Source organism: Roseovarius aestuarii (assembly GCF_019966515.1).
In the GTDB taxonomy this organism is placed as follows: domain Bacteria; phylum Pseudomonadota; class Alphaproteobacteria; order Rhodobacterales; family Rhodobacteraceae; genus Roseovarius; species Roseovarius aestuarii.
Genome location: NZ_JAIMIB010000009.1, coordinates 115049 through 172067, shown reverse-complemented (window position 1 = coordinate 172067; position 57019 = coordinate 115049). Strand labels below are relative to the sequence as shown.

54 protein-coding genes (2 of these 54 cut by a window edge) are annotated in these 57019 nt (G+C 58.2%); 35 read left to right on the top strand and 19 right to left on the bottom strand.

Features of this window, described 5'->3' with window-relative positions; genetic code table 11:
* From LC334_RS12770 to LC334_RS23285, 3 genes are all read right to left on the bottom strand, one after another.
* Positions 1-276: the start of a glutathione S-transferase family protein gene (locus tag LC334_RS12770; protein ID WP_085801094.1), read on the bottom strand. It extends 426 nt beyond the left edge of the window; 276 of the gene's 702 nt are visible here — the first part of the coding sequence; the start codon lies at positions 274-276; its stop codon lies off the left edge, out of view.
* 65 nt (positions 277-341) lie between these two features.
* Positions 342-713, bottom strand: coding sequence for a PadR family transcriptional regulator (locus tag LC334_RS12765; RefSeq protein ID WP_223412975.1), 372 nt, complete (start codon positions 711-713; stop codon positions 342-344).
* A 31-nt stretch (positions 714-744) separates the two neighbouring features.
* Positions 745-1050, bottom strand: a complete 306-nt coding sequence (locus LC334_RS23285) for a LysR substrate-binding domain-containing protein (RefSeq protein ID WP_085800956.1) — start codon at positions 1048-1050, stop codon at positions 745-747.
* Here LC334_RS23285 and LC334_RS12755 point away from each other — a divergent pair.
* Positions 1050-1337 carry a catalase gene (locus tag LC334_RS12755; RefSeq protein WP_280522431.1) on the top strand — a complete coding sequence of 96 codons (288 nt, stop codon included), beginning with the start codon at positions 1050-1052 and terminating at the stop codon, positions 1335-1337. The genes LC334_RS23285 and LC334_RS12755 overlap by 1 nt on opposite strands.
* Positions 1338-1635: 298 nt before the next feature.
* Here the strand turns inward: LC334_RS12755 and LC334_RS12750 are convergent, their stop codons facing one another.
* Positions 1636-2157, bottom strand: a complete 522-nt coding sequence (locus LC334_RS12750) for a redoxin domain-containing protein (protein ID WP_085800958.1) — start codon at positions 2155-2157, stop codon at positions 1636-1638.
* 59 nt (positions 2158-2216) lie between these two features.
* Positions 2217-2969, bottom strand: coding sequence for a hypothetical protein (locus LC334_RS12745; RefSeq protein ID WP_085800959.1), 753 nt, complete (start codon positions 2967-2969; stop codon positions 2217-2219).
* A gap of 91 nt (positions 2970-3060) precedes the next feature.
* Here LC334_RS12745 and LC334_RS12740 point away from each other — a divergent pair, with 91 nt between their 5' ends.
* On the top strand, positions 3061-3612 hold the full coding sequence (locus LC334_RS12740) for a MarR family winged helix-turn-helix transcriptional regulator (RefSeq protein WP_085800960.1): 552 nt from the start codon (positions 3061-3063) through the stop codon (positions 3610-3612).
* Positions 3609-4313: an MOSC domain-containing protein gene (locus LC334_RS12735; RefSeq protein ID WP_085800961.1), complete on the top strand. Its 705-nt coding sequence runs from the start codon at positions 3609-3611 to the stop codon at positions 4311-4313. The genes LC334_RS12740 and LC334_RS12735 overlap by 4 nt, the downstream gene beginning before the upstream one ends.
* 72 nt (positions 4314-4385) lie before the next feature.
* Here the strand turns inward: LC334_RS12735 and zapE are convergent, their stop codons facing one another.
* Positions 4386-5444, bottom strand: coding sequence for a cell division protein ZapE (gene zapE, locus LC334_RS12730; protein ID WP_085800962.1), 1059 nt, complete (start codon positions 5442-5444; stop codon positions 4386-4388).
* Positions 5445-5572: 128 nt separating this feature from the next.
* On the opposite strand from zapE, the gene LC334_RS12725 reads away from it, so the two are divergent.
* Entirely contained in the window at positions 5573-6811 is a 1239-nt protein-coding gene (locus LC334_RS12725) for an MFS transporter (protein WP_085800963.1), read from the top strand.
* A gap of 109 nt (positions 6812-6920) precedes the next feature.
* Here the strand turns inward: LC334_RS12725 and LC334_RS12720 are convergent, their stop codons facing one another.
* From LC334_RS12720 to LC334_RS12700, 5 genes are all read right to left on the bottom strand, one after another.
* Positions 6921-7955, bottom strand: coding sequence for a fatty acid desaturase (locus tag LC334_RS12720; protein ID WP_085800964.1), 1035 nt, complete (start codon positions 7953-7955; stop codon positions 6921-6923).
* A gap of 173 nt (positions 7956-8128) precedes the next feature.
* Complete coding sequence (locus LC334_RS12715) at positions 8129-9109, bottom strand: cyclase family protein (protein ID WP_085800965.1); 981 nt, start codon at positions 9107-9109, stop codon at positions 8129-8131.
* 143 nt (positions 9110-9252) lie between these two features.
* Positions 9253-10170: an alpha/beta fold hydrolase gene (locus tag LC334_RS12710; RefSeq protein ID WP_085800966.1), complete on the bottom strand. Its 918-nt coding sequence runs from the start codon at positions 10168-10170 to the stop codon at positions 9253-9255.
* The gene (locus tag LC334_RS12705) at positions 10167-10790 is read right to left on the bottom strand and encodes an HAD family hydrolase (protein WP_085800967.1); all 624 of its coding nucleotides are present in this window, start codon (positions 10788-10790) and stop codon (positions 10167-10169) included. The genes LC334_RS12710 and LC334_RS12705 overlap by 4 nt, the downstream gene beginning before the upstream one ends.
* 2 nt (positions 10791-10792) lie before the next feature.
* Positions 10793-11746 carry a DMT family transporter gene (locus LC334_RS12700; RefSeq protein ID WP_085800968.1) on the bottom strand — a complete coding sequence of 318 codons (954 nt, stop codon included), beginning with the start codon at positions 11744-11746 and terminating at the stop codon, positions 10793-10795.
* A 124-nt stretch (positions 11747-11870) separates the two neighbouring features.
* Here LC334_RS12700 and LC334_RS12695 point away from each other — a divergent pair, with 124 nt between their 5' ends.
* Positions 11871-12803, top strand: coding sequence for an AEC family transporter (locus tag LC334_RS12695; protein ID WP_085800969.1), 933 nt, complete (start codon positions 11871-11873; stop codon positions 12801-12803).
* Here the strand turns inward: LC334_RS12695 and LC334_RS12690 are convergent, their stop codons facing one another.
* A complete protein-coding gene (locus LC334_RS12690; protein WP_085800970.1) occupies positions 12804-14444 on the bottom strand; it encodes a DUF4034 domain-containing protein in 1641 nt (546 codons plus the stop codon).
* 199 nt (positions 14445-14643) lie between these two features.
* Here LC334_RS12690 and fghA point away from each other — a divergent pair, with 199 nt between their 5' ends.
* The 14 genes from fghA (at position 14644) to LC334_RS12620 (ending at position 31969) form a co-directional block, all read left to right on the top strand.
* Positions 14644-15477, top strand: a complete 834-nt coding sequence (fghA, locus tag LC334_RS12685; protein ID WP_085800971.1) for an S-formylglutathione hydrolase — start codon at positions 14644-14646, stop codon at positions 15475-15477.
* 3 nt (positions 15478-15480) lie between these two features.
* Positions 15481-16917, top strand: coding sequence for a Si-specific NAD(P)(+) transhydrogenase (gene sthA, locus LC334_RS12680; RefSeq protein WP_085800972.1), 1437 nt, complete (start codon positions 15481-15483; stop codon positions 16915-16917).
* 421 nt (positions 16918-17338) lie between these two features.
* Positions 17339-19714: a serine/threonine protein kinase gene (locus tag LC334_RS12675; protein ID WP_085800973.1), complete on the top strand. Its 2376-nt coding sequence runs from the start codon at positions 17339-17341 to the stop codon at positions 19712-19714.
* A gap of 157 nt (positions 19715-19871) precedes the next feature.
* Entirely contained in the window at positions 19872-20678 is an 807-nt protein-coding gene (locus LC334_RS12670; RefSeq protein ID WP_223412974.1) for an FHA domain-containing protein, read from the top strand.
* 2 nt (positions 20679-20680) lie between these two features.
* Complete coding sequence (locus LC334_RS12665; protein ID WP_085800975.1) at positions 20681-21526, top strand: PP2C family protein-serine/threonine phosphatase; 846 nt, start codon at positions 20681-20683, stop codon at positions 21524-21526.
* Position 21527: 1 nt separating this feature from the next.
* Positions 21528-22592 carry a transporter substrate-binding domain-containing protein gene (locus LC334_RS12660; protein ID WP_085800976.1) on the top strand — a complete coding sequence of 355 codons (1065 nt, stop codon included), beginning with the start codon at positions 21528-21530 and terminating at the stop codon, positions 22590-22592.
* Positions 22593-22746: 154 nt separating this feature from the next.
* Positions 22747-23805 carry a LysM peptidoglycan-binding domain-containing protein gene (locus LC334_RS12655; protein ID WP_223412973.1) on the top strand — a complete coding sequence of 353 codons (1059 nt, stop codon included), beginning with the start codon at positions 22747-22749 and terminating at the stop codon, positions 23803-23805.
* 119 nt (positions 23806-23924) lie between these two features.
* Positions 23925-24308, top strand: coding sequence for a hypothetical protein (locus LC334_RS12650; RefSeq protein WP_085800978.1), 384 nt, complete (start codon positions 23925-23927; stop codon positions 24306-24308).
* Between the two features lie 42 nt (positions 24309-24350).
* The gene (locus LC334_RS12645; RefSeq protein ID WP_085800979.1) at positions 24351-26384 is read left to right on the top strand and encodes a GTP-binding protein; all 2034 of its coding nucleotides are present in this window, start codon (positions 24351-24353) and stop codon (positions 26382-26384) included.
* Complete coding sequence (locus tag LC334_RS12640) at positions 26384-27985, top strand: dynamin family protein (protein ID WP_085800980.1); 1602 nt, start codon at positions 26384-26386, stop codon at positions 27983-27985. Before LC334_RS12645 ends, LC334_RS12640 begins: the two co-directional genes overlap by 1 nt.
* A 51-nt stretch (positions 27986-28036) precedes the next feature.
* Positions 28037-28447 (top strand): hypothetical protein, encoded by a 411-nt coding sequence (locus LC334_RS12635; protein ID WP_223412972.1) that lies wholly within the window; start codon positions 28037-28039, stop codon positions 28445-28447.
* Positions 28437-29225, top strand: a complete 789-nt coding sequence (locus tag LC334_RS12630) for a hypothetical protein (protein ID WP_085800982.1) — start codon at positions 28437-28439, stop codon at positions 29223-29225. Before LC334_RS12635 ends, LC334_RS12630 begins: the two co-directional genes overlap by 11 nt.
* Positions 29226-29227: 2 nt before the next feature.
* On the top strand, positions 29228-30460 hold the full coding sequence (locus LC334_RS12625; RefSeq protein WP_085800983.1) for a dynamin family protein: 1233 nt from the start codon (positions 29228-29230) through the stop codon (positions 30458-30460).
* A 501-nt stretch (positions 30461-30961) separates the two neighbouring features.
* On the top strand, positions 30962-31969 hold the full coding sequence (locus LC334_RS12620) for a LysR family transcriptional regulator (RefSeq protein WP_085800984.1): 1008 nt from the start codon (positions 30962-30964) through the stop codon (positions 31967-31969).
* Positions 31970-32063: 94 nt separating this feature from the next.
* Here LC334_RS12620 and LC334_RS12615 read toward each other — a convergent pair whose 3' ends face one another.
* Positions 32064-32702: a helix-turn-helix transcriptional regulator gene (locus LC334_RS12615; RefSeq protein WP_085800985.1), complete on the bottom strand. Its 639-nt coding sequence runs from the start codon at positions 32700-32702 to the stop codon at positions 32064-32066.
* A 285-nt stretch (positions 32703-32987) separates the two neighbouring features.
* Here LC334_RS12615 and LC334_RS12610 point away from each other — a divergent pair, with 285 nt between their 5' ends.
* From LC334_RS12610 to LC334_RS12580, 7 genes are all read left to right on the top strand, one after another.
* Positions 32988-33668 carry an acyl-homoserine-lactone synthase gene (locus LC334_RS12610; protein ID WP_085800986.1) on the top strand — a complete coding sequence of 227 codons (681 nt, stop codon included), beginning with the start codon at positions 32988-32990 and terminating at the stop codon, positions 33666-33668.
* On the top strand, positions 33665-34144 hold the full coding sequence (locus tag LC334_RS12605; RefSeq protein WP_085800987.1) for a hypothetical protein: 480 nt from the start codon (positions 33665-33667) through the stop codon (positions 34142-34144). The genes LC334_RS12610 and LC334_RS12605 overlap by 4 nt, the downstream gene beginning before the upstream one ends.
* Before the next feature lie 160 nt (positions 34145-34304).
* A complete protein-coding gene (mtgA, locus tag LC334_RS12600) occupies positions 34305-35027 on the top strand; it encodes a monofunctional biosynthetic peptidoglycan transglycosylase (RefSeq protein WP_085800988.1) in 723 nt (240 codons plus the stop codon).
* A gap of 57 nt (positions 35028-35084) precedes the next feature.
* Complete coding sequence (fzlA, locus tag LC334_RS12595) at positions 35085-35750, top strand: FtsZ-binding protein FzlA (protein ID WP_085800989.1); 666 nt, start codon at positions 35085-35087, stop codon at positions 35748-35750.
* A gap of 92 nt (positions 35751-35842) precedes the next feature.
* Positions 35843-36463, top strand: coding sequence for a cell wall hydrolase (locus tag LC334_RS12590; RefSeq protein WP_085800990.1), 621 nt, complete (start codon positions 35843-35845; stop codon positions 36461-36463).
* A gap of 47 nt (positions 36464-36510) precedes the next feature.
* Complete coding sequence (queG, locus tag LC334_RS12585) at positions 36511-37560, top strand: tRNA epoxyqueuosine(34) reductase QueG (protein ID WP_085800991.1); 1050 nt, start codon at positions 36511-36513, stop codon at positions 37558-37560.
* Between the two features lie 51 nt (positions 37561-37611).
* Positions 37612-39612, top strand: a complete 2001-nt coding sequence (locus tag LC334_RS12580; RefSeq protein WP_085800992.1) for a hydantoinase/oxoprolinase N-terminal domain-containing protein — start codon at positions 37612-37614, stop codon at positions 39610-39612.
* Between the two features lie 18 nt (positions 39613-39630).
* Here LC334_RS12580 and LC334_RS12575 read toward each other — a convergent pair whose 3' ends face one another.
* The gene (locus tag LC334_RS12575) at positions 39631-40527 is read right to left on the bottom strand and encodes a LysR substrate-binding domain-containing protein (protein WP_085800993.1); all 897 of its coding nucleotides are present in this window, start codon (positions 40525-40527) and stop codon (positions 39631-39633) included.
* 91 nt (positions 40528-40618) lie between these two features.
* On the opposite strand from LC334_RS12575, the gene LC334_RS12570 reads away from it, so the two are divergent.
* From LC334_RS12570 to LC334_RS12530, 9 genes are all read left to right on the top strand, one after another.
* Positions 40619-42136 (top strand): trimethylamine methyltransferase family protein, encoded by a 1518-nt coding sequence (locus LC334_RS12570; RefSeq protein WP_085800994.1) that lies wholly within the window; start codon positions 40619-40621, stop codon positions 42134-42136.
* A gap of 18 nt (positions 42137-42154) precedes the next feature.
* Complete coding sequence (locus LC334_RS12565; protein ID WP_085801096.1) at positions 42155-43351, top strand: glycine C-acetyltransferase; 1197 nt, start codon at positions 42155-42157, stop codon at positions 43349-43351.
* A gap of 8 nt (positions 43352-43359) precedes the next feature.
* Positions 43360-44385, top strand: a complete 1026-nt coding sequence (gene tdh / locus LC334_RS12560; protein ID WP_217809117.1) for an L-threonine 3-dehydrogenase — start codon at positions 43360-43362, stop codon at positions 44383-44385.
* A gap of 68 nt (positions 44386-44453) precedes the next feature.
* A complete protein-coding gene (locus tag LC334_RS12555; RefSeq protein WP_085800996.1) occupies positions 44454-45275 on the top strand; it encodes an isocitrate lyase/PEP mutase family protein in 822 nt (273 codons plus the stop codon).
* Between the two features lies 1 nt (position 45276).
* Complete coding sequence (locus LC334_RS12550) at positions 45277-47727, top strand: GcvT family protein (RefSeq protein ID WP_085800997.1); 2451 nt, start codon at positions 45277-45279, stop codon at positions 47725-47727.
* A 19-nt stretch (positions 47728-47746) separates the two neighbouring features.
* Positions 47747-48742: a GlxA family transcriptional regulator gene (locus tag LC334_RS12545; protein WP_223412971.1), complete on the top strand. Its 996-nt coding sequence runs from the start codon at positions 47747-47749 to the stop codon at positions 48740-48742.
* A 105-nt stretch (positions 48743-48847) separates the two neighbouring features.
* Complete coding sequence (tmpA, locus tag LC334_RS12540; RefSeq protein WP_085801098.1) at positions 48848-49990, top strand: 2-trimethylaminoethylphosphonate dioxygenase; 1143 nt, start codon at positions 48848-48850, stop codon at positions 49988-49990.
* Positions 49987-50586 carry a (R)-1-hydroxy-2-trimethylaminoethylphosphonate oxygenase gene (gene tmpB / locus LC334_RS12535; protein ID WP_085800998.1) on the top strand — a complete coding sequence of 200 codons (600 nt, stop codon included), beginning with the start codon at positions 49987-49989 and terminating at the stop codon, positions 50584-50586. The genes tmpA and tmpB overlap by 4 nt, the downstream gene beginning before the upstream one ends.
* 81 nt (positions 50587-50667) lie before the next feature.
* Positions 50668-51591, top strand: coding sequence for a DMT family transporter (locus LC334_RS12530; RefSeq protein WP_085800999.1), 924 nt, complete (start codon positions 50668-50670; stop codon positions 51589-51591).
* A gap of 55 nt (positions 51592-51646) precedes the next feature.
* Here LC334_RS12530 and LC334_RS12525 read toward each other — a convergent pair whose 3' ends face one another.
* The 5 genes from LC334_RS12525 to LC334_RS12505 form a co-directional block, all read right to left on the bottom strand.
* On the bottom strand, positions 51647-53683 hold the full coding sequence (locus LC334_RS12525; protein ID WP_085801000.1) for a B12-binding domain-containing radical SAM protein: 2037 nt from the start codon (positions 53681-53683) through the stop codon (positions 51647-51649).
* Positions 53684-53974: 291 nt separating this feature from the next.
* Positions 53975-55300 (bottom strand): NAD(P)/FAD-dependent oxidoreductase, encoded by a 1326-nt coding sequence (locus LC334_RS12520; protein ID WP_085801001.1) that lies wholly within the window; start codon positions 55298-55300, stop codon positions 53975-53977.
* Positions 55297-56112, bottom strand: a complete 816-nt coding sequence (locus tag LC334_RS12515; RefSeq protein WP_085801002.1) for an ABC transporter permease — start codon at positions 56110-56112, stop codon at positions 55297-55299. The genes LC334_RS12520 and LC334_RS12515 overlap by 4 nt, the downstream gene beginning before the upstream one ends.
* Positions 56109-56999: an ABC transporter permease subunit gene (locus tag LC334_RS12510; protein ID WP_085801003.1), complete on the bottom strand. Its 891-nt coding sequence runs from the start codon at positions 56997-56999 to the stop codon at positions 56109-56111. Before LC334_RS12510 ends, LC334_RS12515 begins: the two co-directional genes overlap by 4 nt.
* Before the next feature lie 4 nt (positions 57000-57003).
* Positions 57004-57019, bottom strand: the end of a protein-coding gene (locus tag LC334_RS12505) for an ABC transporter ATP-binding protein (RefSeq protein WP_085801004.1). It continues 1109 nt past the right edge of the window; 16 of the gene's 1125 nt are visible here — the last part of the coding sequence; its start codon lies off the right edge, out of view; the stop codon is at positions 57004-57006.

The window sequence follows — 57019 nt, the reverse complement described above, 5'->3', positions numbered from 1 at the left end:
CCATGCGCGCTCACGTGCCTTTTCAACTGGGCTCAGGCTGGGGCGCAGCGGTGGATAGGCTTCTTCGATGTATTCAACGATGGCGTCGCTCTCAAACAGCGCCTCTCCTTCGTCCGTGATCAAGAGCGGCACTTGCGCATTGGGCGAAATCTCCAAAAACCACTGGGGTTTGTTGCTGAGGCTGATAAATTCCAGATCATAGTCGATGCCCTTGGCTTCCAGCAGGGCAGTGACGCGCTGGACAAACGGGCAGATTTTGAAACTGACGATTTTCATGGTTTGGGGTTCCTTGTTTTCAGCGGGTCGATGCATCGATCATCGATATGTTTGCGCAAATGTTTTTAGGGGCTGGCCTCGCAAGAACAGTCCTGCAGGCAGCGGGTGATTTTCATCCATTCGCCCAGAGCGACTTGGTAGGCTTCGCGCCCCTTATCCGTCACTGAATAGATCTTACGCTCCCGACCCGAGACGATTTCGGATTTGAAGGTGACATAACCACCCTCGGTAAACTGCTTAAGCACTGGGTAGATCGTGCCTTCGCGCGGGGTGCAGCAGCCATCGGTGCGCCGCTCAACCGACTTGGCAATATCGTATCCGTGCAATTCCTCATCTTGCAGCACGCAGAGGATGAAAAACTTTGACAGACTCATCTTGATCGTATTGCCCCAATAGTCGGGGTCGAGCAGGTTCGGAGTGTTTGCAATCTTGTTCATGCGGATCGCCTATACCTCGATGATCGATGCGTCAAGGAGATGCCCCGTGCGACCCGTCAAAACCCTTGGCGATATCCAAAGCAGTCAGGAATGCCGTGAGGTTGCCAATCCGTTTTCCCCGCATGTCATTCGTGCGCCAACAAAGGCGCATGGTCCGGTACAAGATCCTGTCAGCAACGGCATGGGTCGTGACGAGGCTTCTGGTACGGTCTGATCCGAGCACGGATAGCTTCGGTAGCAAAGTCACCCCTTTGCCCGAGGCCACCATCTGCCGCAACATTTCAAGGCTGGTGCCGACGCGCTGTGTCGCACCGGAGGACAAATCGCAAAAGGCCATTGTCTGATCACGGCATCCCCGCCACTTGTCGCCACATGGATGGGTTCGGCAATCATACCTTCAGCTTTATCAACTCGGAGAGTGAACGATTCTGGGTGAAGTTCCACTTCAAGACCCAACAAGGCATCAAAAACCCGACCGATGCCGAGGCTGCCAGCATCGTTGCCGGAGATCGGGAAAGCCATCAGCGTGATCTTTATGAAACGATTGAAGAAGGCGATTTCCCGAAATGGACGCTGTTCGACAACACCGCACGCGCCATTGGTGGTGCCCGTATCGATATCTAAAAACGGCATATCGAGAACTGCACCAAGGCGGATCCTGCCTGTGGCACCGGTGTCGCGCAGGCCTTGGGGCTGGAGGTCCAAAATTGGGGGGTCAGGTTTTCGGCCCCCTGGCAGTACCACCACAATAGACCGGTGTTATCTGCGGGGGTTCTGCCAATAGATGCCTTAGCTTCAGACGCGCGACTTAGCGGCTGAAGTGGCGCCGGACCTGCGGCAGCGCTACAAGCTGAGGCTCTGCCGACAGAAACGGTGTGATCGCGAAACCCCGGCGATCACGCCGTCAGTGGCAAACTGACTGTCAGTCACATCCGCCCAACTCACAGGCATCCCCTGAGGGTGATTGATCCACCTGATCCGCCACCTTCGGCCCATTCGCCAGCAATGTCGCAATCTGCGCTCCGATCTGCATTTCAGAAACCTGACCGAAGTGATGGGCAGCAATTTGCCCCGCCTGATCCAGCACGATCAGGCTTGGCGTGCCGCGCATGTCAAAGGCTGCCATGGTTTCGGGCAAGGGACCAGCACCCGGTTTATCGACCCTCACAGGAAAACTAATGCGGTATTCGTGCAGAAAGGCTTTCAACGATACGGGCGTCATCGCCTCGTGATGTTCAAAGACCGTGTGGATACCAATGACCGCGACCTGGTCGCCCGCAAAAGTCCTTTGAATGCTCTGCGCCAAGGGAATACCGTGAAGCACACAGCCCGGGCACAGCATCTGAAACGCTTCAATGACCACGACTCTGCCGCGCAAAATGCCCAACGTGACGTCCTGATCCGTGTTGAACCAATGCGAAATTGAAAGCTCTGGTGCCTGCATCTGGTTACCTCGATCATGTTAAGGACAGCGGCACAGTTAATGCCACTGTCCGTGTTTTGTCACTTCAGAACGCCCGGCAGGCTCAAATCACCCGATGCCACATCGAAGACGTCCGTCACACACAAGAGCGGTGAGTGGATATTGGCGTTCACCCGCAAGGCGGCCGTTACGCCGTCATAGGCGACCCCGGCAAGGTCCACATCGCTGGCAAAGCCCGCATTGACGCTGATTTCGGGTCCGTCGAACAGCGGTGTAAATCCCGGGCTGTCCAGAAAGATCGGAAAGCCGGGCCAAGTCGCAGGCAGTTTCGGGTTGCTGCCCTCGGGGATGTCGCGGACCGCCAAAGCGCCGGGGCCGCAAGCCTCTGTCGGGGTCAGAACAACCCAGTGGCTGTGCCATTCCAATCCATCGTTAGACGGGTCGCCATCGCCGTTTTCATCAAACAGCGGTGTGTCGTCAAAGTCGGGGTGGCTGGTGGCGGCCATCGCCAGAATGCCGGTGCCGCCTTCGAAACCAACGGCGGAAGGGTCAAGCGATGTCGGCCAGACATAGGACCACACGTCAGAGCCGCCGACAGCGCCGGTGGCAGCTGGGGTATCAGAGCCGGCGGTTCCATTGGTGGTCATGTGGAAGGTCACTGTGTTGCCTTTGCGATGTGCGTGTGCAGCCAGAATGTCAAAGGCTGCGACTTTGTCTGCAACTGCGGGTGATTGAACTGCGTCGTGCATGTCTGCGGCGTGATCTCCGCCAGCAGAGGCAGCGCTGGCAGTAAGCAGAATGGCGGCTGTTATGAAAGGGGACTTGTTGGGCATCGTGGATCTCCGTGATTCAATGTACTAGTGAGTCGCTATCATATTGAAGATTGGGATTGCAATAGTAATTTCGAGTCGATACCTAACTGTCATGACTTCAGAACGAAAAATTCGTGCCCTAATGAACAGGTTGGCAAGGTTGGATAACGCCAGCAGCTGGTCCGGCGATTTGAATCCAGTCCAAAGGTCTGCGCTTGAGTACCTACGCGATGCGAATCGTTTTTCTCGGTCTCCGTCGCATGTCGCGGAATTTCTGGGGACAACGCGCGGAACAATGTCGCAAACGCTCAAAGCGCTTTTGCGCAAAGGATTTGTCCAGGAAGTGCGCTCAGAAAGCGACAAGCGGTCAATCTCTTACGCGTTGACGCGGGCGGGATCCGCCGTGCTGGCAGAAGACGGGGTTATCGCCGTGGCGCTGACGAATCTAACGGACCAAGAGGTGGTTGAGCTGGAGAGTGGGTTACGCCAAACGTTGCGACAGGCCCTGAAGTTGAACGGCGGGAAGTCGTTTGGCCAGTGCAAGACCTGCCGGTATCACGAAGCCGCAAAAGGCGCGGCGTTCTGCCAACTTTTGTCCGTTCCATTGTCGGCCGAGGACAGCGAAAAGATTTGTATAGAACACGAGGAAGCGGTAGTCGCATGACCCCAAATCTGTCTTCCAAAATCGATGGTCTGTTTGTTGGGAAGGTGGCGGATCGCTGGCCCGGCAAGCCGCAGTCTGCCATCCAAAAGGATCCCGCGACCGGGGTGCAGGGTATCGGAGTCCACGGTTTAGTTCGGGATGCACAGGCCGACCTTGAAGTTCACGGCGGGGCGGACAAAGCGATCCATCACTATGCATTCGACCACTACACCGCGTGGCAGGCTGAAGGGCTTATCCCCGACGGAGCTCAGCCTGCAGCCTTTGGCGAGAACATCTCGACCACCGGTCTGACCGAAGACACGCTTTGCATTGGCGATATTCTGAATCTTGGAAGTGCAACGGTCCAGATTTCACAAGGGCGTCAGCCATGTTGGAAACTGGGGCTCCATACGGGTCAGGATAAAATGCCCTATCTGTTTCAAAAGACCGGGCGCACGGGGTGGTACTATCGGGTGCTTGACGAAGGTGCCGTAGCTGTGGGTGACGGCATTACACTTGTTGAACGTCCACAACCAAACTGGACTGTCCGAAAGGTGACCCAAGCGCGTCTGACAAGACGTATCACGCCCGAGGACGCTGTGCAGTTGGCGGACATGCCAGAACTTGCAGCAAGCTGGCGGCAGGCATTTGCGAAGATGGCGGCAGGGCAAGTCAAGGAAGATACGTCCAAGCGGCTTGGTGGACCTGGCGCCGGGAGCTGAGGCGGCTTGATCCGATTTTACGATCGGAAACAGGTCCTCAGGTTCATGCACCGCCGCGGCGATCGCCGGATGTTAATCGCGGCCCCAATCATCTGATTGCATCTCGCGCAGGCGGCTGGCGGTGCGCTCGAATTCGAACGTGCCTTCGCCCTCTACATAAAGGTATTCCGGTGCGGCCGCGGCCGTACAGATCAGCCTGACTTTGGCTTCGTAGAGTGCGTCGATCAGGGTGACAAAGCGCTTGGCCTCGTTGAAATTGGACCGGCTGAGTTGCGGGATGTTTTCAAGGACCAGCATACGCGCGGCCTCGGCCAGGGCGAGATAATCTGCCGGGCCAAGCGGTTTGCCGCAGAGATCGTAAAACGACGCCCGCGCGACCCCGTTGTGAAAGCCGGGCAGTTCGACCTCGCGTTTGTTGACATGCAGCGTCAGGGGTTCGCTTTCGCCGTCGGAAAGATCCTGCCAGATTGCCCGGATCTGGGCGCGGGTTTCGTCATTGATGGGGGTGAAATAGGTCGGGCTGCCCGCCAGTTTGCCCTGACGGTAATCGGTCGGGCTGACCATTTCATGCACCACCATCCGATCCTTCACCAGATCGATGAAGGGCAGGAACAACTGGCGGTTCAGGCCGTCCTTGTATAGATCGTCCGGTATACGATTAGAGGTGGTTACCACCACCACCCCGGCCTCGAACAGGGCTTCGAAGAGGCGCCCGACAATCATTGCATCGGTGATGTCGGTGATCTGCATTTCGTCAAAGGCCAGCAGGCGGGCCGATTGCGCGACCTCTTTGGCGACCGGCGCCAGCGCATCCTTCTCACCGCGCCCGCGGGCGGCGTGCATGCCGCGATGGATTTCCTGCATGAAGGCGTGGAAATGCACGCGCCGGTTGGGAATTTCCAGCGTCTCGACGAACATGTCCATCAGCATAGACTTTCCACGCCCGACACCGCCCCAGAGATAGAGGCCCTTGGGCGGCTCTGCGGCTTTGCGAAACCAGGTTTTCTTAGGTGTTTCAGCCAGTTCGATCTGGATGCGTTCGAACAGGGGCAGCACCGCCTGTTGTGTGTCGTCGGGTGTCAGATCACCGGCATCGACAAGGCGCGCGTATTTCGCGGAAAGTGTTTCCATCCGTTTGGAATATCGCGGCAGGAGGCATAAGAAAAGCGCGAACAGATGCTGATTGTCGATATCACAAGTCGTGATTTGACCAATCCTGCGGGGCTCGTAGATTGGCAGTCGCGCGACGGAGAGACCCGATGACAAAGCCGATCCCGATATTCACGCCGGTGCTGATAGCCGGGTGCGTGATCATGCTGATCTCTTTCGCGATCCGTGCGAGCTTCGGTGTTTTTCAGATCCCGATTGCTGAAGAGTTCAACTGGCTGCGCAGTGAATTCAGCCTGGCGATTGCGATCCAGAACCTAGCCTGGGGGATCGGGCAGCCGATATTTGGCGCGATGGCCGAGCGGATCGGAGATCGCAAAGCGATTGTGCTGGGGGCGCTTACCTATGCCGCCGGCCTGGTCCTGTCGTCTTTCGCGGTGACGCCGGAGGCGCATCAGCTTTATGAGATCCTTGTTGGGTTTGGCATCGCGGGTACCGGGTTTGGCGTCATTCTTGCGGTGGTCGGCCGTGCCAGCAGCGATGAAAACCGTTCGATGAGCCTGGCGATCGCGACCGCTGCCGGGTCAGCGGGGCAAGTCTTTGGTGCGCCGCTGGCGGAGTTTCTTTTGTCGCTAATGAGTTGGCAGATGGTGTTTGTGGTATTTGCCGTGACGATACTGGCAACGTTGAGCGTTCTGCCAATGATGCGTGCGCCCATGACGGCAGGCAAGGCCGAGCTGGAAGAGAGCATGGGGCAGATCCTGGGCAGGGCATTCCGCGATCCGAGTTATACACTGATTTTTCTGGGTTTCTTCAGCTGTGGTTATCAGGTGGCGTTCATCACCGCGCATTTTCCGGCCTTCGTGACCGAGATGTGCGGACCAATTGCGCCGGGCGGGACGCTGCATACGATGGGAATCACCAGCACATCGGCCTTGGGTGCCGTAGCTATTTCGCTGATTGGTCTGGCCAATATTGCAGGTACGCTGACAGCGGGTTGGCTGGGGAAACGTTATTCAAAAAAATGTCTGCTGGCCGCGATTTACACCGCACGAACACTGGTATCGGCGGCGTTCATCATGACGCCGATCACGCCCGCGACGGTGCTGCTGTTTTCAGGCCTGATGGGGGCGCTTTGGCTGGCGACGGTGCCCCTGACCAGCGGGCTGATCGCGCATATCTACGGGTTGCGCTATATGGGTACGCTTTATGGGATCGTGTTTTTCAGCCATCAGCTGGGTGGCTTCCTGGGGGTTTGGCTGGGCGGTCAAATGTATGATATCTACGGCAGTTACACTGTGGTCTGGTGGATCGGTGTCAGCATAGGTGCCTTCAGCGCGATCGTGCACCTGCCGGTACGGGAGCGGGCGCTGAGCCCTCGCAGCACCTGAACGCCCAAGCCTCAGCGGTATGGTGCGTACGGGACGTACGACATGTAGGCATATTACGTACGTTCCGCAGCAGGCGGGCCATCAGTACGTTTTAGTGCAGGGTCGCCCGTCAGCCGGGAAGCGCGCGGGCTTGGGCAAAGGACAAGAGCCGTTTGCTGTTCTCATCCCAGAGGTGCAGCCGGGCGCAGCTCAGGCTTTCGCGGATGGTCATGCGATTGCATCTGTCAAGCTCGGCGTGATCGCGCAGCACTTCGGTCAGACGATAGAACGGGATACGGCTGTAGAGGTGGTGCACATGGTGAATGCCGATATTGGCGCTGAACCATTGCAACACCTTGGGCATCACATAATGCGAACTGCCATGCAGCGCGGCGTCGTGCAATTGCCAGTCGCCGTCATGATCCCAATGGGTGTGCTCGAACTGATGCTGAACGTAGAACAACCACATGCCAGCAGTGGCCGCCAGCAAGGTTGTGGGCAGGAAGATCAGGAGGATCGGGGCAAAGCCGCCGAAATACCAGATCACGGCCAGTGCGGCGAAGATCACGACATTGGTGCCGAGCGCGCTGATCCAGTAGCGCAGGTTGTTCATCAACCCCAGTGGAATGCGGTTTTGCAACAGAAAGAGGTACCCCGGCGCCAGACCGAAGAGGGTCAGCGGGTGACGATAGGCACGGTACTTCAGCCGCTGAAAGGGTGTCAGAGCGCGGAATTCGGTCACGGTATAGGTATGAATATCGCCCATGCCGCGACGCGCCAGATTGCCCGAGCCGCTGTGATGCGCCGAATGGGTGCGCCGCCAGACATCGTAGGGGGTCAGGGTCAGCACGCCGATTACACGCCCCACCCAGTCGCTGACCTTGCGGTTGGCAAAAAACGCGCCATGGCCGCAATCATGCTGAATCGTAAAGAGCCGCAACAGGAAGGCGGCGTTGAGCACTGAAATACCGAAGGTAAGCCAATAGCTGATCGAGAGCGTATACCAGGCCAGCGCCCAGAGAAGCAGAAACGGCCCGATGCTGATCGCGGTCTCGAAAATGCTGCGCAGGTGATTTGGTTCGCGGTAGGCGGCGAGGATCTTGACCCAATCGCGTGACGAAGTTTCAACAGGGTGCGCGGGCGTAATCTCGGAATATTCTGTCATGTGCCTGTATCATGTTGATTGTTGCAGTCCCCGATAGACTACCTGCGCCACAAGGCAAGAAAAATATGTTCTCATGGATACGATGATACGGGCGCTTGATGCCCCGATTTACCTGGAATCGCGCTTAAAAACGTCACGCGGCCAGGCCGAATTCACAATGTCTTGTGTGCCGTTCAGCTCTCGCACATGGCAAAGACGCGGCTGGGTCCGCCGGTGCCGCGGACATGTTTCGGAGCGCCGACAATAAGCGTACAGGCTGCGCCCGCGTTCATCACCTCGGCCAGTTCATTCACTTCGGCCAGGTTTTCGACAAACAGCACACCGCGCTGCATCAGTACCGTATGGCTGTACCAGGCATTGGTCTGCATCGGGTACGCACCCGCGCCTTTGGCGCCCTGCCCGGTGTCAATCGTGATGTTGTCCATCGCGATGCCGCCAAGTTTCAACCCGCGTTCATCGATGATCTGGGCCAGGCGGTCGATCGCGGCGTGGTTGAGGCCGGGGTGGTTGAAATTGTTGAAGTAGGGAGAGTTGCGCAGGCTGGCGCTGCCTGTGAGGTAAAATCTGGCCCAGTCCATGTTCACCACGAGCCACGCGCCATCGACAAGCTGGTCGGCCACGGCGTCGATATCTTCTGCGGTGACGACGTTTTCCGAGCTGTCGGAAAAATCCGTGACCGAGATATCGGGGCTGGGTACGCCACCGTTCTTTGCCAGTTCGGCCCGCACCCGAGGTCCGATATCGAGCATCACAATCGGTCCGATCAGATCAGCAGGCGTCAACTCGGACATGCCGAGGCGGGCATCGTTGGGAATGCCGCCTTCGATTAATGTGTCCTCGCTGTTGATGATGTGGTTGACCGCGTCCAGATGCGTGCCGTGATGTTCATAGACCGTCAGCGTGCCTGAATCGTAATAGCCGGTATCGGTCTGAAACACGTCAATGCTGAGGATCGCCTGCTGGTCCCATGCGACATGCGGCATGCTGTTGAGCCAGGGCTTTCCAAGGTCAGCCTGATCCGGGCTGCCCGGTACCGGCTGAAAGGTCGGTAGCGGATGGGTGAGGTCTATCCAGAATGTCTCGGACCATGCCGGGGCCGACAGGGTCGCCAGAAATGCGATTGCTGTGACTGCGTTTGCGATGGATTGGAACATGCCGCCTCCGAAATAATATTCAGGCTCTCCTCGCAGGCTGCGGGCAAACCGATCAAGCTGATGTTCAGGTTATCGTAACCGGGTTCTGGCGGTTGAACTTGATTTAGATTGCTCTTTCGCCCGGGGCAGTGGCATGTGGCTGACTAACCTGACAGGTCGCGCAGCGCATTGAGCACCTGATCGCTGTGCGTATAGGCCAGCGCGTGAGCTGCGGCATCAATTACTTCCTGCCGGGCATCAGGGTTCCATTCGGTCAGCCTGTCCAGCCCGGCGATCGGGATCACCTCATCCTCGCGGCCCCAGATGGCCAGCACCGGCACACCTGCCACGCAGATGGCGCGGTGCTTTTCTTCTATATCCTCGTCCACGATGTTGCGGGTTGACGACAGGACGGCGGGCCGGAAGCCGCGAAAATCAAGCTCGGCCATTTGCAGATCGACGATACCATCGACCGCGCTGGGCAGGCCGCGTTCACCCTCCAGCGCCTGCCGGTAGGATTTGCCGTAAAGCGCCATCATCAGCCATGTTCCCAGCCGGTTATGGTTGATGACAAGCCGCGCAATCGGGCCGAGATCATGCCCCATGCCCAATGGTGCCAGCAGGACAAGCTGGCGTACCCGGTCGGGAAAATGCGCGGTAAAAGCGGCTGTGATTGCGCCGCCCATCGAATAGCCCAGCAGGGTGATCTTGCCCTCGACCTTCTGGTTTTGCAGAAGCTCTTCCAGCTGGGCGACAAAGAAATCTGCATCCTGCGCGCCCCTTGGCCGGTCGGAATAGCCGCGCCCGTAAAGATCGTAGAGCAATACGCGAAAGCCCCGCTCAGCCAGCCCCCCGGCAATCGGTGTCCAGACAAAAGACGGTGTGGTCAGCCCGTGTACACAGACGGCAACGGGGCCGTCTTCTGGCCCCAGCCAGCGGAAATGGGTCAGGCCACGGGAAAGGCTGGCGAATTCACCTGGTGCCGATGCGCGCGCCGCTTGGGTCATCTTTGGACGACGTGCCTCGGCAAGAAACGGTGCGGCGATCAACGCCACGAGCAGGGCGAGGGCGATCCAGATCATGCCGCTTCTCCTCTGGTCAGCAGGCCAGCGTCGACCAGGCAGTCCGCCCAGCCTGCGGCGGTTTCGAACAGATGCGCGTGCCAGCCGCGGGTGCGAGCGGCCTCGACATTCTCGGACTTGTCGTCGACGAAAAGCAAGGCATCTGGCGCAAGGCCGCTGTCACGCTCGACCGCCGCATAGATCGCCGGATCGGGTTTGCACAGCCCCATCCGGGCCGAGATGTAGTGGCGGTCAGCATCGCGCAGAAAATCGAACTGCGCCGCGCTTTGGGCAAAGTTATCAGCACCGAAATTGCTGAGGATAAAAATCTGCAGTCCCCGCGCTTTCACTGCCTGCATCAGGCGCACCGAACGGGCGATGGGGGGCTGGGCCAGATCACACCATCTGTCACGCAGGATGTGCAATTCCTCGGCCCAGTCGGGATGGGCGGCGGCGGCGGCGCTGACGGTCGTGGCAAATGGCGCGCCCGCATCAATCCGGAGCATCAGCCCGTAGAAATCGAATGCGTCAAAAAAGGCGCGGCGCCGTGCGGGGCCGACGATCCGGTCGTAATGATTTTCAGGCTGCCATTCGATCAGTACCTTGCCCACGTCGAACACAACCGCCCTGATCTCTGTCATTGCTAGCGCCTCATGCTTCGGACGCGTCCCTTGATGGTTTCGCGCCAGACCAGATACAAGCCTGATCCGAGGATCAGTGCAATCCCGATCCAGGCGGTCCGATCCGGGAAGGTGCCGAAAACGGTGATGCCCCAGATGATCGCCATTGGCATCGAGACATATTCGAAGGGCGCAGCAAAGGCGGCCTCGGCGATGCGGTAGGCCTGGCTGATCAGATACCCGCCCAGAACACCGCTGACCCCCAGCATGATCAGGATCGGCACATCGGCCAGATCGACCGGCACCCAGGGGCGCAGCAGGAAATCGAAGGCGGGGTGGAACTGGCCGTAGTAACGCCCGTCCCCCACGGCCAACCCGATGGTTGCGCTGACCACGATAAAGCTGACGACAATGTAAAAGGTCATCGTCGCCGCGCTTTCTGTTGTGCCGATGCGGCGGGCAACGATGTGCATCACGCCATAGAGACAGGCGGCAGCGATCGGAAAGAGCGACGCCAGCTGAAACGCCGACGTGCCCGGCTTGACGATCACCATGACGCCGACGAAGCCGACAGTGATGGCAACCCAGCGCCGCGGCCCGACAGTTTCGCCCAGAAAGACGATGGACATGAGGGCGATCAGCAGGGGCGAGACGAAGAATATCGCCACCGCATCGGCAATCGGCATCACGGCCAGCCCTAGAAACAGAAACGAGTTGGCTGACACGACGCAAAACCCGCGCAGCAGGTGCCAGCCGATCCGCCTGGTGCGCACCAGTTGCCAACCGCCCGAGAGCGGCATGATCACCGCCAGGAATGTTACCAATCCCGTAATGGCGCGAAAGAACACGATCTGGTGCAGCGCATATTGATCGCTGAGGAATTTGATGCCCACATCATTCAGCGAAAAGCACATGGCCGCGATCAGCGCGCAGAGCGCACCGGCCAGATTGGACCGCTGAATTGTCGTGGTGGTCATGGGTTTCCGGGCAGTTAGGAACCCCGCCAGATGAGGCCACGGGTCGGGTTTTGTAAAGCCCCGGCTTCTGTGGCGTAAAAACTTCGCTGTTTAATGTGTCTTATCATAATGCTAGCAAAACGGCATGTTGGCCATCTTCCTGCAGACCCTGCCGTTTTTCCTGATCATCGGGCTGGGCTTTGTCGCCGGGCGCACCGGCTTTTTCAACGAAGAGGCCACCGCCTGGCTGACCAGGTTCGTCTTCTATTTCGCGCTCTCGGCGATGCTGTTCAGGTTCGCCGCCAACCTGTCGCTGGCCGAGGTGCTGGACTGGCAGTTTGTCACTGCCTATCTCTGCGCGACAGGGTTTGTGTATCTGCTGGTGACCGGGGTGGCGTTTCTGAGGGGGGCCAGGGTTGAGGTTGCCGCATTCGAGGCGCAATGCGCGACCATCGGCAATGTCGGCTTTCTGGGTGTGCCGATGCTGACGCTGCTGATGGGCGAGGCGGCCATTGGACCGGTCATGCTGGTGCTTGCGGTCGATCTGATCTTTTTCGGCTCGCTCATCGTGATCCTGATCACCGGCGCGCGGGATGGCAGGATGAACATTCGTATCCTCGGTACCGTGGGCATGGGGTTGCTGAAAAACCCGATGATCGTGTCGATCATGCTGGGGCTGGGATGGTCGGCGCTGGCGCTGCCGATTCCGGTGGTGATGAATGATTTCCTGTCGCTTCTGGGCGGGGCCGCAACACCCGGCGCACTGTTTGCCATCGGCGCGTCACTGGCAGGCAAATCGGCCGAGCGGCCTTTCATCGCCGGATGGCTGTCGATCTGCAAGCTGGTGCTGCATCCTGCCGCCGTGGCCCTGTCGGCGCTGTGGCTCTTTTCGGTGGCACCTTATGCTGCGGCTGTGATGATTGCCGCCGCCGCCCTGCCGGTGGCGGGGAATGTCTATATTCTGGCGCAGCATTACCGCGTGGCGCCGCAGCGGGTGTCGGCGTCGATCCTGATTTCGACGGTTGCGGCGGTTGTAAGTGTATCCTTGGTGATCGGCTGGGTCGGCGCGCTTTACTGATCAGCCTTCGGGTGCGCTCAGATCAACCGGGACCGGGTCGAAGAAGAGTTCATGTGTTCGGGCCGACATAATGCCGGTACAGACCTGCCGCTTGTTGACGTCTGCACGTACGATTTCGAACATTTCCACCTGTTGCGGGTGCACGTCGCATTCATCTGACTCGAAATCCTCGCACAGCGCTTCGAACAGCCGGTAGGCGCGCATCATCGGGCATCTGAGATCTTCGTCGAAATCAATTGTTGCCCGTGCCGCCAACCATCTTTGTATCTCGCCGCGAACCTCTGCCTTGGTTTCTTCGTCCAGACTATGAAAAGCTTCTGATTGCGTTTCTGCCTCCAGCCGTTCGAGGGAATCCATCAGTTGCCACTTGTCAATAGCACGCTGAAGAAGCCGGCGGCGGGAATGGTCGGAATAGACGATCGTGTTGATCCTGAATGGGTCGTCTTTCAGTATATCTTCGGGGTTGGTCTGTGGATAAAGCTCCGTTCCGTATCTATACCAACGATCAGGATCATAGGGCGATGCGACCAACAGGCGGCGGGTGTATTCGAGGCGTTCCTCGGGTGTGGGTCGTTCGAGCTTTTTGATAATAAACCTGTCCCCTTTCAGTCGCGCACCCGAGATGCCCGCCAGCAAGGTTTCAAGCAGTTCGGGATTGTAGGGGTCGCGTTTGATCGCCTCGCGGGCATGAGCCCTGGCGCGGCGCATGTGTGCCTCCCCAATGAATTCAAGGTTGTATTTATGAGCGACATAGTGGTCGAACTTACCGGCGTTGTCAGCATCGGTCACGCCTTCACGTTGCAGGTATGCCTGTATGAAATGGGCGTCGGCGCGCGTTGCTGACCGGTTCGCCAGCCGTTTCACAACTATGAGTTCGAGACTTGGATAATCTCCTTCTTTCAGGATGTCATGAGCCCATTGCCCACGTTTCGCATGATGAACCCAGGCACCCGCGACGAGCTTGCAATAGGTCACCGGATCACCTTCGTGCCAGTCCACTTCCGGGCCATAGCTATCGCAGAGCTTCTCGGCCTGGTTCCAGCTGCCTCCTCGGCCCCAACTGGTGGAGCTAAGCCAGACACCTCGCCGCAGCGTGCCCATGTTAGGATCAGATTTCATAACCTGATGCAGCACATCGTAACCGCGCCGCCGCTTGAGGTTGGGAAGTGCAAGCCCAAGGACGGCATCTGACGCCGGGAGCAGGCGATTGTCGGCCTTGTAGGCCTGTTCCCAGGCCTTGAATTGCATCCAGCTGAATTCGCGGAGCGCGTCAGGGTACGTAAAGCGCGCCAGACCTTCGCCCCGGATGTTCCATGCCACGTTGTTATAGAGCATCGCCCGCGCCGTATGAGCGAAAGGTGAATTCGGGTAGGTTTCAAGCCACGCGTCGGCAAAGTGATCCAGCATGGGGTTGTTGGCGTCGAACAGGCCCAGCAATTCGCGCGTCTGGTCCTGATTTTTGCCGGTTCTCAGGTAATCTGCATGAGCATTGGCGACTATCGCCTCAACCGCCGCGTAATCCGAGGCAGAGATCGCTGCCCAAAGCTCATCCTTGGCTGCTTCTGTGGCGGGGTCGGCTTGGGCCGCTACGTGCGTTGCGCAGCAGATGGCAAGCAATAGAGAAAAAATATAGCGAAGCATGAACAGCCCTCCGATTATTGCTCACGTTTAGGTTGCGCTTCGGATTGCGGCGCAGATGTGGCGGCGGTTGGGAGACATAGGGGATACTCTGCTGATTTTGTTATGTCGTAGCCGCGCGGTGTCGCGCCGGTTTTGCGTTTCCCGGCGGCGCGGGGCCTGTTAGAGACGGTGTTGTAATGGTCAGTTGAGGGAGGAACGCATGGAAACCCAATCGGAAAACGCCTGTTTCGGCGGTGTGCAGGGGGTCTATACCCACAGATCAGATAGCTGCGATTGTGACATGACCTTCGGTCTGTTCCTGCCCGAGGAGGCCAAGGATGGCCCGGTGCCGGTGTTGTGGTACTTGTCGGGCCTGACCTGCACCCATGAAAACGCCATGACCAAGGCGGGCGCGCAGGGTTGGGCGGCGGAACAGGGCATCGCGCTGGTCTTTCCCGATACCTCGCCGCGCGGGGACGATGTGGCCGATGACGACGCCTATGATCTGGGCAAGGGGGCCGGGTTCTATGTCAACGCCACACAAGACCCGTGGACGCCGCATTACCGGATGTGGGATTACCTGGCCGAAGAACTGCCCAGCCTGATCACCGGTAATTTCGCCGTTGATGCCGATCGGCAGGCGATTACGGGGCACTCGATGGGGGGGCATGGTGCGCTGACGCTGGCGATGGGTCTGCCCGGCCGGTTCCGATCCGTATCGGCCTTCGCGCCGATTTCCAACCCGGTGGCCAGCGACTGGGGCCGCAAGCAGCTGACCGCCTATCTGGGCGCCGACGAAAGCGCTTGGGCCGCGCATGATTCCAGCCTGCTGATGCGCGAAAAAGGCTTTGACGGGCCAGTGCTTGTCGATACCGGCACCAGCGATCAGTTCATTGACCTTTTGCGCCCCGAGGCGCTGGCCGAGGCCGCCGCTGCCCGCCGCCAGCAGGCGATGCTGCGCATGCAGCCGGGGTATGATCACAGCTACTTCTTCATCTCGACCTTCATGGAAGACCACGTCGCCTTTCATGCCGAAGCACTTTATGCGGGGTAGTGCATGAGCCATTATGATCTGATTGTTATCGGTTCCGGCCCCTCCGGGCGCTCGGCGGCCATTCAGGCGGGTAAGCTTAAGCGCCGTGTGCTGGTGGTTGACCGCAAGGACCGTCTGGGGGGTGTTTCGGTGCATACCGGCACGATCCCGTCCAAAACCCTGCGCGAAACCGTTTTGAACCTGTCGGGCTGGCGTGAACGCAGCTTTTACGGGCGTGCCTACCGGGTAAAGGATGATATCCACGCCGATGACCTGAAAGCGCGTCTGCACCAGACGCTGGATTACGAGGTCGACGTGCTGGAACATCAGTTCAACCGCAACCATGTCGATACGATGATGGGCATGGCGCGGTTTACCGACCCCAACACGATCGAGGTCGCGACCGAGGCGGGGGATTTCAACATCGTGACTGCCGACCGTTTCCTGATCGCGACAGGCACCAAGACCTATCGGCCTGAAAATGTGCCGTTCAATGGCAGTACGGTCGTGGATAGTGATGAATTTCTCGAACTGGGTCAGATCCCGCGCAGCCTGACCGTGGTGGGCGCGGGGGTGATCGGGGTTGAGTATGCCACGATGTTCTCGGCGCTTGATGTGCGGGTGACACTGATCGAACCGCGCGATAGTTTCCTCGATTTCATCGACCAGCAGACGATCCGCGAATTCACCCACCAGATCCGCGACAACGGCGTTGACCTGCGGCTTGGCTCCGAGATCGAAAAGATCGAGGATGCGGGCGAACATGTCGAAGTGACCATGGCCAACGGGCGCCATGTGCGCAGCGAAATGCTGCTCTTTGCCGCTGGGCGGATGGGGGCGACGACCAGGCTGAACCTTGATGCGGTCGGACTTGAGACTGATCATCGCGGTCGCCTGGCGGTGGATCGCAAGACCTATCAGACCAAGATCCCTCATATCTACGCCACTGGTGACGTTATCGGCCACCCCAGCCTGGCGTCGACGTCGATCCAGCAGGGCCGCGTTGCCGCTTGCCATGCGCTGGAGGTGCCGACACTGGGTGAAAGCCCGTGGTATCCCTACGGTATCTATTCGGTGCCGGAGATCAGCACCTGCGGCATGTCCGAAGAGGAAATGCAGGAACGCGGCATCCCCTATGAAATCGGCGTGGCACGGTTCCGCGAAACCAGCCGGGGCCATATCATGGGGCTTGAGCACGGCATGCTGAAGATGCTTTTCAGCCTGAAAACCCGCCGGGTTCTGGGTGTACAGATCGTGGGTGAAGGGGCGACCGAGCTTATTCACATCGCCCAGGCGGTGCTGAACCTGAAGGGCACGGTGGACTATTTCGTGCAGAATACATTCAATTACCCGACCCTTGCCGAGGCATATAAAATTGCCGGTCTGGATGCGTTCAATCGGATGCCGATCCCGGAAGAGTACAAGGTGACCCGAAGCAAGAAGCCGGCCAAATCCAAGTAAAGGTATTTTGGCTGTGTTCGTGCTTCGAAGGTCTGCGTCGTTTTAGCGCCGCAGACCCGCAGTTCTGCATATTTTCGCCGTAAACTGGTGTCGGTTGAGGCCGAAAGCCCAATATCTCGTATTGCGGTCACTTCTGGTGGTATTCGGTCTTCATCTGGAAACAAACAGTGCAAAAGGCCCGTTATCGAATCTTAACGGGAAACAGCCAGCTTATATCGAAACGGCTAACTATAACCAAAAGTTAAGTCAGTCCATAACCTGAGGGACTGGAGTCAAGTTTGTAACAAATTTGGCCTAAATCTTTCTCTCCCACAGCCGTGTTTGGCCTCACTTTGCGCAAAAAGCCACACGAATTTCGAAGGGACTAAAAACAGAGTGGCCATTTGCAAACCGGCTGTTCGAAATCAGGAGCTGAAGGAAAATGTCAGTCGCCAAGAAAGAACCGGAAGTCGTTGAGGACGATCGTGAATTCACGCCGAATGGAGAAATGTCTGCAGAAGGCCTCGATTCCGAACAGCTTTTGGACGAGCTGCAGCCCGGAACCGTGTTGCTACATGGGCAATATACGATCACGAAATTCCTGAATAATGGCGGCTTCGGCATCACCTATCTGGCCAAGGACAGCCTGGACCGGGACGTGGTGATCAAAGAATGTTTCCCCGGCGCATTTTGCCGTCGGACCAACACCATCGTCAAAGCCAGATCACGTGCGCATCAGGGCGAGCTGAAATCGATCATCCGGTTGTTCGTTCAGGAGGCGCGCAGCCTGTCGAACCTTGAGCATCCGAACATCGTGGGTGTTCACCAGATTTTTGAAGACAATGACACCGCCTATATGGCGATCGACTTCGTGGATGGCAAAGACCTGCTTGAAATCATCGACAGTGATGACAAAAGCCTGTCCCCTGACGAGATTGTCGGCGTTACCCGGAAATTGCTTGAAGCGATCGGATTTGTACATTCGCACGACATTCTGCACCGCGATATCTCGCCCGATAACATCCTTATCGATTCCACCGGCGAACCCATTCTGATCGATTTTGGTGCGGCGCGCGAGCATGCCACAAATACCAACCGGGCGCTTTCGGCGCTGCGTGTGGTGAAAGATGGATATTCCCCGCAGGAGTTCTATATCGCTGGCGGTGAACAGGGCCCGTGGAGCGATCTCTATTCGTTCGCTGCATCGCTCTATCATGCGATCAGTCAGGAAGCGCCGGTCAATGGCCAGCAGCGTCTTGCGGCGCTCGCTGAACAAAAAGAAGACCCTTACAAGAAGCTTGCAGGGCGTTTCCCGGGTTATCCCGCAGGTTTCCTGGAGGCGATCGACAAAGCGATGAACGCGATGCCGGACAAGCGGATGCGTTCTGCCGCTGACTGGCTGGCCTATCTTGACGACGCACAGGCGCAAGGCTCCGATGCCCAATCTGCCACCGAGAACGAGGCAAAATACGACCCGGCGATCGAGGCGAGCATCAAGACGATTATCCAGGCAAGCGTCGATGACCAGGACGACGTTGAAGCAGATAATCTTGAAGAATCCGCTGAAAATGTGGTGGCATCGATCGCGGCCAGACCGGCTGAGGTAGAACCGGCTTCAACCGCGCCGATTGAGCCGGCAGTGGCTGCCGCTATCCAGGATAAGCCCCGGTCGCGTGCGCTGTTGATGGCTGGCGTGTCTCTGGTCGTGCTGGCGTCAGTCGCGGGCTACGTCATGCTGCAATCAGACGGTGCCCAGCCGGTTGCGCAGGAGCTGCAAGCTGAGGTTGCCGCTACCGCCGTCACCGACGATGTGACGGAAGCCACCGACAACGCTATCGACGATGCCACCATCGTGGCGGCACTGACTTCTGAAGATGCTGATGTCGCTGTTGGCGCGGACACGGTCGAGGCCGTTACCGATGTCGCAACAGAGGGTGCGGCGGAGCCGGTCGAGGAGATCGTTGCGGCGGCCGTCGCCGAGGCTGAGACCGACGCGCCGACAGTCGAGACCGCAGGTGCGGCGGAAGAACCAGCCGAGGTAACGGCAATGATCGCGGAGGCGTTACCCGAAGCGGATGAAGTGGCCGCGATCGAAGAGGAAGAAGTTGCCGGGATTGCCACCGAAGTGGAAGCCGAGACTGTTATTGCAGCAGAAGCTGAGGTCGTAACGGCTGCGGTAGTCTTGACAGAAACGCAATTGCCCCAACCCATCGCCCCACAGCAGATCACCTTGTCGGTCTGGGATGTGGTGATGCCTTTTGATGTATCGCTGCAGCGGGTCCGGAGTGCCGAAACGGCGCTGATCACTCAGATTGATCCGGATGCGGACCTTGGCATCGCCGGGGACTGGATAAGAGAAGGTACCGTAATCTATGCGGTGAATGAGGTTCCGCTGGACGGAAAATTCGGTGTTGCGTCGCTTATCCTGAACGGGCTGAACGTTGATCCCGACGGCTATGCGCGCGCGGGTGTACGTTTCAAGGACGCGGGAACGCAGCGCTTTGAACGTGGTCTGCTGACGGTGCAGGTTGTGCGGGATGTCTGGCTTGCCGATGGCACCAACATCCGTTTCTCCCAGGTGGAGGGCAAGTGGGTCGCCGAAGTGCATGCGGTTGGCGCCAATACGTCCGGGTCAATTCAGAAGGGTGATATTCTTCTGATGGAAACCGTCACGGGGACCAAGATCGACACCCCGGAAGACCTTGAAAGCATTTACAGCAAGTTGGTCGAAAACGAGATCGAGGCAGCCCGCTTTGAGGTACGTCGCAACGACACGACATCTGTTGCCGAGCTATTTCTGGCTCGGGGTCAATCATAAGTCGGACACAGAATAAAGTCAGAATATCAAAGGCATAAATGATCCCAGGAAATCGGATCAAGCCGACATAAGAGCAAGGAACAGGATGATGAAGCGACAAAGCCCCTTGGCCAGATTAAAGCGGCGCCACACAAACGATGCACCGGCAAACGGCGGAATGAATGGCGTGGACGCCCTGCTGTTTTCATCGACATCAGAAGAGGACCCGCTTGCAACGATTGGCGGTTTCGATCTGACCCGCGCATCTGGCGATCAGCAGGTCGAGGTGGCACAGCGCACGGCAGCGGCTGATACGCAGTCGATTGAGCCAAGCCCAGCCCCCGCGCCTGAGCCCCCCGTTGCTGCGGCTCCTGAACCTGAGGCTCCGGCACCTGAAACCACCACGCCGGCCGAAGCAGAGGCCAGCGCCCCCGTTGCAGACACTGAAGCACCGGCGGATGCCAGCGCTGCGGCGCCGGAAGAAGCATCACCAAGCGCGCCCGAACCGGCCTCGGCACCAACACGCCGCAAGAGCCGGGTCAAGACGACATTGCTGGGCTTCGACCGGTCTGATGGCCGGACCGAAGAACTGTTCAAATCAGCGCCTCAGGAAAAGGCGCGGGCGACCACCGATTTTCCAACCGGCTGGCTTGTCATTACCAGCGGCCCCGGGCGTGGCACTGCGATGGCGCTGCAAAGCGGCGTATCGCTGATTGGTCGAGATGACGACCAGACCATCCAGCTGGATTTTGGCGACAACAGCATCTCAAGATCGAACCATGCGGCGGTAGCTTACGATGCGGAAACCCGCAGCTTCTATCTGGGTCATGGCGGTAAGACGAATATCGTGCGTCTGAACGGCGCGCCGGTACTGAGCACCGAAACCCTGCAAAACGGGGATCAGATCCGGGTTGGCGAAACCACCCTGAGTTTCGTTGGCTTCTGCAACGAAAACTTCTGCTGGTCTGAAGACGAGGCGCACTGAAGATGATCTATGATGTCGCAGCTGCGCTGGATCAGGGACAGCGGGATTACCAGGAAGACGCGGTTGCCTTTGGCGTGATCGACGACGATTCAGGATTTGTGGTTCTTGCCGATGGCATGGGCGGTCACGAGGCCGGAGATATTGCTAGCAGGATCGTTGTCACAAAACTGGTCGATGTTCTGCAAGAGCGCCTTGAAGAAGGTGTGATTGAAGATAGCGCCATACCTGAGTTTCTTAAAGAGGCCACGCTTGAAGCGAATGCGTCGATTGCCGCCTATGTCGCCAATAATCGCGATGTTGCCGGAATGGGCACGACGCTTGTGGTTCCCGTGTTGAGCGGTCGCCGCCTGCATTGGATTTCTGTGGGTGACTCACCGCTTTATGTGTTCAACAACGGCCAGATCAGGCAGGTCAACGAAGACCATTCGATGGCGCCTCAGATCGACCTGATGTTCCGCTGCGGGATGTTGAACGAAGAAGCCGCAAAAAATCACCCGGACCGGAATTGCCTGACATCTGTGCTGATGGGCGAGACCATTCCGCGGATCGATTACGGCCAGGCGCCGGTGGACCTTGAGGCGGGCGATATCGTCATCGCCTCGAGCGACGGGCTGCAATTTCTGGAAGATGACCAAATCTGCGAAATCGTCAAAGCCAACCGGGACAGCAGCAGCGAAGAGATCGCGCAAGCGCTGATGGCCGCCGTTGCCGAGTTGAATGACCCGGACCAGGACAATGTGTCGGTCGCGGTGATCAAGGTATCGGCCCAGAACGATGAGTTAGAAACAATAATGGGCGGTGACTGGCAGTTCAGCCACCACCCCACTGAGAGTTCGAAAGGACCATAAGATGAAGAAGATGACCGCCTTCGCACTGCTCACTGTAGCTGCCTCTGCCCTTTTGCCAGAAACCAGCTATGCCCAGAGCGCCTGCGAGATCTATCGAGTTAAAAAAGGCGACAGCCTGCGTGGAATCACCAAGAAAGCCTACGGAAATAATGACTTCCGGGTGATCTATGATGCCAACAGGGATGAGGTTGGGCGCAATCCCAACATCATCGAAGTGGGCATTGTCTTGCGGTTGCCCTGCGCCGATGGATCGCTTCCGGGCGAGCAGCAAAAAGCGCCGACGCTGGCTGAAATGGCACCTGATGCGATCAGTTTCGTCACGGCCAATGGCTATCTGCCCTATACCGACGAAAGCCTGCCCCGGCAGGGGATTTTCACAACGCTTGTCGAGCGCGCGATGTTGCGGGCCGATCCCGAACAGGAATACACCGTCACGTTTGTAAATGACTGGGCAGCGCATCTTGAGGCGTTGCTGCCGTCAATGGCCTTTGACGCCAGCTTCCCCTGGACTCAGCCTGCCTGCGAGAACTCGGTAAAGCTGACACAATACGAGGCGAAAGGGTGCGAGACCTATATCTATTCGGCGCCATTCTACGAGATTGTCGAAGTGTTCTTCGCCCAGAATGGCAGTGGCTATGACAGCACTGTGGATTTCGTCGACCTTGAAGGTGCCAACATTTGCCGGCCCGAAGGCTACCCGACAACGCATCTGGCCGAGCTGTATCTATTGCCCCCGGTTACCAAACTGACCCAGCCTGAACGGATTAGCGACTGTTTCGACATGCTGATGGCGGGCGAGGTTGATGTTGTCGCGCTGGACTCTCGCGCCGGCAGCCATGCTGCCGAGGCGATGGGTATCTCGGAAGTGGTTTCGGAGAACCCGAACCTGAACAATATCGTGTCGCTTCAGATTGCGGTGCATCGCGAGAATCCGAACGCTGAGAAATTGATCGAAATGCTAAATCGCGGCCTGCTCAACATGCATCAGTCAGGCGAGTGGCGAGACCTCATAGCTGAAGGGTTACAGAGTGAAATCCAGGTACAGGCGGGCAGTGTCATGAACTGATCTCTGCCCAAACCGGCGGCCCATGAGCTTTCGCGGTGAGCGGGCGGCCAATCTCAACCGCACAACAAGAGTGGCGCGTCGCGCCGACCGAATAAACCAAATTGAGAAGGAGCAAGAAATGCTTTGTAATGTAAAGAATATGGCACGCGGCTCAATGGCCGTCATCGCCATGGCAACACTGTCGACAACGGCCGCAGCGCAGGAAGCGTGCTCGGATTACACGGTCAAGGACGGAGATTCTCTGGGCAGCATTGCACAGACCGCCTTTGGTACATTTGACTACCAGATGATCTTTAACGCCAACCGGAACAAGATTTCGGATCCGAACAGGCTGGAAGAAGGCACGCTGTTGGAGATCCCCTGTGCGGACGGCAATCTTGCCTCGGGTAAATCCCACCAGGATGTCATTGAAGAGCAGGAAGCCATCCAGGCAGCCCGCGCCAAGAAATCGAACATCTACGAACCGCCGATCAAAATTGTCAGCGGTAATGGCTGGGCGCCGTTCACTGGCGAGGACCTGAAGGGTGGCGGTATGTTGGTACGTGTTGCGTCGACTGCCATGCAACGTGGCGGCAACGACCGCGAATTCACCGTCAGCTTCGTCGATGACTGGGGCTCGCATATGGAGACACTCCTGCCGCTTGGCGCCTTCGATGTCTCGGTGGCCTGGATCAAGCCCGATTGCAGCAAATACGACCTTCTGAATGACGAGTCGCGCAAGCGCTGCGACGAATACGATTTCTCGCAGCCGATCTATGAAACGGTTGCAGCGTATTGGTCGATGCCGGGTAATGACTACGCGAACGTAACATCCTTTGCGGATTACGCCGGTGCGCGTATCTGCCGGGTCGACGGATGGTCGACAGCCGACCTGAACACTGAAGGTCTCAATGATCCGGTCGTGACCTTTGTGCGTCCCAACTCGGCCAAGGAGTGCATGGAACTGCTGGCGAAGGGTGACGTTGATATGGTGTCGCTGGACCTTGAAAACGGTGCCGCTGCTGCGTCGGAAGTGCCCGAAGCAGCGGAAGCCCTTCCCAACCCCAACCTGTCCAAACTGGAGACGCTGCACCTGATCACGCACAAGACCAATCCTCGTGGTCGGGTCTATCAGGCGCTCATCAACCGCGGGCTGACCGAAATGCGCCAGTCGGGTGAGTGGTATGCGCTTATCTCGGATTCATTGGTAGATGTGAACAACCTCTCCAACTGAGGTCTCTGACATGAATTGATCACGGCCGCGATGTGGCCGTGATCGCCCCTTGGTTCGTATGATTACCCTTCAGATCTTTGCCTACCGAATTTTTGTCGCAAGAGAGTCGAGACAAAATCATGACAAACAGCACCAATTACCCTGTCGCCTGCAACCCGGACCTGATGAAAGCACTTCAGAGCCGGGAACTGGAATCGGAACTTGCAACGCTGCGGCGCATCGCTCCTGACATCGGCCTTGCGATCCAGATGATCGATTATAACGGTGACAACTACATGCTGAAAAACCGGCGTATGACGCTGTGGGCATCGGGTAATGACGGCCATGATAAAGCCGAGGTTCTGTTGTCGATGACACAAGGCGATTGCTTTGAAACCATTCGCATTCTGGCGCTGGGCCTGATGGCCGAGGGTCTGAGCCCCGTCCGAACCGAACTCGTCTGCGCTGCCTTGGATGTCACAAGCGCGCTGAACCGAAGCTACCAACCCTCAATGGCAGCATGATCTGTTTTGAGCAGCTGGGATAAATTGGTCTGAGAAACTGTTATGGTCCAGAATTTACATCTTCTGTCTAGCGGCAATGAAGCGTTTGCCGAGCGGCGCAATGATTTTTCGGCCCTTGTCGAGAAACTGGAGCGCCTGGCATCCTTGCCGGACGCCCGGGTGTCAGCGCGGGCCAAATCGCTGCTGTTTCGTCTCAGGCAGTTTTCGGCGAAGGTCATTCTGGTCGGGCAGGTTAAGGCAGGTAAATCGTCTCTGACAAATGTGCTGGCTGGATCACCGGGCCTTTTGCCTGCGGATGTGAACCCGTGGACGTCAGTCGTGACCTCGATCAACATCCGCAATGAAGTGCCTCAGAACCCGCCCGAAGATGAGATCAAGGCACGTTTCACATTTCTCGATAAAGGTGACTGGGATACGCTGACCAGGAATGGCGGCCGTCTGGGAGAGCTGGCCAACCGCGCGGGCGCACCTGATGAAATGGCGGATATCGAACGCCAAATTCAGGAGATGCGTGCCAAGACCGAGCGTCGGTTGGGCAAGCATTTTGAGATGCTTCTGGGGCAGACACACGACTATGGCTATGTCGATACCGAGCTGATGGAGCGGTATGTCAGCCTTGGTGACGACTACGACATCGACGGCATTAATGCCAAGACCGGTTGCTTTGCCGACATAACCAAATCAGCCGAGTTGTTTCTGGATGTGCCGCATTACGCGATGCCGATGCAGGTCTGTGACACGCCGGGCGTGAACGACACATTCATGATGCGTGAGCAGATCACAATTCGCAGCCTGCGTGGCGCGGAACTCTGCGTTGTGGTTTTGGCGGCGCATCAGGCGTTGACCACGGTTGATATCGCGCTGATGCGGATCATTTCCACGCTTGAGAAGCGCCAGATCGTGCTTTTCGTGAACCGTGTGGACGAATTGGAAAACCCCGCCGAGCAGATCCCGGAAATCCGCGACAGCATCCGCGATACATTGCGCTCACATCAAATCGAAACAGAGGTTCCGATCATTTTCGGAAGTGCGATGTGGGCCGAAGCAGCGCTGACCGGTGACATGGGCGCGATGCCCGATACGTCCCTTAACGTGTTGGAGACTTTTCTGAATGAAGAGCCTGACATGAAAGACCAGACGCTTGAAGAAACCGTCTGGCATTTTTCCGGCCTGCCGTCACTATTGACTACGTTGGCCGAGCGCATTTCGCAGGGCAGCGCACTGCATGCCTATGAACGGATACGGCGCCGCACCCATAACCTGGCGAGTGAGACCAAGGTGATGGCCACCGCGCAGAAATCCAGCGCTGACGGGCAACCGCTGATGGCGCTGAACGGGGAGGTTCCGGCGTCGATGATCAAGGATATCGCCGTCAATCGTGGACAGGAACTGGGGTCGCTCTGCGAGCAGTTGCACGGTGATCTTCTGGCACGGATGGAGCGGGCGCAGGAGGATTTCGTTCACCGCGCGACGACGTCGCTGGTCAATCACTTCGAGATGTACGGGGAGCAGGGCACCTGGACATATGAACCGGCGGGGCTTCGTATGCTGCACCGTTCGGCCTACGCCAGTTTCGCCCGCCAGTTCAAATCCCGCGTCGGGCAGTTACTTGGCACAACCGCTCAGGAAGTGGAAACACTCTACCGCGAGTCGATGGCGGGGCATCTTGATGACCTGAGGATCGAACCGCCGGTCCTTCCGCGCGTACCGCCGCCGGTCAGCCTGGGAAAAACCATCGCACTTGACCTTCAGGGTAACTGGTGGCGCAGGTGGTGGCAGCAGCGCCGCGGCTACGAGACCTCTGCCAGTCAATACGCAGAGCTGATCCGGGCGGAAATTCAGACCGTCATTTCCGAGGTCATCCAGTCTCAGGTGCCGGAGCTGCTTGAAGAATGCCGGTCGGCCTATAACGAATTCATGCACGAGCATCTAGAGATGGTCGAGACCCTTGCGAATGGCGACAAGCAACAACCGGCGAAATCTGCCGATGCTCAGCGCCAGTCCGATCATGACGCAGCTATGTGCTCGGAAATGGTTCGCGATCTAGACAAAATGTCAGCAGTAGGAGAGTTCTGATGACCTTAGCCAATTTCACGGGCACGCCCGACGCCACCGGGCAAGCCACGGATGAGGGGGCGGTCAAGGGGGCTAAACCATGTATCGCGCTGTTGGGAGAGTTCAGCGCGGGTAAGACCACGCTGATCAACTTTCTGGTGGGCAGGGATATTTTGCCGACCAAGGTGACGGCGACACAGGTACCTCCGGTCTGGTTGAGCCATGGGGACGCGTCACCCTACTATGTTGACAGCGACAATAACGAGCACACGGTTGATCTTGCAGATATCCAGTCGCTGGATGTCAGCACCGTGCGTTACATAAAGATTTACGCGCAAAGCGAATTCCTGGAGAGTTTCGATCTGATCGACACGCCGGGCATCTCGGACCCTAATATTCCCGAGTTCCATCGCGACACAGCGCTTGAAAACGCCGATATCATTATTTGGTGCACCCACGCGACGCAGGCCTGGCGGGCAAGCGAAAACAGCGCCTGGGGTCAGGTGCCGCAGGCTCTTCAGGAACGTTCAATTCTGTTGGCAACGCGGTCAGACAAGCTGGATGCAAGGAACCGTGAGCGCGTGAAGCGACGCCTGACGCATGAAGCGGGTAGCCTGTTCGGCGACATTATCATGTTTTCGGCAGTCGATGCGCTGGCGGGAAAGGAGAACCCTGATGCGTCCGACCTGTTGGAGCAGAGCGGCGGCACGGCGCTGCTGGCCACGCTGACCCGTCTTGCTGAACAGGAAAGCAGCATCTCGACCCCGTTGGCGGAAGCCGCCGATACGGCTGTTGCTGAAGAGCCGGTTATGCCTCGGGTGCGCCCGATGCGGGTGACGCGCAAATCCGGGTCGGGTCGTGAGCGCATCAGCGCCGAAAAGGCGGAAGACGTGCGCAGTCGCGTGCTGAGTGTTTCTGAATCAGGCGAGATGGCTGAGCTATTGGAGAAAGCCAAAGCCGCTGAAAATGCGAACTACTCGCCTGAGGGCGAGGAACAGGTTAGCGACGAGCCGCAGATTGAGAGTGAACCGCAGGCTGAGTGTGACCTTCGGATTGAAAGCAAACCGCTGTTCGCGGACGAAGAACAGGTTGAGGAAGAGCCGCAGCTTCGCGAAAGCCCCGTCCTGGTTGCCGACGAAGCCAGCGACCCGGAGGCGGATGACATGTCCGAGCACGCGATGACGCCTGCTGCGATGGACGCTATGGACCCGGACAACGACCTGAGCACCGAGATCAGCCCCGACCTGAGTGTAGAGGAAGGCCCTGATCACGGTGGTGAGGATATCGCTCCTGATCCGGAAAATAACATGGAGTCGGCCTTGTCCAACCTGCAGAGCCTCTTCCACGATGATGACGACAATGGCGAAGGAGAGGAAGCCGACAAGGTCTTGACGGCAGATCCCGAGCTGGTCGAAACGGGAGTTAGTGCTAAGGCAGGTGCAGCCTCCGCGATATGGAGCCAGATCGTTGCCGAATTCGAGATCGAAAGCATTCCGGATGTTCTGGGCGCCGTCGGTCAGCTGATCGAACGGATGGAGCAGGAAGGTTTGTGTTTCGCTGAGGAATGCGGAGCCGGAAAATCAGACCTGCACGCGGGAGGGTCTCGACTGACGTGTAGTTGAAACTGATGGGCGTGACGCGGCATGCTGCGTTGCCAACAGCCTGCACAATTGATGGGGAATTCAGGTTTGTCGCTTAACGAAGTACTGCAGGAAAGTTTGCAATCCGTGCCAGCGTGTCAAAGCGCCTGTTATGTCGATATGTCGGCAGGGCTCGTACTGGGCACCGCCAGCGAGGTGCGGCGCCCTCAGGAATTCTACGACAGGTTGGCGGATCATGCCGCGCGCCTGTGCATGAAAGACCGGTTCACAATCATTTCGACAGGCGCATCGATGACGCCGTTTTTTCTGTTCGAGCCGTCGCGGGTTGGCGTGTATTTGCGGAACTGTGCGGAGGTCGAGCATGCGCTTTGTTTTGACTGCACCTCGGTCGACGATCTGGAGCTGACGGTCGACCGGGTCAGGAAAACCGGCCATCGCATCAATGATATCTTTGGCCTGGAGGAGGGTGCCGATGCCGGTTGATCCGACTGCCATTGCGATCCTGTCTCGGCTGGATGAGAGAATGGCCTCTTTAAGCGGTGGCCAACAGCAGATTGATGCGGCGTCGCCTGAAGAAAAGCTGCGGGTGATCCTGAATGAGACGTCGGATACCATTCTGCCGCGGGTGCTGAGTTTCGCAGTTGGCAATAATGTCGTCCGGCTGCTGGTGGCGAATGCCCGCATCCTCAAGGCCGATACTGAAGATGAGCCCTTGGTCTGGGTCAAAAAACCGGACGATGTGGCCCAATCTCTCAAGCACCTTACTGCGGCGGACGGCGCGATCAGCATCACACCGGAGAGTCTGACGGAGGATATCGTGTCCGATGGCGCGGGCGTGCCGGGCCGTGATGTGTTGAACTATTGCCAGGAAAGCGGCTGGTTTGAAGAAAAAAAACCCGTTCAGGAAGTACCCGCCGATCAGACCTTTGAGGACGTGCTTTTCAATCTGTCGGATGCCACGGCAACGCTGACCGCAGATGGTGTCTTGGAAAACATATCCGGTCAGGATGACCTGTTGCCGCCGCCAGAGCTTTTGCAGGAATTGCAGCGCGAGTTTGATGAGGTGCGTACGGCAGATGAGGCCTGGCTCATTCTGCCGGTTTTCGGTCAGCACGGCCATGCCACCGGCATGTACCTTTGTGAGGGAAAAACCCTTGTACACGTGACCGCGTCGGAGGACATGTCTGATGTCGCAGCCGCTTGGGCCGCGCATCTGCAACAGAACAGCGTGTCGGGTGCCCCCGATCGCGGGGATCACTGAGCATGAGCATGCATGATGATATCACCGGTGCTGACGAAAGACGCCAGCTTGAGCACCTCATTACCTGGCTTGAAAACGCTGGTGAAGCGCAGAGTGATGACGCACGCCGCGACTTGGAGATGGCGCGACAGCTTTTGGATCAGGTCGGCCAGCCGGTCCGGATCGCGGTGGCCGGCAAACAGGGCGCAGGCAAGTCCAGCATCGTCAATCTTCTGTCCGGAGCGGATATCCTGCCGGTCGGGCAGGATCATGTTGACCTGCCGCCCGTCGTACTCAAATACGCGGCGGTCGAGCGTACCGTTGCCGGTTGGTGGGATCGCGCTGATGTGCCGTTTGATGGCATTGATCTGACGCGGGCGATGGCGGAAAAACCAGACATCATCACGCTTGAGATCGACTGCGATGCGCTGCGGGATATCTGGCTTGTCGATATCCCGGCGCTGGATGACAAAAAAGCCGGGCGTGCGGCGCTGTTCGCGCTGGCGACCTTGGCGGATATGATGATCTGGTGCAGTGATGTGACGCTGGAGGGGAATGCCGAGTTCTCTGACTACTGGCGGAAAATTCCACCGACTTTGTGCAAGAACGCGGTGGTGTCGCTGACCCATGTGGATCGGATGGATGGCACACTTATGCCCGATATCGTCAGCAAACTGCAGTCAGGACCCGCGAAACGTGCCGAGGCGATCCTTCCGATCGCGACGTTGACAGCGCGTGCCGCGCTGGATGCGGAAGACGATCGCCTTTGGGAAGAAAGCGGTGCAGGTGCTTTGGTGACATCCGTGCTTGATACCGCTGAACGTATTCAATCCGCCCGCTCGGACAAGGTTCGTCGTCTTATCGCTGCGCATGGTCTGGCACCCGTCCCGACAGACAAGGTTGTTGCGGAGCCGCTCATCGCCCAGCCGGATGAAACGCCGGGTGATCCCGGTTTGCCAGACACGCTTCGGGCGCGCTGGGCTTCCGGCATTCGATCAATCCTCGCCAGGGTCGAAAGTGGCGAGATCGATAGTGATGCCATGTTTGTCGATGAAATGCGGTCGCAAGTGAGCGCGTTTCTGGAGGTCTTGACCTCGTCGGACAACAACGCACAGGATCTGACAGGGCTTATTGTCGAGTTCGAACGAGCAGAAAATCTTCTTGTATTGTTTCAATATGAGGAGCTCGGCCAAATCGCGTTGGACACGGCGCGTATTGTCCAAAACTTGTCGGATACCGTCACATCCTGGGCTTGAGCTGATGTCATAGATGTTGTGACTACGGGGATTGCGCCTTGGTTGTCGCGACATCGAGTTAAGTGAAATCGAACTTGATGCCGAAAACATCTGAACGCATGATCTATTCTTATGGCCTGAAAGAACTTCAGGCTATGCGTGTGTGCATGGTGAATTTTTAAATTGACAAGCGGCCAGAATGTTCAATTCTGAGCACACTTCGTTGACGGAGATGACCACGGAGATGACCACGGAGATGGAGCAGTAAGATGGTATGTTACCCCGCTTTCTCCAAGTTTGACCTGTTCCGGATCTTGCGGCGCGTACGATCCAAGCGGCGCGTTGAAAGATGATCGACCAAGGCATCGGGTAAGCTTGTTGCAATAGCCCATTAGTGATCTGCGAAGGCAACGAACGTTATGCCGAGCACAAGTACCTAACCAAGACGTAAACGCATGAAGAAACGCAACTTTGTAACAGGTTTTGCTGTTTCACGTCGTTACTCAGGAGAACATTGGACAGATGGCCAAGAGACAACTGCCCCCTCTGAACAGCTTGGTTTTTTTCGAGGCGGTGGCCCGGAACAGCAGCTTTTCCGCCGCCGCACTGGAGCTTGAAGTTTCCCAGGCTGCTGTCAGCAAACGTATTGCCTCGCTTGAAGAACAGCTAGGATACAGCTTGTTCGACCGGGTGTCCCGCCGCCCGTCATTAACCGCCAACGGTGAAGTTCTTTTTGAACGAACGAAGGCAGCGCTCGACTATCTGGATGACGCTTTTGCCGGCATAAACAGTCACCTGGAAAACCCAACGCGGGTCGGAACCAACAGCGCAACGCTTTCGGTTTTCTGGCTTCAGGACAGGCTCACCGATTTCCTGCTTTCGGATGATTCAAGATCTGTTGCTTCGGTGGCGACTGATGATTTCGCAGAGCTGAATGCGTCTAATCCTGATATCGTCATTCTTTACGGTTCAGGGAAATTCGCTAACTGGAAAACAGAAAAGCTGTTTGACGAAGTTCTGGCCCCGGTCGCATCCCCCGCCGTTGTCGAACATTACCGAAAGATTGTGCGCTACGGGATTGACGACCCGAAACTTGCGCCGTCGCTTCTGGACTACCCGCGCTGGAAGCCGAGCTGGGTCGATTGGAGGGGTTGGCTGAAAGGCACTAAACACGAGCATCTCAATCGTCTGAGCCGGCACAAGTTCAAGACCTACTCCAAAACCATTGGTGCCGCGACCAAGGGTGAAGGCATCGCACTGGGTAGTCTTGCGATGATCACAGACCGGATTGCCTCGGGTGAGTTGCAACGGCTGGACGACACAGAGTTTTATACCGGTTTTGGGTATTATCTGGGATATCCGGCGGATCGTGGCCTGTCAGACAACGGGCGTGTCGTTTATGATTTCCTTTTGGAAGTCAGCGAGAAAGTGCGTGACTTCATATCGGCGATGGAACCGCAAAGCGGCCCGGACGCTGACCAGACGGCCGAAGTGATCGAATTGGATACAACTCGCGCGGATGCCAGCTGATTAACCGGAACGGTGGAGCTTCGGGTAAGTCATCCGTGCACCGATCTTGCGCGATGTCCAAGCGGAAAACCGCTTCAAGTTCTTCGCGTACGCTCTAATCGATCTGGTTTGATCTCAATGCCGATGCGACCAGCCAGCTATTGGTTTTTACGCCATAGCGATCCCGGGCGGTTTTCAACCGTGCTTTGGCGGCTGAAGCGCTAATATTGAGATTATCTGCCGCTTCGTCGACCGTCATGTCATTGGCCAGGCATTGAAGGACATCCAATTCCTTGATCGAAAACGCTTGTTTGCGATTGCAGGCTGTCACATATCGCTCAAACCATCCTGCGAGGAACGATATCTCGTCGTCAGTTAGTTCACGGTCGTCACGCGCGACGCTGAAGACGGATTTCTTCGTCAGGAAACCCTTGCTGAAGATTGCGCCGTAGATCAACCCGAACCGTCTGGCCTTTTTCATCACGCCCGAGGGGTCCGGCAGTTTGATCTCGGACCATCGGCGCGAGCCATTTTTTGCAAGGCTCCAAAGAAAGGCGGGATCTTTCAGATGATAGGAATTTTCATCATACTCGGTTTGCCACTCTTGGGGATAGCTGCTCTGAATAAATTCCGGCCCCTTCCGCGAATGGTTGACCATCACGAAATAGCCTTCGCTCCCAATCGCAGAGATCGCTTCAAGAGACTCTTCAAACAAGTCTGCTGCCGAAAGTGCCTTTACCTCCCGAAACGCCATTCAACCCGTTCTGCCTATTGCGTGTAAACTATGTTCTGCTGTCTTCAGAATTGCTCTGCCCAATACACAACGTCACCTGTCATTAACTTTGGTTGCCGCTTCTGGCGAAAGCAACCGTGCAGCGATTCTAGCCGTTTTCGCAAGTATATCTAACCTCAGGTTAGGTATTTTAAATGATTCTAACCTGAGGTTTGATTTTTCATGCGAGCCCGTTAATCAATCGACTCGAGTCGGTAACACCTTCAGTTTACATTAAATTTATTCAGGAATTAGGATCGTAGTGTGATGGTTGCTTCGGGAAAACGCGGAGACAAGACACTTTCGACCGCGAATTTCGCGGTACGTCGCCGACTTCCTTATACACAGGTCAAGGTGGTCCAGCCACATGATGACCCCAAGGGGCTGATCGATGAATTTCATCGCCTCAGAAAGCGGGTTTTTGTCGAAGATATGGGCTGGCAAATTTCCTATGATGACGATCTTGAGGTCGAACAATATGATTGCGAACACACCGTTTATCTAATTGCTCACGACACCAGACATGGCGGCGTTCTGGGTGGTGCGCGCCTGCTGCAAACAACGCATCTCTCAGAGGACGGCAACGCATCTTACATGATCCGTGATGCATATTTTGGCCGGTTGCAGGGAATACCCGCAACGATCTGCAGCGATGAGCCGCCACTTGACAAGAATACATGGGAGCTGACCAGGATCATTTCCTTTGGCCAAACGCAGCTGGGTCCAAAAATACTACGCGCGGCCAATGAATTTCTCGCGCGCAAGGGTGCTCAGGCCTGTCTTTTCCTGGGGTCCCCTGCCTTCATGAGAATGGCTCGTTCCATGGGGTTTCAGGCCAGGGCGCTTGGCCCGATTCACCGCACGGATGACGGTCGCTTTCTGGCGTTTTCGTGCAATGTGTTCACACCCGCGCAAAGCGAGGTCGTCCTGGGGGAGGCATTAGCATGAATAGCTCTCAGCCCTATCAACCGATCACGATTGAAGAAATCTACCTTTCATCCCTTGGCTTCAACACCGGCCATCCAGGCGACCCGGAAATCGGGCAATCCACATTCTCTCTTCCGGCCGAAGATCATTTCGCCAGAATTTTGCACGGCTGGTCGGGATTTTGCAAAGACATGGCGGCATGGTATTCGGCGGCGTTTTCGGAAGAGCCTATCGTGTTGATCAGCGCGCCGACGATAGAAATGTGTATCCGTCATCAGATCCCGGCGCGCAGGGGGCTCGTCGTCCGTACACTTGGCAGGATCATCGAGGCGATGGGGCCCGATAGTTTCGTCGGTATTGTCGATTGCAAGCATGACCCGATCACCGACCCTGTCCTTGACGCCCAGGTAAATCATTGGGTCTATGAATTCTCGTCACTCGGGCAGATACCCTATCCGGCCGAGTACAAACCCCGGCGCCTTAATTTTTCAAACTAGTGTTCGACGATATATGACCTCGACCTGCGCGATGTAAGCCGTGTATTGGGTCACCCGATGGTCAGGCAGCTCAAGGCCAAGATGCTGACCAGACCTGAATGGCCGGATCTGTGCAAATCTACTTTTGCGACCGGTCCGCGCGCGCTATAGCAGTGCCAGGATGGCGAAGCGTAAGAGCAGTAAGAAATCAGCAAACACCAAGGCCCGGTTCCGGCCCGTCGCATGGCTACGGCGCTGGATCTTTCGCGTTGCGCTGCTCTGTCTTGCGGTGGTGGCGCTGGTGATCGCGGTGCACCGGGAAATCTCCCCGCCGGATACGTTCTATATGGGGCAGGAAGCCCGGCGGTTGGGTCGGGTTGATCATATCTGGGTGCAGCTTGACGATGTGGCACCGGCAATGGCCCGCTCGGTGGTGGCCGCCGAGGATGCCAACTTCTGTGCTCATTGGGGATTTGACATGACGGCCATTCGCACCGCGATCGAGGAAGGCTACGGGCGCGGAGCCTCGACCCTGAGCCAGCAGACAGTCAAGAATACATATCTTTGGCATGGTCGCAGCTGGTTGAGAAAGGCGCTTGAGGCAGTAATTACGCCCGTGGTTGAAATGATCTGGACCAAGCGCCGGATTGTCGAGGTCTATCTGAATGTGGCCGAGTTCGATGAAGGGGTTTTTGGCATCGAGGCGGCGGCGAACCATTATTTCGGTGTCAGCCCCGACAAGCTAAGTGATGTGCAGGCCGCGCGGCTCGCGGCGGTGCTGCCGGACCCCAAGGGGCGGTCGGCCAGCAAACCCACGGCCAGCCTGCGCGAACGGGCAGCGAGCATTATGGATGGCGCAGCTACGATCCGCCGTGATGGCCGCTCTGCCTGTTTCGAGGATTGAAAAACATCCGCGTTCGGGGCATTGAAGGCACAGCCCCTCTCAAGGTTTAACGGATTTATGGCCAAGCTCTTTCACGTCCCGCTCTCGCCCTATTGCCGCAAGGTGCGGCTGTGCCTTGCCGAAAAGAAGATCGAATGCGAACTGGCCGAGGAGCGTTACTGGGAGGGCGATCCGGATTTTCTGCGTCGCAATCCGGCGGGCAAGGTGCCGATCCTGCGGATAGACGGCAAGACGATGGCCGAAAGCACTGCCATTTGTGAATATCTGGAGGAAAAGTACCCAGAACCCGCGCTGATGCCGCGCGGTGCCGATGCGCGTTACGAGGTGCGCCGGCTGGTGGCATGGTTTGACGACAAGTTTCACCACGAAGTGACCTCGAAGCTATTATACGAGCGGGTCAACAAGAAAGTGATGGGGCAGGGATATCCCGACAGCGGCAATATCAAGCAGGGCGCCAAGGCGATAAAATATCATTTGGATTACATGACCTGGTTGCTGGATCACCGCCGCTGGCTGGCGGGCGACACCATGACGCTGGCTGATTTCGCTGCCGCCGCGCATCTGAGCGCGCTCGACTATATCAGTGATGTCGACTGGCACCGAAGCGAGGCGGTCAAGGACTGGTATGCCAAGATCAAATCACGTCCGGCCTTCCGGGCGATTTTGGCAGATCAGGTCTCTGGCTTTCCGCCGCCGGCGCATTATGCTGATCTGGATTTCTGACGCCCTACCTTATTGATTTTGCCTGATGTCCAAGGCGAAAATCGTTTCCGATTTTCGCACCATCGTTCTAAACTGCACGTGGAAGGACGTGCATGGGTAAATCGGAAAAATCCGTATTCGCGGGTCTGGTGATTGGCTGCGCCGGGTTGTTGGCTTTTGCGATCGGGCGGGATTTCGTGACCGGGACGGTGCCGGGGTACCAGCCCTACACGCTTGAGCGACCGGACCGTGACGACTATCCCCAGACACCGGAACTGATCGAGCCGACGCAACTGAACAAGGCGTGGGTTGACGAACTACCTCTGCCCGAGAAGGTCAGCGAGACGCATAAATGCCTTGCGGAGGCGCTTTATTTCGAGGCAAGGGGGGAAAGCGTTCAGGGACAGATCGCGGTGGCCGAGGTCATTCTGAACCGCGCGGCGCACCCGCGATTTCCAGACACGGTGTGCGATGTAATCTATCAGGGAAGCGAAGAAGGAAGTGCCTGTCAGTTCAGCTATGCCTGCGATGATCACCCGGAAGAATTTAAGAATTCAAGAGCCTATGACCGCTCGTTGCGCATTGCTGCATTCTTGTTGCGTCACGGGGCGTGGGGTTTTGCCCGTGGCGCGGTTTATTATCATACACATTCGGTGTCCCCGACCTGGGCCGAGCAGATGAAGGTTTTGACCGAGATCGGCAATCATCTGTTTTTGAATGCTCATGAAGAGTGATCGGGTTTGCGCCGTGCGCCTGATATTGCGTTGGGCGGGTCCCGGTCATGGATGAGTTGAAGCAGCAACTGGTGGCGCAGGCGATATCCGAAGGGTTTGATCTGGCCCGTATATGTCGCCCCTGGGATGTGCCGCAGGTGCCCGAGCGGTTGGTGGCGTTTCTGGACAAGGGGTATCACGGGCAGATGTCGTGGCTGGCGGAGCGGACCCATTGGCGCGGAGCGCCCGAAGTGCTGTGGCCGGAGGCGAAATCGGTCATCATGCTGGGCGAGAGCTATGCTCCCGGGTTCGATCCGTTGGCGACGCTATCGCGGGCCGATGTGGGCACCGTTTCGGTCTATGCCCGAAACCGCGATTACCACGACACGGTCAAGAAACGACTCAAACGGTTGGCGCGCTGGCTGATTGATCAGGCGGGTGGCGAGGTTAAAGTATTCGTCGATACCGCCCCGGTACCGGAAAAGCCCTTGGGGCAGGCCGCAGGGCTGGGTTGGCAGGGCAAACACACCAATCTTGTCAGCCGCGATCTGGGCAGTTGGTTCTTCATCGGGTCGATATTCACCACTCTGGAACTAGAGACTGATTCCGCGGAAACCGACCATTGTGGTAATTGCCGTGCCTGTCTTGACGTTTGCCCAACGGATGCCTTCCCCGCGCCTTACCAATTGGATGCCAGACGGTGTATTTCGTACCTGACGATCGAACATCACGGTCCGGTAGATGAAGACCTGCGCCGGTTGATGGGTAACCGGATCTATGGCTGCGATGATTGTCTGGCGGTCTGTCCCTGGAACAAATTCGCCGTGGCGGCGCGTGAGGTGAAGTATCATGCCCGCGACAATCTGATGGCACCGAGGTTGGTGGAGCTGGCCGCGCTTGACGACGCGGCGTTCAGGGCGTTTTTCTCAGGTAGCCCGATCAAGCGCATCGGGCGCAACCGGTTCGTGCGCAATGTGCTATATGCGATTGGTAATTCGGAGGACGCGGGTTTGCTGCCGGTGGTGCAGCGGCTCTGCGACGACCCCGATGCCACTGTGGCGGATGCGGCCCGCTGGGCGGTGCAGCAACTGAAATCTGCCGCAAACGGGCTGGTATAGCCGGAAAAACCCGCTAAATCCTTTGGTCGGAACAGGAAGAGGAATATCCCCATGGCATTGCTTTTGGGCGTGGATACCGGTGGCACATATACCGATGCGGTGCTTGTCCGTGATGAGCAGGAAGTTATCGCGCGCGCCAAGGCCCTGACCACGCGCCATGATCTGGCGGTAGGAATAGGCGAGGCGATTGCAGCTGTGCTGGCAAGCAGCGGCGCGGATGTAAGCGACATCGGCATGGCGTCCTTGTCAACTACGTTGGCCACCAATGCGCTGGTCGAAGGCCAGGGTGGGCGCGTCGGATTGGTCTATGTCGGTTTTCGCGAACGCGATCTAGAAGCGCATGGGTTGCGCGAGGCTCTGGGTGGCGATCCCGCACTGGTTATTGAGGGCGGGCATAATCACGCGGGTGGACAGGTGAATGCGCTGGATAAGGCAGCACTTTCCGGTTGGTTAGAGACTGATCAGGGCATTTCCGCCTATGCGGTGGCATCCCAGTTTGCGACCCGGAATCCGGCGCATGAGCTGGAAGTGTCCGAGATGATCCGCGAGATTACAGGCAGGCCAGTGTCGTGCTCGCACCATCTGTCGGCCAAGTTGAACGGGCCGAAGCGCGCGTTGACAGCGCTGTTGAATGCGCGGCTGATCGGGATGATCGCACGGTTGATTGACAAGGCCGAGGGCAAGCTTGCCGAATTGGGCATCGACGCACCGCTGATGGTGGTGCGCGGTGATGGCGCTCTGATCTCGGCCGTGCAGGCACGCGAACGGCCCATCGAGACGATCCTGAGCGGTCCAGCGGCGTCAATCGTTGGCGCGCGCTGGATGACCGGGGCGGAGCATTCCCTGGTGTCGGACATTGGCGGCACGACGACAGACGTGGCGGTGTTGCGCGGCGGCAAGCCCGCGATTGATCCGGCGGGCGCACAGGTGGGACCGTGGCGGACAATGGTGGAGGCCGTGGCGATGCGCACCACTGGGCTTGGCGGTGACAGCGAGGTGCATGTGATCGACGAAGGGTTGGTAGGTGGCGTCACGCTGGGCCCGCGCAGGGTTGTGCCCATCAGCCTGATGGCGGTTGATGCGCCGGATGTGGTGCATGACGCGCTGGATAACCAGCTCCGTAACCAAACACCGGGCGAATACGATGCGCGGTTTGTTCGCGCGGTGCCTGGGATCGAGGCTGGCGGCTTGGGCGATCGGGATGCCGCGCTCTTGGCCCGGATCGGTGAGGAGGTTCAGCCGCTGGGTGCGGTGTTGAAAACTCGCATGGAGGCGCAGGCGCTCAAACGCCTGGTGACGCGCGGGCTGGTGCAGGTTTCCGGGGTCACGCCGTCGGATGCGAGCCACGTCCTGGGACGGCTGGAGGCCTGGGACACAAAAGCCGCAGCCAAGGCGCTGGAACTGACCGGGCGCAAGCGCACCGGGTCAGGTAACATGCTGATGCCGGATGTGTCGGGCATGGCGCAGATGATCGTGGACCAGTTGACGCATCAGACATCTTTGGCCTTGTTAGAGTCTGCTTTCGTTGAAGAAGAGGTTGATTTTGGCTTGCCTCCGACACAATTGGCGCGGCATGTGCTGATGCAGAAGGGGCTGGAGCATCATCGCGGTTTGGTCCGGATCGAGGCCGGCGTGAACGTGCCGGTGATCGGGCTTGGCGCCTCGGCGCAGAGTTATTATCCGGCGGTAGGCGACCGGCTGGGTTGTCAGATGATCCTGCCGGAACATGCCGGGGTGGCGAATGCCATCGGTGCGGTGGTGGGCCGGGTGACGATCCGGCGGATGGGCACCGTAACCTCCCCGGCGGAAGGCAAGTTCCGCGTGCACCTCGAGACCGGGCCCGAGGATTTCACCGAGGCCGAGGCGGCGATGCAAGCGCTGGAAGACACGCTGGAATATGAGGCGCGGCGGGAGGCCGAACTGGCAGGCGCAGAGGATATTCACCTGTCGCGGACGCGCGATGTGCGTTCTGCAAAGGCCGAGGCGCGCGAGGTGTTTTTGGAGGCGGAGATCACGGTTGAGGCGTCGGGCAGGCCGCGGATTGCGGCGTAGGCCGGGATTGATCCCCGGCTACAGGTCGATCAGCCAGCCGCGCACCTTTTCGGCCTGTGGCGACAACGGCATGCTGTTGGACCAGACAAGGTAGAAGCCCGCGCCGGTGGTCCAGCCCCATTCGGGGCGCGCGGCGAGCAGGCCCTGGCTGATCAGGCTTTCGGTGACATGCCGCCAACCGAAGGCAAAGCCTTCGCCCGCGATTGCCGCCTGCAACACCAGCGCGTAGTCGTTGAGCCGCAGACCGGTGCGGGGCTCGGTGTAAGGAACATTCCAATGGCTGAAGAAATCAACCCAGCCGGGGCGTTCACGAATAGGCTCTTCCAGGTGAATCAGAGTCTCATTTCTGAGGTTTGCGACGGTTGCCAGATTGACGGCGGCGGCCATGACGCGGGGGGCGGCGATGGGGCAGATCACCTCGGGCGCGAGCAGGTGGCTTTGGCAGCCCGGCCAGTGCCCGGTGCCGCGCCGGATGGCCAGGCTGATGCCTTCGGCGCCGATATCGGGTTCCCGCTCGGAGGTTTGCAGGCGCAGGTCGATGCCGGGATGGGCGGCGTGAAACTGCGCCAGCCGGGGCACCATCCAATAATGGGCAAAAGCGGTCGAGGCCGAAAGGGTTACATGATCCTGGGCGCTGCGGGCGGTCAGCAACCGGGCGCTTTGCAGGATGCGGTCGAACGCACCGGCGACATCGGTATAGAGACGCTCACCCGCCTGGGTCAGGGTGACCGAGCGGTGCGCGCGGGTAAAGAGCGTGAGACCCAGCGAGGTTTCCAACTGCTTGATCGCGGCGGAAACGGCCGGTTGCTGGACGTTCAGTTCCTGCGCGGCACGGGTGAAAGAACCGGTGCGGGCGGCGGCTTCGAACACCAGCAGGTGGCGCGGGGAGGAGACGAGTTTCCAAAGCTCTTGCATAAGCTGAAATTATCCAAAGCCTCAGAATTTACAAGGATCACGAAGGTTATGAGATCAGATAGATTGTTTTGACAATAGGGGAGTGTGCCGGATGGCCAGACGCGCGCGACATAAAAGGGAGACCGGGGCGGAAGAGGTGCCATCGCCGGCATCCCCCCATGTTTTAAGGCGCTTGCCGCATTTCGATCCGCTGGATGAAGAAACAATCATCCAGCTGGAGGCGCAGGTCAACTGGCTGATCCAAGAGATCGGCATCGAATTTCGCGACGATCCTGAGGCGCATCGAATCTGGCAGGAAGCGGGTGCGGATGTCACTGGCACGCGGGTGCGGGCCGATGCGGGTTGGATTCGTGCGCTCTGTGCCAAGGCCCCGCGCGAATTCTCCCAGGTGGCGCGGAACCCGGAACGCTCGGTCGTGATCGGGGGTAACAATCAGGTGTTTGCGCCGATCTATGGCGCGCCTTTCGTGCGCGATCTGCGGAGCGGGCGGCGGTATGGCGATATGGAGAGTTTCGAGAAGCTGGTGAAGCTGGCCTATATGCATCCCAACCTGCATCACACCGGGCTGGTGATCTGCGAGCCCTGTGACGTGCCCGTCAGCCATCGCCATCTGGACATGGTTTACCGGCACATGGCGCTTTCGGACAAACCGCACCTCGGTGCGATCACCGAGATGAGCCGGGCGCAGGACAGCGTGGACATGGCAGAGATCCTGCACGGGCGGGAGTTCATGGACGAAAACTGCGTCATCATGGGCAATGTGAACACCAATTCTCCGCTTCTTGTGGACAAGGTCGTTAGCGAGGCGATCAGGGTCTATTGCGGCCGAAATCAGGGTATCGTGGTGGTTCCCTTCATCCTCAGCGGTGCGATGGGGCCGGTCAGCACGGCAGCGTCGGTCACGCAGGCGATGGCCGAGGCGATGATGTGCTGCGCCTTTGCGCAGCTGGTGCGGCCCGGGGCGCCGTTCGTGCTGGGAAACTTCCTGTCATCCATGAGCCTCAAATCCGGGGCGCCAACCTTTGGCATGCCGGAGCCGGTGATGAGCAACTATGCGATCGGACAGATGGCGCGGCGTGTGGGCTTGCCGTTGCGCTGTGGCGGGTCGCTGACAGCCAGCAAGATCGAGGACGCCCAGGCGGCCTATGAGTCGGCCGATTCGATGCATTCGACCATGCTGGCCGGTGCGAATTTCGTGCTGCATGCCGCTGGATGGATGGAAGGCGGATTGTGCACCGGGTTCGAGAAACTGGTGATGGATGCCGACCGGCTGGGCGGGTACCAGAAGCTGCTGGGCGGGCTGGATACCAGTGACGAAGCGCTGGCGCGGGATGCTTACGCCGAGGTTGAGCCCGCTGGTCATTTCCTGGGCTGCGGCCATACCATGCGCAATTACACGACCGCGTTTTATGAACCTGCCCTGAGCGACAGCGAAAATGTCGAAAGCTGGGAGGATGGCGGCGAGAAGGATATGCGCCAGCGGGCGTATGAGCGGTGGACCGGGATGCTGGAGCGCTATGAGGCGCCCAAAATCGACGCGGGCACCGATGAGGCGCTCAGGGACTATGTTGCCCGTCGTAAATCCGAGATACCTGAGGCATGGTACTGAGTCAGGAGGACCATGACCATGAGAGCATCAGACAGATTTAACGACGATATTGCCGGGCGGCTGGACGGGTTGCGCGATGAAGGGCTTTACAAGACGGAACGGGTGATCACCAGCATGCAGGCCGGTGAGGTGTCACTGGTCGATGGGCGCGAGATGATCAACCTGTGTGCCAATAACTACCTTGGTCTGGCCGATAACACCGAGATCATTGCCGCGGCGCATGCGGGGCTGGATCGCTACGGGTTCGGCATGGCCTCGGTCCGGTTCATCTGCGGCACGCAGCAGGAACATAAAGAGCTTGAGGCGCGGATCGCAGGCTTTCTGGGAAAAGAGGACAGCATCCTTTACGCCGCGGCGTTTGACGCGAATGCCGGTTTGTTCGAGACGCTTCTGGGCCCGGAAGACGCGATCATTTCCGACGCGCTCAATCATGCCAGCATCATCGACGGGGTGCGGCTCTGTAAGGCGCAGCGGTTCCGGTATGCCAATAGCGACATGGCCGATCTGGAGCGTTGCCTGAAAGAAGCAAGCGGCGCGCGGCATCGGATGATTGCCACTGATGGCGTGTTTTCGATGGATGGCTATTACGCGCGCCTCGATGAGATCTGCGATCTGGCGGATCGCTATGATGCGATGGTGATGGTGGATGATTGCCATTCAACCGGGTTTGTCGGTCCGACCGGGCGCGGAACGGCAGAAAAATTTGGTGTGACTGAGCGGGTCGATTTCATGACCGGCACGTTGGGCAAGGCGCTTGGCGGGGCTTCCGGCGGCTACACGGCGGCAAGTGCACCGGTAGTAGATTGGCTGCGGCAACGCTCGCGACCTTACCTGTTCTCGAACACGCTGGCGCCGGTGATTGCCGCGGCATCTTTGAAGGTTTTCGATCTTCTGGAAAACGGCGGCGAATTGCGCGACCGCCTGTGGGACAATGCTGCCTATTTCCGCGAGAAGATGGGCGCGTTGGGGTTCGAATTACTACCCGGGGAGCATGCGATCATCCCGGTCATGCTGCGTGATTCGAAACTGGCGCAGGAAATGGCGGCGAAGCTGGGGGAACGCGGGGTTTACGTGACCGCCTTCAGCTTCCCGGTTGTGCCCAAGCAGCAGGACCGCATCCGCACACAGATGAGCGCGGCGCTGACCCGCGAGATGCTGGACCGGGCGATTGACGCGTTCGAGGTCGTGGGCCGTGAATTGGAGGTGATCCAATGAAAAACGAGATGAAAGCGCTGGTAAAGGCCAAACCCGAACCGGGCCTTTGGATGGAGTATGTCCCCGTACCAGAGCCGGGGCCGAGTGACGTGCTGATCAAGGTGAAGAAATCGGCCATCTGCGGCACCGATGTGCATATCTGGAAATGGGACGAATTCAGCGCCAAGACGGTGCCGGTGCCGATGGTCGTGGGCCATGAATTCGTCGGCGAGATCGTTGATTGCGGCAAGGCGGCGGTGAAATACAAGATCGGCCAACGGGTATCGGGCGAGGGCCATGTGGTCTGTGGTACCTGCCGGAATTGCCGCGCCGGTCGTGGGCATCTGTGCCGTAACACCAAGGGTGTGGGGGTAAACCGGCCAGGTTCGTTCGCTGAATATGTCTGCATCCCGGAAAACAATGTCGTGCCGATCCCCGAGGATATCCCCGATGAAATCGCCGCGATTTTCGACCCGTTCGGCAATGCGGTGCACACGGCGCTGAGTTTCGATCTGGTCGGTGAGGACGTGCTGGTGACCGGCGCGGGGCCGATCGGAATCATGGGCGCGCTGGTGGCGCAGAAGGTCGGTGCCCGCAAGGTAGTGATCACCGATATCAACCCTTACCGGCTGAAGCTGGCGCGCGAGATGGGCGTGCAATATGTCGTTGATGTCGGCAACGAAGAGCTGCGCACCGTGATGGCCGAGATCGGCATGACCGAGGGCTTTGATGTTGGGCTTGAGATGTCCGGTGCGGCACCAGCGATGCAGCAGATGATCGCGCGGATGAACAATGGCGGCAAGGTTGCCCTGCTCGGGATCGCGCCGACGGCCTTCCCGGTCGACTGGAACACGGTGATCTTCAAGATGCTGCATATCAAGGGCATCTATGGCCGCGAGATGTTCGAGACCTGGTACAAGATGATCGCGCTTGTGCAGTCGGGGCTGGATGTCTCGGGCCTTATCACCCACCGCATCGGGATTGACGATTTCGAGGCCGGGTTCGCCGCCATGATCTCGGGCAATTCGGGCAAAGTTGTGATGGATTGGGGCTGACTAGTGTCTGTTTCTGTCAGTAAGCCATGGGACTGTCTTCTCGGTTACTTAGCAATCGGAGAGATAAGATGAACGATATTGGCGCTGAATTTCGGGCATTGCACAAGCCCGGTGATCCGTTCTTGCTGGTCAATGCCTGGGACATTGGCTCTGCCCGGATGATGCAGGCACTGGGTGCGTCTGCGATTGCCACCACATCCGCCGGACACGCGTTCACACAAGGCCGGGTGGACGGCGGCACGCTGACGCGGGACGAGGCATTGAGCCATGCGCAGGATCTGGTGTCCGCCGTATCCTTGCCGGTATCGGGTGATTTCGAGAATGGCTTCGGAGAAGCGCCGGATCATGTCGCGGAGACCATTCGGCTGGCTGCCGAGGTCGGGTTGGCGGGTTGCTCGATCGAAGATACGGCGCTGCCGGACTTCGGACCATATGAGTTTGACCTGTCGGTTGAGCGTATCCGGGCTGCCGCAAGTGCGGCGCGTGCGTTGCCAGGTGATTTCGTTCTGGTGGCGCGCGCCGATGGCGTGATGCTTGGCTGCTATGATTGCGACGAGGCGATCCGCCGGATTCGGGCCTATGAGGCCGCCGGGGCGGATTGTGTCTATGTCCCTGCGCCGCCAAATGTGGAGGAGATGAAACGGATCACCGCGAGCGTGTCTGTGCCGGTGAATGTGCTGGCATCGGGTCAGTTTTCGACCCTGACACGCCGCAACTTTGCAGAAATGGGCGCGGCGCGCCTGTCGATTGGTGCGGCCCTGGCACGGGTGGCCTATGGCGCGGCGATTGATGTGGCCTCTGGCATGCTGGGCGGCGATTTTTCGGGTCTTTCCCGGGCTATCGACGAAGATGACATCAACAAATTACTGATCAGAAACAACGGAGACTGAGATGCCTGAAGTTCAGAAAGAGGGCGACGTTGGCGGGAAAAAGCTGCCGAGCCACGCCAAGGTGGTGGTGATCGGGGGCGGCGTGGTCGGCTGCTCGATCCTGTTCCATCTGGCCAAATTCGGCTGGAAAGACGTCGTGCTGCTGGAACGGGACGAATTGACCAGCGGGTCAAGCTGGCACGCGGCGGGACAAATCCATACGATCAGCAGTGACCCCAATATCAGCCGACTTCAGGGTTACACGATCGACCTTTATAAAGAGATCGAGGAAACCAGCGGCCATTCCGTCGGTCTGCATATGACCGGCGGTTTTTATCTGGCGTCGAACCAGACCTGGTATGACTACCTCAAGCGCGAACGGTCAAAAGCGAGGTATATGGGCCTGAACCAGGAGTTCATCAGCCCCAAGGAGCTGGCCGAACGGCATCCGCTGATTGATCCCAAGCATTATCTTGCAGCGCTGTGGGATGATCAGGACGGCGATCTGGACCCGAGCGGCGCCACCTATGCTTTTGCAAAGGCGGCCAAGGTGCATGGGGCGCAATATTTCACTCATTGCGGCGTAACAGAGACGAAACAGCGCGCCGATGGCAGTTGGGATGTGACCACGCCGAAGGGAGTGATCAATGCCGAGCATATCGTCAATTGCGGGGGGCTTTGGGCACGGGAAGTGGGCCACATGCAGGGCGTCAACTTGCCGGTACAACCGATGGAACATCATTATCTGATCACCGAGGCGATCCCCGAGATCGCCGCCCGCAAGGATCGGTTGCCCTGTGGTATCGACTATGAGGCCAATATCTATTTCCGGCAGGAACGGCAGGGCATGCTATTGGGCACCTATGAACCCAAAGGCACGCCGTGGAAAGTAGGCGGCACGCCGTGGGATTTCGGCCATGAGCTGTTGCAGCCTGATCTTGAACGCATCGCCGACCGGTTGGAGCTGGGTTTTGAACGTATTCCGGCGCTTGCCAATGCGGGCATCAAGGATGCGATCAACGGACCCTTCACCTTTGGCCCCGATGGCAACCCGATGATCGGGCCGGTGCCGGGGATGAAGAATTACTGGTGCGCCGTGGGGGTGATGGCCGGGTTCTGCCAGGGCGGCGGTGTCGGTCTGACCATGGCCGAGTGGATGATCGACGGCGAACCCAGCATTGACGTCTGGGCGATGGACGTGGCGCGGTTCGGCGATTGGGCTAGCCCGGATTGGGGCACGGTTAAATCGACCGAAAATTACGAACGCCGCTTCGTGATGACCTTCCCGAATGAAACCTTGCCCAAGGGGCGCATGCAAAAGACAACGGCGCTTTATGACCGGCTGGTCGCCAACGGTGCGGTGATGGATCAGGGCTTTGGTCTGGAAAACGCGCTCTGGTTTGCTGATGGGGCAGATGACGCCCACGAGGAACCGACCTTCCGCCGCAACCGGTCCTTCGATTACGTCGCGCGCGAGGTCAAAGCCGTGCGCGAAGCCGTGGGCGCGATCGAAGTCGCCAACTTTGCCAAACACGAGTTCAAAGGTCCCGGCGCGCGAGCATTTCTAGACACTGTTCTTGCCGGATACGTGCCGAAACCGGGCCGATTGACCCTGACGCCAATGCTGACCGAAAAGGGCAAGTTATATGGGGATCTGACGGTGGCTTGCCTGGGCGAGCAGCATTTCATGCTGTTCGGGTCTGGGGCAATGCAAGAGGCACATCGCCGTTGGTTCGAGAGCCAACTGCCGACGGGTGTGACCTATGAAAATGTCAGCGATGACTGGCACGGTATCGCGCTGAGCGGTCCGAAATCCCGCGCGTTGCTGCAACAGATCACCCGCAAGGATGTAAGCGCCGAGGCGTTTAAGTTCCGCGATCTGGATCAGTGTTACGTGGGCGATGTGCCGGTGATCCTGAACCGGATCAGTTTTTCCGGCGAACTGGGATACGAGATCTACTGCAAGCCGCAATACCTGTTGCGCCTGAGCGCGGCGGTTGAAGAGGCGGGTGCCGATCTTGGCCTGCGCTGGTACGGCGCGCGGGCGCTGATGAGCATGCGTTTGGAAAAAAGCTGGGGTGTGTGGGCGCTGGATTTCCGGCCCGATTTCACGGCAGCGGAATCCGGTCTTGATGCCTTCATCAACTGGAAGAAAGAGTTCATCGGCAAAGCAGCCGCAGAAAAGCAGCGGGCAGAAGGACCGGCAAACAGGCTGGTGACGCTGGTGATTGATGTCGATGGCATTGATGTCAGCAATGACGAAGCCATTTTGCATGAAGGCGCCGCTGTGGGCTATGTAAGCTCGGGCGGGTATGCGCATCACGTTGGAAAATCTGTCGCTATGGGATATGTTCCGTCGGAATTGGCCAAGGGCGGTACAAAGGTACGGGTAGAGATCCTGGGCGAAATGCATGACGCCGAAATCCAGGGCGTGCCGCTTTATGATGCGAACGGGGCCAATATGCGCGCCTGACAACGGAGGAGCCCTGGGGGTGAGTTCAGAAGACAGGCCAAAGCGATATGTCTTTTTGCTGATCCCGGGGTTTTCGCCTCTGGGCTTGACCTGCGCGCAGGAAACGCTGGCGCTGGCCAACCGGTTTGCCGGTGGCAGCCGGACCTACTATGAGTATCTGCTGATCAGTGAGGGTGGCGAGCCGGTAACCAGCTGGAACGGGATGAGCGTTGCGGCGGAAGCCGGGCTGATTGATCTGCATCGCAACGATACGCTGATTGTCTGTGCCGGGGTTGATGCGGCGATGGGCTGCACCCCGAAGGTCCTGAACTGGCTCCGGCGCGAAACCCGCAAGGGCATGGATTTTGGTGCGCTTAGCAGCGGGGCATGGATTCTTGCCCGGGCCGGACTGCTGGGCGGCAAACGGATCACCACGCACTGGGAATATGCCAGTGCAATATCCGAAACCTTCCCTGATGTGGAAATGCAGGAATCGATCTATACCGTTGACGGGCGGGTATTCACCTGCGCCGGCTCTGCAAGTTCGATGGATCTGATGCTCGACCGGATCAATTCGGATTACGGGGCCGAGCTGGCGACCTGGGTGGCGGATCAGATGATCTATACCGCGCCCCGGTCCGAGACTCATTCGCAGCGGGTGTCGATGGCGGGGCGCATGGGCGTTCGGCATACCAAGCTGGTGCAGGCGATCCAGATCATGCGGGACAATATCGAAGATCCGATTCCGCCTGCCGAGGTCGCCAGCCAGGTCGGCATGTCGACCCGCCAGCTTGAACGGCTTTTTGCGCGTTACCTGAACACCTCGCCCAAGAAATACTACCTGGGCCTGCGGCTGGAAAATGCCCGGAACCTGCTGATGCAGACCGAGCTTTCACTGATGGAAATCTGCGTGCTCTGCGGGTTTCGGGCACCGTCACATTTCTCTAAGACCTATCGCAAGGCGTTCGGTGTTGCGCCCAGCCGCGACATGCGCGGCTCCAGCCTGTTATTCGCGGAACGTGGCGACGGTGAATGACCTGAATTTGTCGTTTTCAGGCATAGTAGGGCGTCGTGTTTTGCAATGTTCGTCCGCGTCGTCTGGCGCATGCTGGGAGGTGTTAGACATCTGATCGGGACGGCCATGACCACAGTTGACATCATCGAAGACGGACACGCGATTGCGCTAACCTCATCCGGCACGGTAATGCGGTATCACGCCATCTGGTTGCGCGATAACGCGTGGGACGAAACGACTCGCGCGCCCGGCAACGGCCAGCGTCTGATTGCGCTAAGGGATATTCCCATCGATACAAAAATTAGGGCTGCCTCGGTGGAAGACGGGCAGCTTTGCCTCGAATTCGCGCCGGAGAACCGCCGCATAGCCTATGATCTTCAATGGCTGTCGGATCATGCCTATGATGTTGTCAAAAGAGGCGATTCAAGCTGGGTTAGTGACGAAATCAGCATTTGGAATAGCGCGCTGAGCGATCAAATCCCGCTCGCTGATCTTGGACAGGTTCAAACCAGCCCGGAGGCGCGGGCAAGCTGGCTGGGGGGTGTGGCGCGCTATGGGTTCGGCAAGCTAACAGGCGGGCCGGTCGAAGAAGGCGCTTTGTTTCAGGTGGCCGATCTTTTTGGCTATGTGCGCGAGACCAATTATGGCCGCCACTTTGAAGTGCGCACCGAGGTGAACCCCACCAATCTGGCTTTTACCGGCTTGGGCCTGCAGGCGCATACCGATAACCCTTACCGCGATCCAGTACCCACGGTGCAGATCCTCTATTGCCTCGAAAACTCTGCCGAGGGCGGTGAAAACATGGTCGTGGATGGCTTCGCCTGCGCCTTGAAATTGAGGGATGAAAACCCCGAAGGATTTGACCTGCTCAGTCGTTATTGTGCCCGGTTTGAATATGCGGGCGAGGGGGGTGTCTGTCTGCGGTCGCGCCGTCCGATGATCGAACTGGCCCCGGATGGCGAGTTGACGGCGGTGCGGTTCAACAACCGGTCGGCGGCGGCGATCACCGATGTGCCCTATGCCGACATGGAAGGTTACTACGCGGCCTACCGGCAACTGGGCGAGATTATCGATGACCCGGCAATGGAAGTGACGTTCAAGCTGAACCCCGGCGAATGCTTCATCGTCAACAACACAAGGGTGCTGCATGCCCGCAAGGGATATTCCGGCGAGGGATCGCGCTGGCTACAGGGGTGCTACGCAGATATGGACGGGCTGCGCTCAACCCACGCGGCGCTGCTGCAGGAGCTGGGGATGGCTGCGGAATGACCGGTTCGGACAAGACACTAACGCAGCACAATATCGTTGAATTCCTCGCGGATATCTTCGACCGGCGCGGCGGTGAGGAATATCTGGGCGAGCCCGTGACCATGGCAGAACATATGCTTCAGGGCGCGACGATTGCCGAGAAGAACGGCCAGCGCGAAGAGATCGTCGTCGCCACGCTGCTGCACGATATCGGGCATTTCACCTCGGAATTCGGAACCTTCAGCATGGCCGACACCGAGGACCGGTATCACGAGGAGGCCGGCGCCGAGGTGCTTGGAGAGTTCTTCCCCTCGGTGGTGACCGATTGCGTGCGCTATCACGTGGCGGCCAAGCGGTATCTCTGCGCGACCAAGCCTGAATATTTCGCGCGGCTAAGCGAGGCTTCGGTGCATTCGCTGAACCTGCAAGGCGGACCGATGAGTGCGGCTGAGATTGCCGAGTTCGAAAAGAACCCGAACCTGAAAGATATCGTGGCCGTGCGCTATCTGGACGATGCCGGCAAGCATCCGGATATGGAAACGCCGGGTTTCGACCATTTTGCGCCAATGGTTCAGCGGGTGGTGGATGCCTGCTGTGCGGCGCGAACCGACGCATAGCTGATATGCAGGCCCGCGTGCTAAAGCCGGATTGACCTTCACTGCGGCTTTGGACAAGGTCGGGCGGAGGAGGGCCGCAAGATGAGCCCCATCAAAGGCATCGCGCTCAAACTCTGCTCGGTCGTGTTGTTCATCACCATGGTGTCGATGATCAAGGCGACGGCTGATCATGTGCCAGTGGGCGAAGCTGTATTCTTTCGCTCGTTCTTTGCCATTCCGGTCATTCTGGGATGGGTGATCGCGCGAGGGCAATTACGCACAGGTCTTAAGGTGAAATCAAAGCTGGGGCATTTCTGGCGTGGTTTCGTGGGTAGCCTGGCGATGGGGATGAGCTTTGCCGGTCTTGGCCTGTTACCCCTGCCCGAGGTCACGGCATTGGGCTATGCGGCGCCGCTGCTGACGGTAGTTTTCGCGGCGATGTTTCTGGACGAAAAAGTGGGCGTTTTCCGGATCAGCGCGGTAATGCTCGGCTTGGTGGGCGTGTTGATCGTTGTCTCTCCGCGCCTCAGCTTGCTGGGGTCTGAGACGATGGAGACGACGCAGGCCGTGGGTGCCGTGCTTGTGTTGATGGGGGCGGTCTGTGCGGCACTGGCACAGATCTACATCCGCAAACTGGTGCGGGTCGAGCAGACGGCGGCGATCGTTTTCTACTTCTCGATCACGTCAGCCGCGCTGTCGCTGCTAACAATTCCATTTGGCTGGGTGATGCCGACGCCGGGTGAAGTGGCACTGCTGGTGCTCGCGGGCCTGCTGGGTGGCGCCGGACAGATTTTCCTGACCTCGGCCTATCGGTTTGCCGATGCAAGCGTGGTTGCGCCGTTTGACTATGCCTCGATGATCTTTGCGCTGGTCATCGGTTATTTCATCTTTAATGAAGTGCCAACGGGCACCATGCTGATCGGCGCTGCGATAGTCATTCTGGCAGGCTGCATCATCATCTGGCGAGAGCGTCAACTGGGCCTCAAACGTGGCCAGGCCCGGGCGGTCAAGACACCCCAGGGCTAGCAGGTTGTCGCGTCGGCGTGTCGATCGCGAGATGGCAAGCTTGTCAGATCGCGCCTTATTCGGCGGCGTGAGCCTGGCTGCCCTGTTCAAGCTTTCGCCGGAAATCGGTAGCGAACATCGTGCGCGTGAACCGGCCCAAACCCGACGCATGTTCGCCGAAAGTATCGATGCGCGACAACAAGGTGGACTTCACGCGCGGATCGACCTGGGTCTGGAAGTCGCGCGGCGCGTCAAATCTGTAGTCGCTCAATGATCCTTTGAAATCCGAGGCTTTCCACGTTTCGATATCGAAGAGGGAGGTCCAGACCGGTTCGCGTTCCAAGCTATCGGCAAAAGGAACGTGCAGCATGATGGCGCTGTAATACTCGATAATCGTATCCAGCATTTCCTGTGCGTCCGGCTTGTCATCGCCCAGCAGATCCGAGATCGCCCGTTTCAGAAAGTCGAGCGCTTCGTTCAGCACGATGAAGCGGCCAATCATCGAATATTTGCTGAGGAGATTGCCGCCTAGTTCACCGCTAATCAGGTCGTCGTAGTTTTTGGCTGCCCAGTCCACGCACTCGTCACGGGTCTCGAAAAGCTCGGCCTGATTTTCCTCAAGATATCCCGAGACGGCGTTACGCAGCGCTTCGGGGGCTTCGTCCAGAATATCCTGCATGTGCTTGATGACATGGAATGGGCGGATGTCGTGGGTGCGTGCCAGACGGAAGGCTTCTTCGAAATTGTCTTCGTAGTAGAAGATCGTCAGCAGCAGGTGGAACACGCGCGTGTCCAGATAGTCCTGGAACGAAAAGTTCTCGGATTCCACGACCATCTCTTCGGTTTCCACCACGGTGGGGCCGTGATATTTGCCGAGGCATCTGGCAACGACCCGGTGCAGGGTCTTGAAGCCGAATTCCTCACGGCTTTCGGGATTTGCCAGCGGTGCGCCATGCAGCAGCATCAGCTGATGCGCGGCAACCCGGCTGACGCCGGATTCGATCAGCTGATCAACCGCATCCATGAAGGATTCCTTGGTCTCACCCGGCATGCACAGGATCAATTCGCCATAGGATTGCATGCCCTGGTCATGCAGCTCTTTCTGGACCTCGGTATAGGTGTCGAGGCTGATGTTATCGCGCTTGATGTTCTTCAATACCACCGGGTTTAGCGATTGCACGGATGACGTCATCGGCAGCCGCCCCTTGGCCTTGCGCATCACCTTGATGATCCGGTCGCTCCGGTTCTTGCCGGTTGTCGTGCGGATATATTTCGGCCAGTCATACCGTTCCATCAAGTGACCCAGATAATCGGCCACCTCCTCGTCCTGCACATACATGCCGAAATTATCGTCGGCAAAACACAGCGGGCTGGCATGGTTGATCCGCGCCACGATGTAATCAAGGTCAGCCTTGGTGCGTTCGAAGGAATGGCGGAAGACCTTGGAATTCGATTTCACCGCCGAGTTGCAGAAGGCGCAGGTGAACGGGCACCCCCGGGCAAGCTGCATCAGGGCAAAGAGGCCGGTATCAAAAAACTTGTCCATCAGCCCTTCAAGATAGGGTGAGGGGATCTCGTCGAGATCGCGCATGCGCGGCACCTCGCCGCCACGCAATATTTCTCCGGTCTCGGGGTGCACAAAGAGCGAGCCGTCAATCGCCTCGTCCCATAAACCCTCGCGCCGCTCGCCCACATCGATGAACCGCTGCAGTGTATTGAGAAAGGCGCGTTCACCTTCGTAGGTCGGGCCGCGCACATGCATGTCGATCTGCGGCATCGTTCTGATCCAGCTGTCCTGCTCTTCGTCGGTCAGAGGAAAGTTGGGGCCGCCCATCAGTGTCAGAACATCCGGATTGACGGCCTTGACGTAATCCGCGAAGGACAAGGCCAGATGATGGTTCCAGGAATAGCTTGAAAAACCGATGACATCCGGCGCAGCCTTGTCGATTGCCGCTTTCAGCTCTTGTGGGTCACGAAAAATATCAACCTCGACCGGCGTTTTTGGCTTCGCGTAGGCTTTGGCGAATGTCGCAAGATTGCCCACGCCAAGCGGATAGGTGTCCGACGTGGCAGTCACAAGGTTATGGCCGAGATCGGCGAGATAAATACGCATCGAAAACCTCTTAGTCTAAAAAAATACTGGCCGAATGCCGAATAGTTCCGGCGGGCGTAGAAAGGTTAATGTACGAACTGGTATTCTGTCCAGTTTCCTGAATCGGATCATGTGCAGGTCGAATAAAGGTCAAAAAAACTTTGATTTGTTTCTATATCGGCGACAATAACACAGATTCTCTGGCGCTGACAGCGTGGGATTGTTTCCACGTAATCTGACAGTAACACCTCGGTACAGGTAACAAAACAGTTGTAGTTTTCGTGGAGATATTCGCGGAAGATCTTTCTCCACTTAACTCCCGGTCAGCAACGCGGCGGCGTAAAGGGGCCAGATAGTAGCGCGGCGAAGGCGGCCAAGCGGGAAGCGTTTGGGTGGGGTTTGCATTATCTTGGGATGCAGGTGCCGCGTTACATTGCCCTGCACCAGATCGGCCAGCAACGCGCCCGCATAGGTGGCCATCGCCACGCCGTTGCCGTGGTAGCTGAGCGCAGTGAAAGCACCGGGCATTTCGGGGATAGGGCCAGCGTAAGGGGTCAGGTCGCGGGAAATCGAGAGGAGGCCCTGCCAGGTGTAGGGTGTCTCGACCCCAGCCCAGGCGGGGAACATCTTTTCAAAATGCTTGCGGATCAGGCGATACATACGCGCATCGGCGGCGGCTGAGCTGAGCAAGCCGCCCCGCATCCCGAAAAGCATCCGCTTGTTTGGCATCAGGCGAAAATAATGCAGCAGGAACCGGTCATCAAAAGACATCTGACGGCTGGTCCAACCCTGTGCCGCCAATTCCGTGTCGGTCATCTGGCGGGTGACGATGACGTTTGATTGCGTCGGCAGATAGCGTGCGCGCAGCCATTTGGGTAGATCGTCCGAGGAATAGCCGTTGGTGGCAACTACCAGCCGTTTGGCGCTGATCCGGGCCTCCGGTGTCGTTAGTGTAAAACCGGATTGCTGGTCGATGTGCTGCACCGGGGAATTGGTATAGAGCCGTGCGCCTGCCTTGCATGCGGCTTCGGCCAGACCAAGGGCGTATTTCATCGGGTTGAGAGCAAAGCCGATCGGTGTGGTGATGGCCCCGAAAAACGGCCCTTTCATGCCCTGCGTGGCCAGATCGTTCTTGGTGGTGATCGTGGGGGAAACGCCATAGTCACGCTCAACGACTTTTGCCCGTGCCTCGAAATCGTCCATCGCCTTTTGGGTATGGGCCATCAGGGTCTCACCGTTGGAATGGGTATCGCAGGCGATCTTGTGATGTTTGATCAAGCCCGCCGCCAGATTTACGGCATGGAGTTCGGTTTCCCTGAATTCCCGGCGGGCGGGTTCGCTATAGAGTTGCGCCAGAATAGTATCTGATGCGGCCGATCCGCCCAGGCAGCAGAAACCTCCGTTTCGGCCGGACGCACCCCAGCCCGGAGAATGCGTATCCAGAATAACCACGTCACTCCCGGCCTCAGCCAGATGCAGAGCTGCGGAAAGGCCAGTATAACCCGCCCCGATCACGGCTACATCACAGGTCAGGCTGCCCTCGGCACGGGGATTGTCGGGCGGTTGCGCCGTACTGGGCCAATAGCAATGTTCGCGCGGGCCTTCCCCGTAGGTATAGGTCGGGAAAACCCGCGTCATGCCTGCACGGCGGCGCGTTCCTCGGCCTCTTGGCGTAAAGCTGCCCGTTTGGTGATCAGCGACGCTGAGATCACGCCAATGGCGACTATGCCGATCATCAGGGTCGAAAGCGCGTTGATCTCCGGCGAGACGCCAAGGCGGACCGAGCTCCAGATTTTCATTGGCAAGGTGGTTGCGGACGGCCCGGCGGTGAAGCTGGCGATGACCAGATCGTCAAGGCTGAGCGTGAAGGCCAGAAGCCAGCCCGAGATGACCGCAGGCGCGATGATGGGCAAGGTGACCAGCCGGAATGCTTCCATCGGCGAACACCCCAGATCCAGCGCCGCCTCTTCCAGTGATCGGTCGAAGCTGACCAGGCGTGAGGACACTACGACCGAGACAAAGCACATTGAAAAGGTTGTATGCGCCAGCACGATGGTAAACACGCCGCGGTCCAGCCCGATGCCGATAAAGAGCAGCAGAAGCGAAAGACCGGTAATCACCTCTGGCATCACCAGCGGTGCGTAGATCATGCCGGAAAACAAGGTGCGCCCCGGGAAGCGACCAGCGCGCACCAGCACCAGCGCTCCCAATGTGCCCAAAATGGTGGCGAGGGTGGAACTGAACACCGCGACTTTCAGCGTGACCCAGGCGGCGCTTAGGAAAGCCTCATTCCCGAGAAGTTCGCCGTACCATTTGGTGGAAAAACCCGCCCAGACCGTCACCAGCTTCGACTCGTTGAAGCTGTAGATGATCAGGATGATCATTGGCAGGTAGAGGAAGGCGAAACCCAGCGTTAGGGCGGTGGTGTTGAACCATGTCAGGCGTCTCATCCGTCGGCCTCCCGCTGTTTTTGCTCGTTGCGCTGAAAGAGGATGATCGGGATGATCAGGATCAGAAGCAGGATCACTGCCACGGCGGAGGCCACCGGCCAGTCGCGGTTGTTGAAGAACTCCTCCCACAGGACCTTGCCGATCATCAGCGTTTTTGAACCACCCAGCAGCGACGGGATAACGAATTCACCCAAGGTCGGGATAAAGACCAGGAAACACCCGGCAATGATGCCGTTTTTCGACAGTGGCACCGTGACCAGCCAGAAGGCCGTGAGCCGCGAACAGCCTAGATCCTCGGCGGCTTCCAGCAGCGAGGCATCCAGCCGTTCAAGCGCCGAGTAGATCGGCAGGATCATGAAAGGCAGATAGGTGTAGACGATGCCGATATAGACAGCGGTGTTGGTGTTGAGGATCGTCAGGGGCTCGGAGATTACGCCCATGCCCATCAGAAGCTGATTGAGATATCCCTCGTTACTGAGAATGCCCATCCACGAATAGACCCGAATCAGGAAACTGGTCCAGAACGGCAGGATCACCAGCATCATCAGCGTCGGGCGCCAGTGATCCGGCGCGTTCGCCATACCATAAGCGATGGGATAGCCGACCAGCAGCGTGAGGAACGTGGCAATGACCGCGATCTTGAGCGAGGACAGGTATGCCTTCCAGTAAAGATCGTCAGTTGTCAGGAATTCGAAGTTTTCAAGGTCCAACGCTGCCCAGAAATCCTTGATTCCCTGCCAGCCATTGCTGAAATCCAGTGTCGGCGTATAGGGCGGAATGGCAAGCGCGGTGTCCGAAAGGCTGATTTTCAGCACGATCAGGAAGGGCACCAGAAAGAGGGCCAGAAGCCAGAAATAAGGGATGATGATCAGGGCGGCGCGACGCATGGGGCTACTCCTTCAACAGG

Bases quoted from the DNA above. Each gene is read 5' to 3' on its own strand.
- mtgA (WP_085800988.1), top strand. From the start codon at position 34,305: ATGGCGAAGCGTAAGAGCAGTAAGAAATCAGCAAACACCAAGGCCCGG.
- LC334_RS12525 (WP_085801000.1), bottom strand. From the start codon at position 53,683: ATGCGTATTTATCTCGCCGATCTCGGCCATAACCTTGTGACTGCCACG.
- LC334_RS12590 (WP_085800990.1), top strand. From the start codon at position 35,843: ATGGGTAAATCGGAAAAATCCGTATTCGCGGGTCTGGTGATTGGCTGC.
- LC334_RS12650 (WP_085800978.1), top strand. From the start codon at position 23,925: ATGACAAACAGCACCAATTACCCTGTCGCCTGCAACCCGGACCTGATG.
- LC334_RS12575 (WP_085800993.1), bottom strand. From the start codon at position 40,527: ATGCAAGAGCTTTGGAAACTCGTCTCCTCCCCGCGCCACCTGCTGGTG.
- LC334_RS12615 (WP_085800985.1), bottom strand. From the start codon at position 32,702: ATGGCGTTTCGGGAGGTAAAGGCACTTTCGGCAGCAGACTTGTTTGAA.
- LC334_RS12710 (WP_085800966.1), bottom strand. From the start codon at position 10,170: ATGATCTGGATCGCCCTCGCCCTGCTCGTGGCGTTGATCGCCGCACCG.
- fghA (WP_085800971.1), top strand. From the start codon at position 14,644: ATGGAAACCCAATCGGAAAACGCCTGTTTCGGCGGTGTGCAGGGGGTC.
- LC334_RS12665 (WP_085800975.1), top strand. From the start codon at position 20,681: ATGATCTATGATGTCGCAGCTGCGCTGGATCAGGGACAGCGGGATTAC.
- LC334_RS12670 (WP_223412974.1), top strand. From the start codon at position 19,872: ATGAATGGCGTGGACGCCCTGCTGTTTTCATCGACATCAGAAGAGGAC.
- LC334_RS12630 (WP_085800982.1), top strand. From the start codon at position 28,437: ATGCCGGTTGATCCGACTGCCATTGCGATCCTGTCTCGGCTGGATGAG.
- zapE (WP_085800962.1), bottom strand. From the start codon at position 5,444: ATGGAAACACTTTCCGCGAAATACGCGCGCCTTGTCGATGCCGGTGAT.
- LC334_RS12570 (WP_085800994.1), top strand. From the start codon at position 40,619: ATGGCCAGACGCGCGCGACATAAAAGGGAGACCGGGGCGGAAGAGGTG.
- LC334_RS12750 (WP_085800958.1), bottom strand. From the start codon at position 2,157: ATGCAGGCACCAGAGCTTTCAATTTCGCATTGGTTCAACACGGATCAG.
- LC334_RS12610 (WP_085800986.1), top strand. From the start codon at position 32,988: ATGGTTGCTTCGGGAAAACGCGGAGACAAGACACTTTCGACCGCGAAT.
- LC334_RS12720 (WP_085800964.1), bottom strand. From the start codon at position 7,955: ATGACAGAATATTCCGAGATTACGCCCGCGCACCCTGTTGAAACTTCG.
- LC334_RS12660 (WP_085800976.1), top strand. From the start codon at position 21,528: ATGAAGAAGATGACCGCCTTCGCACTGCTCACTGTAGCTGCCTCTGCC.
- tmpA (WP_085801098.1), top strand. From the start codon at position 48,848: ATGACCACAGTTGACATCATCGAAGACGGACACGCGATTGCGCTAACC.
- LC334_RS12640 (WP_085800980.1), top strand. From the start codon at position 26,384: ATGACCTTAGCCAATTTCACGGGCACGCCCGACGCCACCGGGCAAGCC.
- LC334_RS12510 (WP_085801003.1), bottom strand. From the start codon at position 56,999: ATGCGTCGCGCCGCCCTGATCATCATCCCTTATTTCTGGCTTCTGGCC.
- LC334_RS12675 (WP_085800973.1), top strand. From the start codon at position 17,339: ATGTCAGTCGCCAAGAAAGAACCGGAAGTCGTTGAGGACGATCGTGAA.
- LC334_RS12530 (WP_085800999.1), top strand. From the start codon at position 50,668: ATGAGCCCCATCAAAGGCATCGCGCTCAAACTCTGCTCGGTCGTGTTG.
- LC334_RS23285 (WP_085800956.1), bottom strand. From the start codon at position 1,050: ATGGCCTTTTGCGATTTGTCCTCCGGTGCGACACAGCGCGTCGGCACC.
- LC334_RS12735 (WP_085800961.1), top strand. From the start codon at position 3,609: ATGACCCCAAATCTGTCTTCCAAAATCGATGGTCTGTTTGTTGGGAAG.
- LC334_RS12645 (WP_085800979.1), top strand. From the start codon at position 24,351: ATGGTCCAGAATTTACATCTTCTGTCTAGCGGCAATGAAGCGTTTGCC.
- LC334_RS12690 (WP_085800970.1), bottom strand. From the start codon at position 14,444: ATGCTTCGCTATATTTTTTCTCTATTGCTTGCCATCTGCTGCGCAACG.
- LC334_RS12580 (WP_085800992.1), top strand. From the start codon at position 37,612: ATGGCATTGCTTTTGGGCGTGGATACCGGTGGCACATATACCGATGCG.
- LC334_RS12515 (WP_085801002.1), bottom strand. From the start codon at position 56,112: ATGAGACGCCTGACATGGTTCAACACCACCGCCCTAACGCTGGGTTTC.
- LC334_RS12695 (WP_085800969.1), top strand. From the start codon at position 11,871: ATGTTGGCCATCTTCCTGCAGACCCTGCCGTTTTTCCTGATCATCGGG.
- LC334_RS12745 (WP_085800959.1), bottom strand. From the start codon at position 2,969: ATGCCCAACAAGTCCCCTTTCATAACAGCCGCCATTCTGCTTACTGCC.
- LC334_RS12605 (WP_085800987.1), top strand. From the start codon at position 33,665: ATGAATAGCTCTCAGCCCTATCAACCGATCACGATTGAAGAAATCTAC.
- LC334_RS12715 (WP_085800965.1), bottom strand. From the start codon at position 9,109: ATGTTCCAATCCATCGCAAACGCAGTCACAGCAATCGCATTTCTGGCG.
- LC334_RS12555 (WP_085800996.1), top strand. From the start codon at position 44,454: ATGAACGATATTGGCGCTGAATTTCGGGCATTGCACAAGCCCGGTGAT.
- LC334_RS12520 (WP_085801001.1), bottom strand. From the start codon at position 55,300: ATGACGCGGGTTTTCCCGACCTATACCTACGGGGAAGGCCCGCGCGAA.
- LC334_RS12625 (WP_085800983.1), top strand. From the start codon at position 29,228: ATGAGCATGCATGATGATATCACCGGTGCTGACGAAAGACGCCAGCTT.
- LC334_RS12655 (WP_223412973.1), top strand. From the start codon at position 22,747: ATGGCCGTCATCGCCATGGCAACACTGTCGACAACGGCCGCAGCGCAG.
- LC334_RS12740 (WP_085800960.1), top strand. From the start codon at position 3,061: ATGACTTCAGAACGAAAAATTCGTGCCCTAATGAACAGGTTGGCAAGG.
- LC334_RS12550 (WP_085800997.1), top strand. From the start codon at position 45,277: ATGCCTGAAGTTCAGAAAGAGGGCGACGTTGGCGGGAAAAAGCTGCCG.
- LC334_RS12725 (WP_085800963.1), top strand. From the start codon at position 5,573: ATGACAAAGCCGATCCCGATATTCACGCCGGTGCTGATAGCCGGGTGC.
- tdh (WP_217809117.1), top strand. From the start codon at position 43,360: ATGAAAGCGCTGGTAAAGGCCAAACCCGAACCGGGCCTTTGGATGGAG.
- LC334_RS12620 (WP_085800984.1), top strand. From the start codon at position 30,962: ATGGCCAAGAGACAACTGCCCCCTCTGAACAGCTTGGTTTTTTTCGAG.
- queG (WP_085800991.1), top strand. From the start codon at position 36,511: ATGGATGAGTTGAAGCAGCAACTGGTGGCGCAGGCGATATCCGAAGGG.
- LC334_RS12765 (WP_223412975.1), bottom strand. From the start codon at position 713: ATGAACAAGATTGCAAACACTCCGAACCTGCTCGACCCCGACTATTGG.
- LC334_RS12705 (WP_085800967.1), bottom strand. From the start codon at position 10,790: ATGACAGAGATCAGGGCGGTTGTGTTCGACGTGGGCAAGGTACTGATC.
- LC334_RS12565 (WP_085801096.1), top strand. From the start codon at position 42,155: ATGAGAGCATCAGACAGATTTAACGACGATATTGCCGGGCGGCTGGAC.
- tmpB (WP_085800998.1), top strand. From the start codon at position 49,987: ATGACCGGTTCGGACAAGACACTAACGCAGCACAATATCGTTGAATTC.
- sthA (WP_085800972.1), top strand. From the start codon at position 15,481: ATGAGCCATTATGATCTGATTGTTATCGGTTCCGGCCCCTCCGGGCGC.
- LC334_RS12635 (WP_223412972.1), top strand. From the start codon at position 28,037: ATGGGGAATTCAGGTTTGTCGCTTAACGAAGTACTGCAGGAAAGTTTG.
- LC334_RS12700 (WP_085800968.1), bottom strand. From the start codon at position 11,746: ATGACCACCACGACAATTCAGCGGTCCAATCTGGCCGGTGCGCTCTGC.
- fzlA (WP_085800989.1), top strand. From the start codon at position 35,085: ATGGCCAAGCTCTTTCACGTCCCGCTCTCGCCCTATTGCCGCAAGGTG.